We start from the raw sequence: 56,156 nt of genomic DNA, 5'->3' as shown, positions 1-56,156 counted from the left end.
CGGGAGATCACGGTTGTGCGGCGGGGTCGGGCCAGTCATTCTGGCTCGAGATGCGTCCACGGTGACGAACTGAGGGGGTTCCAGGTGTCCGGGCAGCAAGCCAAGCGCCTCCCCTACTTCGGGGCGCCGCCGGTACGCGAGCCACGTCGGGTCCTCGACGAGCCTTCGCTGCGCGGAAGGCGCGTCATCCTCTCCACTCCGGAGGGCTTCGTCTACGACATGCGAGCGGTCAGTTCGACACGTCAGGACGCGACGGGGCGCACAGTGCTCGACGTCGTGACAGAGGAGGACTACTTCCGGTGGATGTTCACGCAGGCTGAGCCAGCTCGACGGACGTTTCCCGCTGAGCTCGTCTGGGTCGAGTAGCGGCCGAGGACGGCGCGCCAGCGCCGGCCGCCAGGCCGCGCGCCGGCGGAGCCGGCGCCTTGACTGACTAGAGAACAACTCGGCAATCGGTGCCGTTGGGACATCCACCGCTGGATTGGCTCCCCCCTCCCGCGGGGGCGGAACCCTTGCCGCGGGAGGGGAGGCAGAGGTGGCGGCGCTCCGGCCGATACCGACCGGCTGGAGCGCCGCACGTGCGGCGGAGCCCTTGGGAGCGCCCCAGGAGCGTCACGCCGCGTTGTTGTGGCTGCTGCCCGCGTCCGTCAGGGGTCAGTGAGGACGCGGTGGCCACACTCGAGCTCACCCTGCCCGGTTCAGGAGATGGAGTGAGCGCGAGGCCCTAAGTCTTTGGAGGAGCCTCCCTTGGCAAGACGGTTGTTGCCCAGGCGTTGCGTATGCGGTCAGTGGACGACCAAGACGTCACACGTGGCATGACGAACCACGCCCTCGCTCACAGAACCCGCGAACAGGCGCTTGATTCCGCTCATGCCACGCCTGCCAACGACGATCACGTCGACTCCCGTTTCCTGAGCAACGTGAGTAAGTGCCTCTGCCACCTCACCCACGGGCGCCTGGAACGTCTCGCGCAGTTCAGCCTTCGCGCCGGCCTTCGTCAGCAGTTCGTGAGCCTCGCGCAGGTTCTCGGCGTGAGACCGAAGTTCGCCCTTCTCCACCTTCGCGCCCGACGCATGGAGCGCCATTCCGGTGGAGTGAGCCACGCTAACCACGAGCACGGGATCGGTGCCCGCAATTGCTGCGGCGCGGTCCAGCGCACGCCTCGCGCACTCTGAGCCGTCGTAACCGAGCAATACCTTCATGACAGCCTCCTGGAACTGAACATGCGGTCAGACCGGACCCAGTCGGGTCCGCGTCAAGGGCTCCGCGTGTCGCTGCGGAGATGATCCCGAGGGTTGGCCGACAGGCTAGTAACCTTCCTGCACAGTGTCAAGGACGGCGAACACGGCAGGCCAGACAACTGCCCCCCAAGTCCTCATCGTGCGCCAAGATCCCCAGCCGGGTCGCAGCTAGGGGAGAGGTCGGAATGGACCGCTCGCAGCAATGCCTCGTTGGTTCGAGCGAAGGTCTCTGCGGACGAGCGTCCAGTCGCCGATTCAGCGATCCGCGTCACATGGGCGACGAGCTGTGCCACCACCCCGCTCACGCCCTGCACCGCTAGCTGCATGACTGGCGGCCCGGCCCGTGACAGAACTCGGCGGGTAGCACGACGGGTGGCGCGGGACGTTGGGAAACGCCCGAGCCCGAGGTCAACTGGATGCGGATGAGCGCGCCTGCCGGCAAGGAAACTGGGTGGTCGATGGTTGCACCGCCAACCAGGCGCTCGGCTTCAGGAATCGTAAGCACACCCGCTACGCCGTTCACGACGCATCCGTAGCGCCCGGGCACCGGGAGACACGAGGATGTTGACAGGCGTACGGCAGTCCTGGTGGTGGCCTGGCATCGTTCGCCTGGTGCGATGGTGGCTACCACTTCTGGGAAGGAACCCAGCAAGGACGCTGCCCGGCTGACGTCACCTCGCTCGATCAACTCGCGAATTCGCGTGGACGAGACCACTTCACCATCGACGCTCACAGTCCTCGCAACACGAACTGCGAACCGCCCGTCGGCAGCCAGGCTCTCGGGCGTACCGGCCGCCTTGAATCCGAATCGAAAGCTAGCACCGACGTGGACGTGGGTCGCGCGGAGGGCGTCGACAAACACTTCCTGGGTGAATGCGTCTGGAGTCTGGCGCGACCGGGACTTGTTGAAGTCAATGACCACGAGCTCGCGAACTCCAAGTGACTCCAGGATCTCGGCCCGATGCGCCAGGGTCGACAGGTGCTTCGGTGCAACGGCAGTGCCCACCACAGCTCGAGGGTGTGGGTCAAATGTCAGCACCGTGTCACAGCCCTTGATCGTGCTGCGATGACCGATATGGATCCCATCGAAGAAGCCCGCCGCGACACGGCGCTCTCGAGGGCGGACGCGATCCAAGGAGATGATGGCGATCATCGGCGCATTTCCCTGCGTTGAGCTCGATCGCGTCCGACCCTGGCTGTCCACTGAGCACAAATCTCGGTCGGCATCTCACTCAGCCACAGAGGCAGTCTGGGCAGCCGAGATCAGGTCCATGATCGATGAGTCAGCGAGCGTCGTGGTGTCGCCAACCGCACTGCCTTCCGCGACGTCGCGAAGGAGCCGGCGCATGATCTTGCCGGATCGGGTCTTGGGAAGCTCCGGCACAATCATGATCTGGCGCGGTTTGGCGATGGGACCAATCTCGCCGCGGACATGGTCAGTGAGTTCCTCGAGGATGTCCGGTCCACCGTCGCCCGCTTCATTGCGAAGAATGACGTAGGCGTAGATCGCCTGGCCCGTGTCTTCGTCCTTCGCCCCCACCACCGCGGCCTCGGCGACCTTGGGATGCGACACGAGCGCCGACTCAATCTCAGTGGTGGAGAGACGGTGTCCTGACACATTCATTACATCGTCGACCCGGCCCAGCACCCACAAGTGGCCGTCATCGTCCTTCTTGGCGCCATCACCGGCGAAGTACCACCAACGATCTGGATCGACACCACCACCCCTGAAGCGCGACCAGTACGTCTCGATGAACCGTTCGTTATCGCCCCAGATCGTGCGGAGCATGGATGGCCACGGCTCGGTGAGGACGAGGTAGCCGCCAGACCCGTTCGGCACCGACTCGCCGGCTTCGGAGACAACGTCAGCCTCGATACCGGGGATCGGGATCATCGCTGACCCCGGCTTTCCAGCCGTCACACCGGGCAGGGGGCTGATCATCACCGACCCGGTCTCGGTCTGCCACCACGTGTCGACAACCGGCGCGCGGTCTCCCCCGATGATCCGTCGATACCAGATGTAGGCCTCGGGGTTGATCGGTTCACCCACCGATCCGAGCACCCGAAGCGTCGAGAGGTCGTACTTAGCCGGGATTGCCTCTCCTTGCTTCATGAAGGAGCGGATTGCGGTCGGGGCGGTGTAGAAGATTGAGACCTTGTAGTCCTCGATGATCTTCCACCAACGACCAGGCTCGGGGCTGTCCGGAGTGCCCTCGAACAGGACCTGTGTCGCACCATTGGCCAGCGGGCCGTAGACCAGGTACGTGTGACCAGTGACCCAGCCGATGTCGGCTGTGCACCAGTACACATCCGTGTCGACCTTCAGGTCGAAGATCGCCCAGTGCGTGTACGCCGCGGCCGTGAGATAGCCGCCCGTGGTGTGCAGGATGCCCTTGGGATTGCCCGTCGTGCCGGACGTGTACATCACGTACAAGGGGTGTTCTGAGTCGAATGCCTCAGGCTCGTGAACGGAGGAAACATGATTGACGGCTTCGTGCCACCACGTGTCAACGCTGTCGTCCCAGGCGACCTCTTGGCCCGTGCGCCTCACGACGAGCACCTTCTTGACCCGGTGCCCCTCCTCCGCCGCCTTGCGACGCGCACCGTCGACGGCGGGCTTGAGGGCGGAGGCGGTACCCCGCCTGTAGCCGCCGTCTGCCGTAATGACGAAGTCGGCCCTGCAATCGACGATGCGCGCCGCGAGGGCTTCCGACGAGAAGCCGCCGAAGACGACGGTGTGGAGGGCACCGATGCGGGCGCACGCCAACATGGCCACGACGGCCTCGGGGATCATGGGCATGTAGATGACGACCCGGTCACCCCGGGTTACGCCGAGGTCAAGAAGCGCATTGGCAGCGCGGCATACGTCGGCGTGGAGCTGGGCGTAGGTGATGTCACGCGTATCGCCTTCCGGCTCGCCGACCCAGTGCAGCGCAACCTTCTCGCCCTGCCCGGCTTCAACGTGTCGATCCACGCAGTTGTAACTCGCGTTGAGCTTGCCGCCGACAAACCACTGCGCGAAGGGTGGGTTGTCCCAATTAAGTACGCGGTGCCACCGCTGATTCCAAACGAGCCTCTCTGCCTGCTTCGCCCAGAACGACTCCCGGTCGGCGCTTGCCTGGGCGTAGGCCTCCTCACCAAGGTTCGCCTGCTCGGCGAGCTCGGTCGGAGGAGCGAACCGCCGGCCCTCGTGGCTCAGTGATGCCAGCGCGTCGCTGCTCATGTGAATGGTGACTCCTGATTCGGTTTGACTAGATGTCTGGGTGCTTGGTGGCGACCTGGTATGCGCCAGCGTGGAAGACCAGCGGGTCGCCCCCGGTCGCCGAATAGCGTTCGATCTCGCCGACGAAGATGACGTGGTCGCCGGCGTCGTAGGTGGCAACGGTGCGGCATTCGAACGCGCACACCGTCTCGCTCAAAAGGGGCAAGCCCACAAGCCCTTCCGTCACCTCAACGCCAGCGAACTTGTCCTTGAGCGGCGTGGCGAACTGGCGTGAGAGAGCATGCTGGTGGGCGCTGAGGACGTTGACAGCAAAGTGGGAAGCAGAGCGGAAGTCACCGACGCTTGGGGCGGACTTGGCGGGACACCACATGACCAGCGGCGGATCGAGGGAGACGGACGCGAACGAATTAGCGGTCATACCGATGCGCCGCCCGTCCGGAGCCCGGCTCGTCACGACGGTCACTCCGGTGGCGAACTGGCCGAACGCGTTGCGCAGCGCTCGCTCGTCGAAGGCCGCGGTCAGTTGCTGCTGCTTTTGCTCGAGAAAGTGTCGGGCTTCCCCAGCGTCGAACCACCAGGGGTAGAAGAGTCGTGGGTCGTCGAACCCGTTGGCGATATCTGCTGCTGCTGCACGGTTGTCCGCAGCCTCGATCAGGAGCTGCTCCAGGTGCTGAGGCGGCTCCACCAGCAACGAGTTTGTCCACTGGACCGACCACTGACCCCAGCCCCGCCAGTACTGGTCGAAGGTGCGCTGCATCCAGATGGAGTCGAACTCGTTGTCTCCTTGACGAATGATCGCGTCGAAGTAGGCCTCGGCAGACTTGGCCGCATGGTTCGATCCTTGACCAGTGAGCGGATCGTTCAGGACGACCGCGTCGGCCATGCCTAGCACCAAGACTCCACTGGGGAGTTCGCTGACGGCGTGACGGACCGTCGGTGTGATGCGGCCGCGAAGAACACCCATGGGGTCAGTCAGGGTCACATTGGCACAACGGTCGGCTTCATCGGGGAAGTACTTCTCCAGAAGCTCCAGGCTCCTGGTCAGTTGCTCCTCGGGCGTCTTCACGTCCTCCCAGCAATCCAAGGGACCCCCGGGCACACCTTCGAACACCATGATGTCGCAGGCGCCGGAACACGTCAGCGCTGGGAAGACGAAGTACTCACCCACGTCGGGGATCCGCGTGTACGACAGTTCATCGTGCTCGCCCCGCGACTTGAGGCCATGGACGTATGCCATGGCGATGACACGTTGCGGCTTGTCGAACCTGGATTTCTCGACGTCGCGCCGGAAGATGCGACCCAGGTCGCCCTTGCCGGTCGAGACCACGACCAAGTCATTCTCGTCGGCGAGCGTCTGAAGGTAGTTCAGATCGGCCGAACGGATCACCAGGTTTCCGCCCTGCTCGGCGAACTCCTCCACCCAGGCCGAGACCTTGACGCGTTGGTCGACTGACTGCGCTGCCCCTTCGAAGGGCGCTTGCCAGCTGGTGACGACATCGCTGTCCTCACGAATCGTGAAGCGGACGCCCTCGATGAGCGGGACGTCAGCATCCCAGTGGTTGAGCCCGTGGGATCGCTCGATGTCCAAGGCAGTCTCGAACATGAGCTGGCTGGACATTACCGGTCCACTGCGTACCTGATCCGGAGTCCGATCCGTGACCAAAGTGACGTCGTAGTCCCTCTGCTGCAGCATGAGGGCAAGCTGGGCACCTGCCTGGCCTGCGCCCACAATCGCGATACTTCGCACAGCCACACTCCCTTCATCGCGCGCGGTGGTCAGTCGCCTGATCCGACAAGCTGGGCACCGTCACTGTCGTGCTCGGCCGGCGCGTCGACTGCCATCTGGCGGCCGAACGTCTCCGAGTCCCAATAGTCGGCCGACTTGGAGATCGACGCGGCTTCCGTATGGAGAACCATGACCCCGTCGAGGGACAACCGCTGACCGTTCGGCGCGAATGGCCCGAGTCTGACTGCGAGCGTTCCGGTTAGGACGTAGGTGACAGCGGCGCGCTCCTCGTCTGCGATCAGGTCGACGACGCGCCAATGGGCGTCCGGGAAGGCGGTCAGGAAGAACTTCATGCCGTCGCGGATCGTCTGCGGGCCCTGCTTCGAACGCCCTGAGTTGACCTCGAGATGCGCCGCGTCCTTGGAGTAGAGGCGCTCGACGGCGTCCAGGTCGCCGGCGTTATACGCCGCGAACAGCGCTGCAGCGATCTCGGTGGAGTTCACCTGACGATCCCTTCAGTCCCATGTGCGCTCGACACTAGGTTCCGCGCGCCACCATCTTGTGTGTGGCAAGACTATGTTTGTGCAGTAAGGTTTGGCAACCTTCAAAGGGCGGAAATCTCGACGGCGCTGATCCCGGACAACAGGCCGTAGTCAGCCACTCGTGGGCCCGAAGCGGATGACCAGCAACTGCGCGGGCTCCATCGTTCGGTTGATCCAGCGGTGAGCACGTGCGTTGTGGAACAACGCGGAGTCGCCATGGCAAATCCGAAAGTGCTCCAGCTCATCCAGAACGAGTTGGACCTCACCCGCGAGGACAAAGATGAACATTTCACCGTCACCCGTGTCCGATTGCCGATCCGGCCCCGCGCCGGGCTCCACGACGACGACCATCGGCTCCACGGCGCCAGGGACCGGCGCAAGCGAGGCCGCCGTCACACCGGGAATGCTCAGGTCGAGCGGCGTGCGTTCTGAAGCACGCACAACCACAGGGGGGCCCTCGGACGCCGTCCCTAGGATGTTGGGGACTGTCGTGTCCAGTGCATCAGCCAGGGCAAGCAGGGTCCTGTTCGACGGCATGCTCACCCCGCGCTCAATCGCGCTGATCGCAGAGGCGCTGACACCAGTGGCGGCCGCTAGGTCACGGAGAGTCTTGCGCTGTTCCTTGCGCAGACGCTGGATTCGTGCGTGTATGGCCGCGGAGGGGAAGTCGCTCGGGGTGACGGCCTGCTGGGTGTCCCAATCGCTTTCGCGAAGGAGTCGTCGGACGCCGGCGGGGTTCAGCCCGTCCTGTTGGATGAGGTCGCGAATCCTCCTGAGGCGATCAACGTCCGCTGCGCTGTACACCCGATAGCCAGAAGCTGATCGACCCGGCACGATGAGGCGCTCGCTCTCCCACGCCCGAAGGACGGATGCAGAGACTCCCAGTATCTCGGCGACCTGCTTGATGTAGAGACCCTGACCGGCTGGTTCAACTTCGTCGGCGGGGCCGTGACTCGCTCGGTCGCTAGAACCGCGACCGTTCGTGGCGCCGTTCGACGAGTTGGAACTCAACGAATCCTGCCTCTCTGGTCGGCGCCGAACCGATGTGGGCCCGCTTGACGGGATCTGCCTCACTGCAACTTACTCAGTGTCATGTGCCGTCAAGCGCATTTGAAAGTTGAACCGTACTGTCCCGGGACTCGTCACACGCGGGTCGGGCGCACCGGCGGTCGGTCCCAGGTTGGTCCCAGCCAGCGGGCTGGGACCAACCGGTCCCCGTGCCTACGCTTGCGGGAGGCCAGTGTAGGAGCGGATGAAGTTGGCCGCGTCCGACCGGTCGACGTGATCGTAGACAAGCTCGGCAACGATCGCCGGCGGGGTCGCGTTGACATTCTCGAAGAGGCCAACGCGGCCGGCCATACCACCCGTAGTGAGGTCGAACACGAAGTTGAAGAACCGGTTCTTCTCGCGCGCGCTCACTCCGTGCCCCGGGAGCATCTCCTCGAGGCGGGGACCGAACTCAGGATGGTTCCACACCTTCTCGGGCCAGCGAGAAACCAGCCCCTGGCCACAGAGATCCTGGATCCTGTAGAGGATGTTCGGGTACTCCTGAATCGAGTAGAGACGTCCCGCGGCAACGAGGCCCGGCTCAGGCACCTGGACGCCACACCACTCGACGGCACGCTCGACGCTGGCGAGAGAGTAGGAGCGGAGCGTCTGGGCATACATCGAGATCTGAGCGATCGTGTTCCGCACCCCCGGGATCTTGTCCGTGCCGAGGATGTCGGCGATGATCTGCGCAGTCCCAGCAAAGAGTTCAGCCCGGTAGCCCAGACGAGTCATGATGTGCCAGAGGGCGTACGCGCAGCTCTCGTGGTACAGCGTGAGCAGCTCGAGGTTGTGGAGGCTGAAGACGTACTCCTGCGGGATGAACACGTCGTCGAAGATCATGAGCTGGTCCATCTCCTCGCCGCGCGAGTCGATTGGGTGATCCTCAGATGACGCGTCGAGCTTGATCGTCGGCTCGCGCATGATCAGCGACAGGCCAGGCGAGTTCACCGGGATGGCCGCCCAGATGGCGGCGTCGCCCGAGAGGCCCCCGCCGAGCACAGTGGAGAGGGTGAAGAAGTGCGTCAGCGCACCCATGCTCCCTGCGACCTTGCTTCCACGGAGGACGATTCCGTCGGGCGTCTCCTTCACCACGCGCAGCGTGCCCGGGCGGTCGTTCCTCGGCACGGTCCGGTCTGACTGGGTGTCGAGGATCAGGTCGGTGCTCAAGGTGTTCAGGGATCCGGACTGCGCCACGAAGTTGCGGATGTTCTGAGCGAACTCAGGATTCTCCTTCTCGACCCGGTCGATGATGCCGAGGAACCCCAGGGCCATGGCGGGGCCGTAGTCGGGGGGCCTGCCGAACATGCCGAGCGTCTGACGCGTGATCGCCTTGTTGGCGAGACGCTTCTTGTACAGGTCGTCCTTCGTGATGGGAACCTGCCAACCGACGGCGCGGCGAGTCTGGGTCTCCGGGTCGATGTAGGTGACGTCATCCTGGGTCGCCGGGTTGAACTGGAGGTCCATGACCTCCGCCACCGTCGCAACGGTCCGCTTCAGGTGAGGGTGCGTCGTCACGTCTTCGATGTCGTTGCCGTCGGCGTCGACGATGCGACGACCATCGCGCAGGGACACCTTGTACTGCTCACCGTTGAGCAGGTGTGGTTCGGGGCTGCCCGCAAGTGCATCCTTGATGGGCTTGAGGCGCTGCTGGGCCTCGGTGTTGTCTGGCATCTCGCACTCCCTAGTGCAGTTGGTGGTGTGACTCGGCGCGAACGCCGCGGCAGGTCTTCTTCAGTCGCTCAGGACGGCGATGGCACGGATCGGCGAACCGGTTCCCTCGCGGATGTTCAACGGCAGGCCCCAGTAGTAGAAGCGCTTGCCGGCTAGGCCCTCCAGGTTGCAGAGGCTCTCGGTGTTGACGATCTGGTGCTCCCTGCAGACCGCGTGGGCGATCAACCCCATGTCGTCGGACTGGTCGATGGACACGGCGTCGATACCGATGTTGACCACTCCTCGGTCGGCCAGCCACTCAGCTGACTCCCGGTTAAGGCCGGCGTAGTCAACGAGGTACTCCTGCCCGGGGTAGGTGCGGTCTCCGTGCCCCGTGTAGAGCAGCACGATGTCACCGGGACGAATCAGCGAGCCTGCCTTCTCATTGGCCTCCTCGAGATCGGAAACAGTGATGTTGTCGGGGTAGCGCACGTGCGAGACATCCAGGCAGCATGCGTCGCCGTAGTAGTATTCGAGCCGGATCTGGTCCATGGAGGGACCGTCTCCGTCGTACTCGTAGATGGCATCGGCGTGCGTGCCGGTGTGCTCGCTAATCAGAAGGTTGTGCGACTCGAACGGCGCACAACCGAACAGTTTCGGCGCGTCCTCGCGCTCGTGGTTGACCATGATGAAGGGGCGCTGGTGGGCAGGGAAGATCGGCATGCCCTGGTAGATCTCGCGAGTAAGGTCAACGACCGTCACGCCGCGGTCGAGAAGATGCGCGCCGCCCTTCGGGTGCGGGTCCTTCGTCGATGGACTCCTGGTCACGACTTGCTCTCCATTCTCGTTGTGGTGCGGTCCTGGTGACCTAGATCAGGACTCGACGGATGACGGTCTCGTAGATGGCGGCCGCAGACGCGAGCTCGGCGACACTGATCGACTCGTTGTCGGTGTGCGCCAGGCGCTCCGACCCTGGCCCGATCACGACAGCCGGAACACCTAGCTCTTCTGCGAAGATCGCGGCGTCAGTGGTGTAAGGGAGGCCCCGCAGGGACACCTCGCCTGCCACGCCTAGAGCCGCCTCCTTGCAGTGGTTGACGAGCGGATCCCGAAGGTCTGTCGCCAGGGGTGGTGCGTTGCGTATGGTTTCGATCTCCACCGCCTCGGACTTCCCCTGAAGCTGGCGGATCAGGAGGTCGTGCGCCTGCCCCGGGAGGGTGCGGATGTCGAGGACCAGTTCGGCGTAGTCAGGGATCACGTTTGGAGCGAGCCCGCCAGCGATCTGATTGAGAGAGGCAGTGCTCTTCCCGAGCACCGGATGCGCTTCGGTGATGACCATGGCCTCGATCTCGGACCAGTCGCCCAACCAATCGAGGATCAGGCGCACCGCGTTCACGCCTTCGTTGGGCTGCGACCCGTGCGCCGACCGCCCCCGGGCCTTGACCTTCAACCACAGCGCACCACGATGGGTGTAGCCGACGTCGAGGTTGGTTGGTTCCGCCACGATGACGCCACTGAGCGGCCCAAGGCCGCCTTGCGAGCACATCCGGTGCGCCCCAAGACTGTTCGTCTCCTCACCAGCTGTCAGCGCAATGACGATGTCCCCCTGAAGGGCCTCGTCTGCTCGAGCGAAGCGCGCGGCTGCGACACACAGGGCGGCAAGCCCGCCCTTCATATCGAGCGAGCCCCGTCCGTACAGGACGCCGCTCTCGACCGCCCCAGACCATGGGGCGCGCGACCAGCTCCCGACGTTCGCCACCGGCACGGTGTCGAGGTGACCCGACAGGAGAAGCCCGGGCCTTCGGCCGACGCCCTCGAGGCGCGCGCTCACGTTGGCCCGTGCGCCATCGAAGACGTCGACGCTGACCTTCAGGCCCTGCGCCCGCAGGTAGTCCGCGGCCACCTCAGCTGCTTCAACCTCGCCACCGGGAGGATTGATGCTGTTGGCGCGGACCAGGCGAGAGGCCAGGTCACCAACCTCCTGCTCGTACGACGCCGCGAGCTGGTCTGCGTCAATCACTCGAGCACACCGTTCACTTCCAGGGCGCTCGGGAGGGAGGCGTTGAGGTGGGTCGGCACCACGCCACGTTCCGGGAAGATCAACATGAGAGCGGGGTAGAGCACTGCGGCAACGCCAGCCGACGCGAGGAGGCTCACGTCGACACCATTGGCGACATTCGCCCACGGCCCCGTGTAGAGGGTGGTGTTCAGGCAGAGAAGACCGACCACGATCGCGGGCACGAATGCGCCGACGGCGCGGAAGTTCCAGCCACCGGTGAACCAGTAGATGCCGCCACGCTGGCCGGCATTGAACACCTGGAGGTCCACGACGTCGTACTGGCCCTTGCGGAAGGCGAAGCCGATCAGGTTGATGATCACCCAGGGCGTGAGGATCACCACCAGGAGGATCACGAAGGCCGAGATGGAGTCGACGACGTCCCAGACGAACCGCCCCACGAAGACCAGCAACAGCGAGATGGCGCTGACGGCAAGCGTCGCCGAGACTCGCGGCAACTTCGGGATGAGGGAAGAGAAGTCCAAGCCCGTTCCGTACAGGCAGACCGATCCCTGCCCGAAGCTTCCCAGCAGACCGAAGAGAATGACTGCGGTGACGAACCAGGTCGGCGAGATGCTGATGAAGCCCCCCACGAAGGATGTCTCCGCTGCGCCGAAAATGGAGGCCATGTAGGCCCCGAACAGGCAAGCGATCGCGCATCCGATGAACATCCCGACGCCATTGGCTAGGAGGAGCCTGCTGTTGGGCACGCGCCGGGAGATGTACCGCGAGTAGTCGTTGGCGAACGGCGCGTAGGAGATCGGCAACGAGGCAACCGTGGCTACGGAGAGGAGCCAGGTGGGCCAGAAGTCGCCGAGCAGGTAGGCGCCGCCCGCATAACTGGGGTCGAACTTGGATGCAAGCGCGAATACACCGACGACCATCACCAGGCCCAGGATGGGAACGACGAACTTCTGTGCCGCAACGACCGTGTCGAATCCGTAGATGGCGATTGCGATCGTGATGAGCGCAGCGACGGCGTACGCCAAGGCCGCCATTGCGTCGGAATCAGGCGTGCCGAAAAGGCGGTTGGCGCCAGCCACGAGCGAGTCTCCACCGGTCCAGATGCTGATGGCGAAGAAGCCCACCGCGGTAACCATGGCCAGGATCGATCCGATGATCCTTCCGACGACTCCGAAGTGAGCGCCGCTGCTGACCGCACTGTTGGTGCCCGTGCGCGGTCCGAAGAGGGCGAAGGGTGTGTACACCATCGTGCCGATGACCAGACCGACCACGATGGCGGTGAAACTGGACCACCACCCCAGCCCGAAGGCCACAGGCAGCCACCCAAAGACGATCACGGTGAAGGAGAACTGGGCTCCCACGAATACCCAGAACAGACTTGACGGCGAGCCGTGACGTTCGTCGTCGGGGATGAAATCAATACCGCGGGTCTCGACGACCCCGGCACCAGCTTGGTCCTTCATGTGGCGCTCCTCATTCCTCGATGCTTGATGCCAGCTCGGGTACGTAGGCAATGGCCTCGATCTCGATGAGAAGATCAGGAAACGCGAAGCCGCTGACACGGATTGCGGTGCCGACGGGGCCTGGGTCGGAGAGGAATTCGAGCCGAGTCTTCGTCATCTTTTCCCAGTACTCACGGACCTCGTCACCGTCGCCCTCGAAGGCGTAGAAGGTGTTGAACTTGACGATGTGGTGCAGATCCGCCCCGGCCTCGTTCAGGACCTTGCGGATGTTCTCAAAGACGTTTCGGGTCTGGACCTCGATGTCGCCAACGCCGATGGTCTTGCCGTGCTCGTCCGCAGAGATCTGTCCGCCGACAAAGATGAACGGCCCGCACTTCCAGCCCTGAGACAGCGGCACAGGGACGCTCCAGTCCCAGTGGTCCTCAGGCATGAGTCGCTCGGGCGCGCCCCAGGTGGTGGAGCCATTCGACATGTCAACCTCCGACGGAACCTCACCGAGTGTGATGAAGATCGCTGCACAAGAACAAAGGGACCGTACAAGGGTCACTGGACAAGCACAAGGTTGCTGCACGAGATTCTTGGGACTTTCCCTCGTCAATCGGGGGAGCACGCCCAGCGACGCGGTCCGAGGTCGGCGTGTGGTCTGGGCCGGCGCGCACTCGCTCGGGAGCGCAGCGACACATCTGACTCAGCAGTTCTTCGGCACGCACACCTCGGCATGCTGCTTCCGGGTCAGGCCCTTGACCGACCACGAGGCCCACCCCTACGGTGTGCGCGCCACAACTGCATAGCCGCATGATCTGAAGCGGGAGAGTCACAGCCCTCACCAAGGGTTGTGCGCCGAAGGAGCAACTTCTCCCCAGAATCTCTCAGGCCCCGTACCGCTTCGGCTAGGCAACTCTGGAAAGTCAGGACCCTGGTCCTGCGCCCACGGTGCAAGTCGCTCACACAGCGATGAAGCTCTCAGGTTTTCGATGACAGAGCGGGGAGGTCACCTACAGGGTCCGGCGAGCTGCCGGACGCACGAAGGAGCCTCCCGCAATGACTCACGACGCTTCGTCGTACCCTCACAACTTTCATCGTCGCCACATCGGGCTCGGACCCGATGACATCGCGAAGATGCTGGCTGAAGTCGGCTACTCCTCGCTGGACGAGTTGATGGATGCCGCCGTTCCGTCTCGCATCCGCACCACCGGGCTGGACCTTCCAGCACCGGCGTCCGAAGCGGATGCGGCCGCGGAGCTCGCTGCTCTGGCGGGCCGAAACCGCGTCGCTGTGCCGATGATCGGGCTGGGTTACTACCCGACCCATACGCCTGCTGTCATTCGGCGGAACATCCTTGAGGACCCCGGTTGGTACACCGCGTACACGCCGTACCAGCCCGAGATCAGTCAGGGGCGGCTGGAAGCCCTGATCAACTTCCAGACGATGGTCGGGGACCTCACCGGGCTACCCACAGCAAACGCTTCGCTGCTGGATGAAGGCACTGCCGTCGCTGAGGCGGTCATGGTCATGAAGCGGGCTTCACGGTCGAAGGCTTCGCGGGTGTTGATTGACGCCGATACCCACCCTCAGACACTCGATGTCCTGATCACCCGAGCTGCGGAGATCGGCGTCGAGGTGGAGGTGGTCGATCTGGACGAACCGCTCCCGACAGGCGAGTTCTTCGGCCTGATAGCGAGCTACCCCGGGTCTTCCGGCGAGATCAGGGACCTAGAACCTGTCATCCAGGAGGTACACAATCGTGGTGCTCAGGCGGCGGTGGCGACCGACCTATTGGCGTTGACGCTTCTCAAGCCGCCCGGCGAGTTCGGGGCAGACCTGACGGTTGGATCGACGCAGCGGTTTGGCGTCCCGCTCTTCTACGGGGGACCCCATGCCGCCTTCCTGAGCGTGCGCAGCGGTCTCGAGCGTCACCTTCCCGGTCGACTCGTTGGCGTCTCCGTCGACGATGAGGGGCGCCCTGCATACCGACTCGCACTTCAGACTCGGGAGCAGCACATCCGACGGGACAAGGCGACGTCGAACATCTGCACGGCACAGGTGCTTCTCGCCGTAGTGGCCTCGATGTACGCCGTCTACCACGGTTCCGACGGTCTCCGAGAGATCGCACGTCGTGTGCACGCTCATGCCCGGTCGATTCACGGCACACTGCGGGCTCAAGGCTTCACTGTCTCCACAACGGCCTTCTTCGACACCATCGTGGTGGAGGTGCCAGAAGGCGCAGACGAAGTTCTCCGCAAGGCAGCCGAGAGTGGTCTGAGACTGAGAAGAGTCGACTCCGATCACGTGGGCATCAGTTGCTCCGAGACGACCACGGACGAGCACGTCTCGCTCGCGGTGGCTGCATTCGAGGTACCTGAAACCGATCGAGTCAGGGACAGACGATCTGTCATTCCGCCCAAGCTGGCGAGAACGACCGACTTCCTCACACACCCCGTGTTCCAAGAACACCGGTCGGAGACAGCGATGCTGCGCTACATGCGCCAGCTCCGCGATCGAGACTTCGCACTCGACCGCGGAATGATCCCGCTCGGATCGTGCACGATGAAGCTGAACGCCACGGCGGAGATGGAGCCCGTGTCCCTGCCGGGCTTCGCAGACCTTCACCCGTTTGCGCCCATCGAGGACGCGCGGGGCTATCTCGACCTAATCCATCAACTCGAGACCTGGCTCGCGAACGTGACCGGCTACGCCAAGGTCTCGCTTCAGCCCAACGCGGGTTCGCAGGGTGAGCTGGCGGGGCTGCTGGCGATACGCGGCTACCTGCGATCGCGAGGCGAAGTTGCCCGGGACGTCTGCCTGATTCCGGCGAGTGCACATGGCACGAATGCCGCATCCGCCGTGATGGCGGGGATGCGTGTGGTCGTGGTCGCCTCCGATGAGGACGGAACCGTCGACATGGACGACCTCGAGGAGAAGTGCGAGCAGCACTCAAACCAGCTCGCCGCCATCATGGTCACCTATCCGTCCACCCACGGGGTGTACGAGTCCCAGATCTCGACGCTCTGCGAGACAGTTCACCACCACGGGGGTCAGGTCTACATCGACGGGGCCAACCTCAACGCCTTGCTGGGAGTCGCCAAGCCTGGTGAGTTTGGCGGGGACGTGTCGCATCTCAATCTTCACAAGACCTTCTGCATCCCGCATGGCGGTGGGGGTCCGGGCGTGGGGCCAGTCGCCGTCGCCGCTCACCTTGCTCCCTTCGTCCCGTCCCATCCACTCCACCCGGATCCGTCCCGACGCTCCGGCCCTGGCCCCGTCAGCGCAGCTCCCTTCGGATCCGCCGGCATCCTCCCTATTCCTTGGGCGTACATCCGGATGATGGGCGCCGAAGGCCTGACGCTCGCCACAAAGGCGGCCGTGCTTGCGGCGAACTACGTTGCACGGCGCCTCAGCACGCACTTCCCGGTGCTCTACGCGGGTCAGGACGGACTGGTGGCGCACGAATGCATCCTGGATGTCAGGCCTTTGACAGCCGCCACTGGCGTCAGTGTCGACGACATCGCCAAGCGGCTCATCGACTACGGCTTCCACGCACCCACGATGGGCTTCCCTGTGCCCGGCACACTGATGGTCGAGCCCACTGAGTCCGAAGATCTTGCGGAGCTCGACCGCTTCGTCGACGCGATGGTCAGGATCCGCGATGAGATCGACCGTGTTGCGGACGGGACCTGGTCGCTGGATGCGAGTCCGCTGCGCCGGGCGCCGCACACCGCGACATCGGTTGTCGGCGAGTGGAACCGCGCCTATTCGCGCGAGACGGCGGCGTTCCCCGCCGGCGTCGCAAGGGACAAGTACTGGCCCCCGGTCGGCCGCATCGAGCAGGCATTCGGGGACCGGAACCTGGTGTGTTCCTGCCCTCCGCCCGAAGCATTCGAGAGTCAAGGAGTCGACGCATGACCAGGCGCACCGACCTCTATGAGGTGCACAGAGCCCTCGGGGCTTCTTTCACTGAGTTCGCTGGGTGGGAGATGCCCGTCCGCTACGAGTCTGAGACTGCGGAGCACAACGCGGTGCGCACCACCGCTGGGCTCTTTGACCTCAGCCACATGGGCGAGATCGAGATCACCGGCCCGGGCGCCGCGGCTGCCCTGGACTTCGCCTTGGTTGGCAGACCGTCGCGGATCGGGCAAGGCAAGGCCCGCTACACGATGATCTGTGACGAAGACGGCGGTATTCTCGACGACCTGGTCGTCTACCGGTTGACTGACGAGGAGTTTCTCGTCGTCGCGAACGCCGGCAATGTCGACACAGTTGCGGATGAACTCGAACGACGGAGTCACGGGTTCGACGTGGCGGTCGAGAACGCCTCTGACCACTGGTGCCTCATCGCGGTCCAGGGCCCCAACGCGTACGCCATCATGGCCGAATGTTCTTCGGTCGACACCGGGGACCTGAAGTACTACTCGATCGTTGAGGCAACCGTTTCGGGGCATGACGTGCTTGTTGCGCGCACTGGGTACACGGGTGAGGACGGCTTCGAGGTCTATTGCACACCTAACGACGCGGTCGCGGTATGGAACTCTATGGCCGCCTGCGGCCACAGGTACCACCTTAGGCCGGCAGGTCTGGCATGCCGCGACACGCTGCGACTCGAGGCCGGAATGCCGCTCTACGGTCACGAGCTCGACAAGACCACCAGTCCGTTCGACGCCGGACTAGGTCGCATTGTCGCGTTCGACAAGGACGGTGGTTTCGTGGGCGAGATGGCCCTGGCAGTCAAGGCGGACAACCCGTCAACCCATGTGTTGGTCGGCCTGTCTACCAGCGGTCGTCGCGCCCCCAGGCACGGATATGCGGTCTCGGACCGCTCCAGCGGACGTTCCGTCGGCTGGGTTACGAGCGGAGCACCTTCTCCCACCCTGGGGCACCCGATTGCGATGGCGTATGTCGAGAGGGAGTACGCCGGGATTGGCGAAAAGGTGGTCGTCGACATCCGCGGTTCGAGTGAGGACGCACTCATCGTGCCCATGCCGTTCTACAAGCGCGGCGCAAAGCGCGGCGCGTCAAACAGGACTAAGGAGTAGCAATGAACATCCCAGCGGACCTCAAGTACAGCGACCAGCACGAGTGGGTGTCGATCGAGGGAAACGTCGCGACGGTTGGTATCACTGAGCACGCCGCCGAGGCTCTCGGCGACATTGTCTTCGTCGAACTGCCAGAGCCGGGAGCAGCCGTGAGCGCGGGTAGTCCCTGTGGTGAGATCGAGTCAACGAAGTCGGTCAGTGATCTGTTCTCACCGGTCGACGGATCAGTCAGCGAGATCAACCAGACAGTGATCGACGACTCGGCTGTCGTCAACGTGGATCCCTATGGCAACGGCTGGTTGTTCCGTGTGACGGTCGACGATCTGCCGCAACTTCTCTCAGCGACGGAATACGCCGCGCTCGTTGACGGGGAAGCGACATGACTAGCCTGAACTCGCCCTTGGCGGACGCCGACCCAGAGGTTTTCAACGCCATAGAAGCCGAGCTCACCCGACAGCGGACCACGCTGGAGATGATCGCGAGCGAGAACTTCGCGCCCATCGCTGTCATGCAGGCGCAGGGTTCTGTCCTGACCAACAAGTACGCCGAGGGATACCCGGGCCGGCGCTACTACGGCGGTTGCGAACACGTGGACGTGATCGAGGACCTCGCCGTTGAGCGAGCCAAGGATCTCTTCCGCTCCACCTTTGCAAACCTCCAGCCGCACTCCGGGGCACAGGCCAACGCTGCCGTGATGTTCACGCTTCTCGAGCCTGGCGACACCATCCTCGGGCTCGACCTTTCCCATGGTGGGCATCTCACCCACGGCATGCGACTCAACTACAGCGGCAGGCTCTACAACGCAGTTGCCTACCATGTGAGAGAGTCCGACTTCCAAGTCGACATGGACGAGGTCGAACGTCTCGCTCAGGAACATCGACCGAAGCTCATCGTGGCAGGTTGGTCCGCCTACCCACTGCACCTCGACTTCAAAGAGTTCCGACGCATCGCCGACTCGGTCGGTGCGGACTTGTTGGTCGATATGGCCCACATCGCTGGGCTCGTGGCCGCCGACCTCCACCCGAGTCCGGTGCCGTTTGCCGATGTGGTCACCAGTACAACTCACAAGACACTCGGCGGACCTCGTGGCGGACTCATCCTGACGGATCGTGCCGATCTGGCGAAGCGGCTGAACTCGGCCGTCTTCCCGGGTCTTCAAGGCGGGCCCCTCGAACACGTGATCGCAGCCAAGGCCGTCGCCCTCCGCCTTGCCGGAACGGAGGAGTTCCGCGATCGCCAGCGTCGCACTCTAGGTGGTGCGCAAGCCGTCGCCGAGCGATTGTCTTCGGACAGGGTGCAGTCTGCTGGCATCAGCGTCCTCACTGGTGGAACTCAGGTGCATCTGGTCCTGGTTGACCTGCGGCACTCCGAACTGGACGGACAACAGGCGGAGGACCGTCTGCATTCGATCGGAATCACAGTCAATCGGAACGCCGTGCCGTTCGACCCCCGGCCGCCGATGGTCTCGTCGGGGCTTCGCATTGGCACTCCAGCCCTTGCAGCCCGCGGCTTCGGGGCTGGCGAGTTCGCCGATGTCGGCGACATCATCGCCATGGCACTGAGTGAACCCCTTTCCGAGGACCGGGCCGCAGCCCTACGTGGACGTGTGGCGGCGCTCGCCGCGCGGTTTCCGCTTTACCCGGAGCTCTGAGGTGGTCAGTTCAAACGCAGCGCTCGCAAGGCCCGACGACGGGCGCAAGCTGCTGCGCCTCGAGGTGCGCAACGCCGAGACGCCGATCGAGCGCAAGCCGGAGTGGATCAAGACGCGGGCGAAGATGGGCCCCGAGTACCGCCACCTGCAGAACCTCGTGAAGTCCGAGGGCCTGCACACGGTGTGCCAGGAGGCCGCCTGCCCCAACATCTTCGAGTGCTGGGAAGACCGCGAGGCGACCTTCCTCATCGGCGGCGACCAGTGCACGCGCCGCTGCGACTTCTGCCAGATCGACACCGGCAAGCCGCAGCCGCTCGACCGCGACGAGCCGCGCCGGGTCGCGGAGTCGGTGCGCACCATGGGCCTGCGCTACGCGACCATCACCGGCGTCGCCCGCGACGACCTGCCCGACGGCGGTGCCTGGCTGTACGCCGAGACCGTGCGCGCGATCCACGGGCTCAATGCCGACACCGGCGTGGAGAACCTCATCCCCGACTTCAACGGGAAGCCCGACCTGCTGGCCGAGGTCTTCGAGTCGCGACCCGAGGTGCTCGCCCACAACGTCGAGACCGTGCCGCGGATCTTCAAGCGGATCCGGCCGGCCTTCCGCTACGACCGCTCGCTGGGCGTGATCACCGCCGCCCGCGACTTCGGCCTGGTCACCAAGTCCAACCTGATCCTCGGCATGGGCGAGACCCGCGAGGAGGTCTCGCAGGCTCTGCGCGACCTGCACGACGCGGGCTGCGAGCTGGTCACGATCACCCAGTACCTGCGCCCCTCGGTGCGTCACCACCCCGTCGAGCGCTGGGTCAAGCCCGAGGAGTTCGTCGAGCTGGCCGCCGAGGCCGAGGAGATCGGCTTCTCCGGAGTGCTGTCGGGCCCGCTCGTCCGTTCGTCGTACCGGGCCGGGCGGTTGTACCGCCAGGCACTCGGAGGGCGTGTCCAGTGTCACTGAGTGCCTTTGATCTCTACTCCGTCGGCATCGGCCCGTCGTCGTCACACACCGTTGGTCCCATGCGGGCGGCCAAGATGTTCGCCGACCTCCTCCGGCTTGAAGATCTGCTCGATGAGGTATTGCGCGTCAAGGTGGAGCTCTTTGGATCGCTCGGGGCGACGGGTCATGGTCATGGCTCCGAAGGCGCGGTGCTCCTGGGGCTTCATGGGGAAGAGCCGGAGTCCGTGGACCCCGACTGGGCCGGCCGATTCCTCGAGCAGGTCCGCGTCCAGCGAAGTCTGCGACTCGTCGGAAGTCGCCTCATCTCGTTCGACTGCCTGACTGACCTCATCCTCCATCCGCGACGTTCGCTTCCCGCCCACCCCAACGGCATGACCTTCTCGGCTTTCGACAGCAGAAGCGAACTCCTTCGGGAAGTGACGTACTTCTCCGTGGGCGGAGGCTTTATCGTGGACGCCTCGGGCAGGGACCCTGGACGAGACGCGCGAGCAGAGCGTGCGCCAGTTCGGTTCCCGTTCGATAGCGCAGCTGGTCTCCTCAAGATCTGCCGCTCCGAGAAGATCGGGATCAGTGATGTCGTCCTGGCCAACGAGTTGTCCTGGCGCACTCAGGATGCTGTCCGTACTGGTCTCCTGGACCTTTGGACGGTGATGGCCTCATGCGTTGAGGCCGGGTACCACCGCGAGGGACTTCTTCCCGGAGGGCTGCAGGTGCGAAGGCGGGCCCCCGGCCTCTACCGGCGATTGACAGCGACCTCTGCAGATGGAAGCGACCCCTTGCGCGCCATGGAGTGGGTGAATCTATTCGCGCTGTCCGTTAACGAGGAGAACGCGGCAGGGGGCCGCGTCGTGACCGCCCCGACCAACGGAGCTGCCGGAATTCTGCCTGCGGTTCTCCACTACTACGTTCGCTTCGTCCCTGGCGCCGACGAGGATGGCATTGTCAGGTTCCTTCTGACCGCAGCGGCCATCGGCATGCTCTTCAAGCAGAACGCCTCGATCTCGGGAGCGGAGGTTGGGTGCCAAGGCGAGGTCGGCTCCGCTTGCGCCATGGCGGCTGGAGCACTGTGCGAGGTTTTGGGCGGGAGCCCCGAACAGGTCGAGAACGCTGCCGAGATGGGGATCGAACACAATCTGGGACTCACCTGCGACCCGGTGGCCGGCCTTGTGCAAGTCCCGTGCATCGAGCGGAACGCCATGGCCTCGATGAAGGCCATCAACGCAGCAAGGCTGGCCATCCATGGTGACGGGCACCACACGGTGACCCTGGACCAGGCGATCGAGACTATGCGCGCAACTGGCCGCGACATGCACCACAAGTACAAGGAGACGTCCCTGGGCGGCCTCGCAGTTCATGTAGTTGAGTGCTGAGGACTGTGGGATGCGCCCTACTCCCATGCCAAGGAACCAAGGCTCGCGTGATGACAGCCGGCGGGGCCAAATTTCGTCGGATGGACGATGTGCGCGTTCGCGCAGTTCGTCGATCATCACTCCGATCAACGGAGACACGGCGGGCGGCGTGTGCGTCCGGCTCACGAGTGCTTTGTGCGAAGGGGCTCGGGCCAGCCCCTCCGGCCCGGTCGCCCACTTCGCCGCTGAGGTACACGGTTCGCCACCAGCACAATGGATACTCTGCCCACGTTTCCTGAGTCCGACGGTTAGTCAAGAACGTCAGCGACCGCAGCAACTGCTATCCGGTGCGCTGCGCCGACCGGGGCGTTGGTGAGAACCCCCGCGTGGGTGTTCAAGCCCAGCGCGAGGCAACGGTCGCTCCGAGAGGCGTCCTGCCAGCCCTTGTCGGCCATTGCCAGGACGTAGGGCAACGTGGCGTTGGTCAGCGCGTAGGTCGAGGTGTTGGGGACGGCCCCCGGCATGTTGGCCACGCAGTAGAACACCGAGTTGTGCACTGTGTATGTCGGGTCGGCGTGCGTGGTGGCGTGGGTGTCCTCGAAGCAGCCGCCCTGGTCGACCGCGATATCGACGAGCACCGAACCCGGCTTCATCCGCGAGACCAGGTCGTTGTTGACGAGCTTGGGTGCCGCAGCGCCCGGGATCAACACGGCGCCGATCACCATGTCGGCCTCCATCACCTGCTGCTCGATGGCCAACTTGGACGAGGCGAGCCCGTGCACCCGGTTGTTGTAGCGCCAGAACGACATCCGCAGCTTCTCGAGGTCTGTGTCGAGCAGGGTCACGTCCGCACCCATGCCGAGCGCGATGTTCGCGGCGTTCTGGCCCGAGACACCGGCGCCGATAATGACGACCTTGGCGTTGGCCACGCCGCCGACGCCGCCCAGCAGCACACCGCGGCCGCCCTGGGCCTTCATCAACACGTGCGCGCCGACCTGCGGCGCAAGGCAGCCCGCGACCTCCGACATCGGGTAGAGCAGCGGCAGGCCGCCCGAGGGTAGTTGCACCGTCTCGTATGCAATGCCGGTCACCTTGCGGTCCAGCAGCTCCTCGGTGAGCGGTTTGTCGGCGGCGAGGTGCAAGTAGGTGAAGAGCGTCATGCCCTCGCGCATGCAGGCGTACTCCTCGGCGACCGGCTCCTTGACCTTCAGCACCATGTCGACGCCGCCGTCGGTCCCCCAGGCCTGCTCGGGTGTGTCGACGATCGTTGCTCCCGCTCCGGCGTACTCCAGGTCGTCGATCGAAGAGCCGGCACCGGCACCCTTCTCCACGACCACCTGGTGACCGTGAGCGGTCAGCTCATGGACACCGATGGGCGTGATCGCTACGCGGTACTCGTGGTTCTTTACTTCGCTGGGTACTCCGATCCGCATGCTCACCTCCTTGTTCGACTTGATGTGCAGAGTCTCATCGGGAATGCGGCCAGTGACAACTTGCTCGGAACACAATTCTCTCAAAGGCGATTAATCTCGACTATCCTGCAGAGGTGGATGTTGGCGGCCGGGTAGGCTCGAACGTTGATGCACTGGCCGCGGGCGACGGCCCAGTGCTTGACGCGGTCGACCGGCAACTCTTGGCTGACCTAGCGCTGAACGCCCGGGCCTCAAACAAGGAGCTCGCCGCGCACGTCGGCGTCGCGCCCTCAACTTGCTCACTCCGCATGCGTCGACTTCGCGACCTGGGTGTGATCCGGGGCTTCCACGCGGATATCGATCCAAGGGCGCTCGGGCGCCCGATTCAGGCGCTCGTCGCAGTGCGAGTGCAGCCCGCCGCCCGCGCCCACATCGGTGCGCTCACCAGCAAGCTTTCGTCCCTTCCCGGGGTGACCAACGTGTTCTTCCTGGCCGGCCCGGTCGACTTTCATATACAAGTCGCCGTGGCATCATCCGACGACCTGCGCGACTTTGTCACCGAACATCTCAGCGCCTCGCGCGAGTTCGCATCCACCGAAACCAGCCTGATCTTCGAACATCGTCGAATCGACCGCCTCACATAAGCGCCGACCCATCGGAATGACAATCCCAGCGGCCTGACGTCGAGCGTGCTTTGATTCGGTGCGGCAGTACGGCGTCGGATCCACCACAGACGCTCAGAAGCATGCGGGAAGTGGCTGGCTTGCCGGTGCTGCTGCTGAGCTGGACCGACGCAAGACCCGGAAGAGCGGGCGGACTTCGGCGGGCCGCTCGAAAGAGCCCTGAAGCGCCCCGGGTCTGACGCATTCCTCTGAGTTGCTGGGATTCAGCATCATGCCGAAGAAGTCCATTCCCGAGTGAAGTCCCGGGGTGTCCGACTGGTGCCGAGCACCGGGCGATGTACCCGACCAATACTGCGGCGGAGCTGGCGGTCGCCAAGCCGTTCGGGGTGAGCAAGGAGTCGTCGCGGCGCTGAGTGGCACAAGCCGAACCGCCGGACGCCACGCGCCCTGGGTCACCACGGGGGAGACCGAGGAGACTGGCCAACTGCGGCGGAGAACGCCGGCCGCGTAAGGACGTGGGGATCTTGAAGGCAGCCACAGCTCTTCTCTTAGGAGCGGCCGAGAACCTGAGGGCGCTTCACGGGATGAGCCCGGCGGTCATCGGGTCGCACTTGGCCAGATATGCGATCAGTGCCTGTGCAGGATCCGCGACACCAGGTGTGGCGGGATCTCGGGCTCGGGACCGAGCAAGTCCCAAGACCCAGTCGTTCGCTGCCGCGCAGGTAGTGCGCGTGATGGTCGAGTGGGTCGTGAGGACCTGGTCGCTAGGCCCGGCTCTCCCTCGGCTGCGTACCGGTCGACCCACGTCTTCAAACACAGGCGCGAGACACCCACCGCCGAAGCGATGTGGGCCCCGCTTCCAACTGGCTCTTTGGTGACACTGGATGATCAACAGGACGTGAACGGTCAGCCGAGCACTACCATGCAATGCATTCACCTCCGGGTGGGGTGTGGGCCTTCGACAAACCACACCCACCCGGAGGGCTCTCCTCACGTCAACGACCAGACGGTTTAGAGCCGAACCGCCACCCACGTCATGACTGGATACAACTAGCGCATCAACGACGGGTCGTAGGCAATGACTTCAACTTCGATCAATAGGTCCGGGTAGGCCAGGCCGGTGACACGGACCGCGGTGCCGCACGGACCGGGGTCGGGCAAGTACTGCATCCGCACACGCGTCATCTTCTCCCAGAACTCCGTAGCTTCGTCTTCTGGTCCGTCGAACACGTAGTATGTGTTGATCTTCACTACGTGATCCCAATCGGTACCGGCCTCGTCGAGCACACGGGTGACGTTGTCGAAAACGATGCGGGTCTGCTCCTCGATGTCGCCTACCGCCACCGCAACGCCGGGCTTGCCATCTTCAGTCGCGATCTGTCCGCCCACGAAGACGATTGGGCCGCAGGTCCATCCCTGGGAGAATGTCACCGGCATGGACCATTCGTATAGCCCTTCGGGCATCAACCGAATCGCCGCGGGCCAATGCGAATGCTTTTCGATCGTCATTGAGACTGCCTTCCTTCAGTTAGAGCATCCGAGCGGAGTTCTGGTATTACGCCGGTGTACTGAGGTAGCTGTTCGGAGTTAGGGGTCCAGGACCCGTCGTCGATCAACTTGCGGGTGTACGCGGAGATCTCATCCAGGGTGGCGAACCACACTTGTCCCTTCTGCATCATGTACTCGATCAGTTTCTCGACCCGCGCGAGCCGCGCAAGTCGCCCAGACACAAAGGGATGCCACACCGTGACCCACAGGCCCCCATAGTTCCAAGCCGCATCGAACTGCGCCTGGAAGACCTCCATCGCCCTATCGGGCGATTGCGGCTGCATGGTGAAATCGAGGTCCGGATTTATTACGTACTGTGGCCAATCATCCATGGACCAGTCGACGGGGAGCTCAATGAGTTCGCCCGACTTCGACCGAATGAGGTAAGGGACGTCGTCGCCCATGAGCGACGAGTCGTAGGTGAAACCCTCCTGGGCGAGAAGGTCAGCCGTGTGCTTTGAAAAGCCGTAGAACGGCGACCGATATCCTCTTGGCCTTACTCCCGTAGTCTTGACTAGAGCATCGGTCGCTCGCCTGAACCAATACTCTTCTTCGTCTGGCGTCATTGCATTCGGACGTTCGTGCAGGTAGCCGTGGTGCGCGATCTCGTGGCCGCCGCCCACGATGCACTCGACGAGTTCTGGATACTTCTCTGCAGTCCAACCAGGAACGAAGAACGTCTGCTTGAGATTATACCTCTCGTACAACTTGACAATCCTGGGAACTGCAACGCGGTCGTATCGCAGCCAGGACAAAGTCGACACGTTGTTTGCAGCGGTGTCGCGGTTCATGTGCTGGAATTCGCTGTCGGAATCAACATCGAATGTGAATGCGACGGCGCACCTTGCTCCGTTTGGCCAAGGGACTGGATTTTCGATCACGTTGCTATTCGTCCTCTCCTGCTGCACCGCGCGGCCATAGGTCGCATAGCGGCACCGACGTCAATCTTGTGCGGTGATGTTATCGATGTCCAGCAAGGTTTGTCTACCGCTGGCTTGGACAAGTCCGGACTAGGGCTTGGGGCCCCTGGAGTGGATGCCGCACAGACGGCTCGTCGGGCCGAGGCGTTCGGTGCCTCGCCAGACGGAGTTCGAGGCATGGATCGGACTGTCGTCTATGCAATGCCGATTTGCCTCCTGCGGAAACGCTGCGCTCCCCGGTGCCGGATTCTTGTGTTGCAGTCGCAGCCGCGCTCGCCGTAGGCGCGCGGTCCCGCTCGTGGCCGGTCGAGTACACATCCCAACCGATGTGTTCGAAGTGGAGCGTCATGGCTGAAGGTGACTGTCAGCGTCGACAGTCCACGTCGGTTCAGCGGAAGGCGAGACTTGAATGAGCGTGGTTGCCTTGGTTCGGCAAGGACGAGGTGTACGCCCTCCCCCTCGGGGCTGTCCCACACCGCTGACGCAGCGGACGGTGCTGCCGAACGCGCCGACCGCTCATCGCTGCCATGAGTGGATGCCCTGCGAGATGCTCGCGGCTTGACCGCGGCCTAGGCTGGTTCCGTGTCCTGGACGTCGATGCGAGCTCGCGACACGGCAGCGAAACTCTTGGGCGGGGAGAGCCAGCGCTGGGCTCACGTCCAGCGCACCGCGCAGCTCACACGTTCCCGGAGCGGCGGAAGCCAGGGCGGGAATGCCCTCGAGATCGCGGCTTGGCTTCACGACATCGGCTATTCGTCAGCTCTCCTGGACACGGGCATGCATGCGATTGACGGTGCCCGTTACTTGAAGCGCCTCTACGCGCCCCCAGTTGTCGTCAGCCTGGTTGCTTTCCACACCGGCGCAGAGTACGAAGCAGAGGAGCGCGGGGTGCTGGCCGAGTTGTCGGAGTTCGATCGCCCTCCTCAACCCATCCTCGACCAGTTGATCCTCGCCGATCTGCTGAGCGGGCCTGACGGTAAGGCCATGGCAATCCACACCCGTATCGACGACATGCTGATGCGGTACTCGCCGAAGCATCCAGTCCATCGAGCAGTCACCCGGTCGCGCGGGTACCTCGAAGCGAGCGCCATGAGAGCAGACGCCCGTAGTCGTCAGCCGATGTAGGGCCGTCTTCCGGTGTCCAGGCCGTGCTCAAGTCGAATTCGCATGGAGGGGTGCATCTCCAGACTCCGCGCCTCGTCCGGGGAAAGCCACGCCACCTCCTTGCTCTCACTGCTGGTTCGAGCACTCCCTCCCAACAGCTTGGCTCTGAACGCGAGCGAGAACTGTTGGCGCACTTCGCCGTCTTCGTACGCCATGACATGGGAAGGGTTGGTGTAGGTCCCCGAGATCCCGAGGACTTCCACGTCGTAGCCGGTCTCTTCCTTGACCTCCCGAATGACAGTGTCGGCGATTGATTCACCGATTTCGTGTCCACCACCAGGTAGTGCCCAGAGGTCGTTGTCGGTCTTGTGGATCAGGAGAACGCGATCATCGTCGTCCTGGACGATGGCTACGACGGACGGCACCACGCTGTTGGCCGGAGGGGCGTCTGGATCGTCGATGTAGTCGATGCGGCGGCCCATGGACCCAGCGTGTCACGGCGCCGACGCCGCCTCCAAGGGTGTTGCGGCATCCCAGACCCGGTCGAACGACCCGACGTAGTGGTCGAAGAGGCGACCGCCGTCGATCCGCCTCAGATGAAGCACGGGGTTCTGTGGTGCCGGCGAGCCAATGACATGCGCGTTCACGAGCATCTCGTCGTCGAATCGGTAGATCGAGTTGTAGAGCACTGAGCGGTGCTGACGGATCTCGATCCCGTCAGTGCCGTACACGGGCTTCATGTACGTGAGGCTGAGTCTGATGCGGGCAGACAGATTCTCACCGATGCCTTCTTCGTTGCCACGCCACTCGACGGTCTCGGAGTCGGGATCGCCGTACAGGAGGCGCACCTTGAGACCTTCGCGAGCGCGGTTGACGAGCTTGCCTGGGAGGTCGGGGTGGCTGTCGACTAGGAAGAGGCCCGCGTACACGAGGACCTCGACCTGAGAGCTCGCTTCGTCGACGAGGCGTCGCCACAAATCAGGTGGAACTGCGCCGCGGTGAGGGTAGAAGCCGACCAGTTCGGCGCCACTGGTCGCCCTGGCACGTTCATCATCGATGAGCTGCGGCCACAGCGAGACCTCGTCGCACCCCAGTGATTCGGCGGTCCTCTTGCGGTGACGTGGGTGCGGTAGCCGGTCGTTCTCGAGCCACCTCTCGACCGTCTTCGGGTCGACCTCGACCTTGGCTGCCAGGTCGCCGACCGTCAGTTCGCGTTGGCGCATCTGCGTGCGGAGTCGTTCGTTGCCCATCTTGTATCCCCGAGACCTAGGTGGACGTCCGTGCTTCCACGCTAGACGTCCGGCTGCGTCCGCGCTACGGGGTCCCAGCGTCCTGTGGACAACGGCTGAAGTGGTGGCAATCGCTGTCAACCAAAGGAGATCGTCATGGCGATGCCCCGCAAGCTTCCGGTCGAGTTCGGTGTGGTCTTCCCGTACGGCGCGTACGCCGTGGGTGAGGTCCAGCCGGTCCGCGACTACGACAAGTCCACCCGCGAGCAACTGGTGCAGGCTGTCGACCCGGACACCGGCCTGCTCCTCTGGTCGGTCGAGGTCGTGGATGCCGACCCCGAGGCGAAGAAGTCGACCCGGACCATGGCGGTGAAGGTCAGCGCGAAAGTACAGCCTGTCCTGCCCGACTCCATCTCCGGTCTCCCGTTCACCCCGGTCGAGTTCGAGAGGCTGACCGCCACCGCGTACATCGAGCAGAACGGGGACTTCTCCAAGGTCGCGTGGTCCTTGCGCGCCGGCGATGTGCGCGCTCCCGCGCGGAACCAGACGGCGCCCCAGAAGGTTGGCGAGAAGCCGGCCCAGAAGGTGAGCGCCTGATGCTGCCGGAGACTGTGGGCACTTCGTGGGGGACCTGGGTCCTCGGCGACCTCGCCGACGCGATGGAGCGTGCCGCCGCAGCCGTGGGCCAGAGCGTGAAGGTCGACGAGGTGCAGATCAGGCCGCCGCAGGTCGCCGGGGAATCCCCCGAGGTGAGCATCGTCGTGGGCGATCGGGCTGTCCTCCTCACGATGCGCGATGAGGTCGCCGCCTGCTACCCGCACGAGGTCCTCGCGGCACAGGACGACGCCTGGGCGGCACAGCTCCTGGGCATGCGACTCGTGCTCGAGCTCCTGGATGGATCGGCATGATCGGCAGCGGCTCGGTCGCCGAGTGGCTCCGCTTCCTCGAGGCCAGGTCCCCCGAGGACAGCGTGAGTGAGCTGCGCAGGCTCGTCAGCCGGCTCGACACGGCCTGCGACGAGACCACGGCTGTGCTGGCAGCCCTGAGCGGCGGTCCCTCGGGGGACGTCGAGGACGACCTCCGGGTTGCCCGCTCTGCCATGCACGACTCCATCGGCGTGCTGAACCGCGTGATCATGCGCATCAGGCTCGACGACCCCGACGCCGCCTGACGAGCCGATGACGACACCATCAGCGCAGGCCGCCTTACCGGGCCATCAGACACTCCTGGATGCTGTGGGAGGCCTATGTGCTGGCGTGGCGGTCACGTGGCTCTTGTGGCCGTGGAGCGCGTGGTTGCTGACCTGCGTCGCGGCGGTGGTTACGGCCTGTGCGATCGTGGCCCGGCGAGGCGGGCGCCTGCGCGGACAGTTGCTTGGGTGGCTGTGGCTGAGGCGACTCAAGCGGGGCTGGGGTCTCGTGTGGCGAGGTTGCGCCCCGATGAGCGGCGAGGTACCCGTGGTGGTCGGCGCTCGGGCGTCCTTTCCGTTCGTGACTCTGAGGCTTCGACTCAGCCTCGGCCAGACTCTGCACGACTTCGACCAAGCGGCTGAGGCCGTCCGCTCCGCCTTCGGCGTCGAACGCCTACGGGTCGACCCGGCCGGGCCGCGGGAGGTCGAGCTGACCTTCACCGTCTGCGACCAGCTCACCACTCCGTTCTCAGCGGTGGTCGGTGACCCCAGCTCGATTCACGACGTGATGGTCGGTCGTCGTGAGGACGGCGGTGAGTGGCGCCTGGCCGTCGGGCCGCACACGTTGGTGGCCGGATCATCCGGGTCGGGCAAGGGCTCGGTCTTCTGGTCCATGGCCTTTGGGCTGGCTCCCCAGGTGCGAGCGGGCCGCGTGCTGCTGCACGGCGTCGACCTCAAGGGCGGCATGGAGATCCTCATGGGCAAGGGGTTGTTCACCTCGGTGGCGACGTCTGCCGCTGATGCCGTCGCTTTGCTCGAGGACCTGGCCGAGCGGATGCGCGAACGGTCGCAAGAGCTCGCCGGCCACGCTCGAACTCACCAGCAAACACCCGAGTCCCCCTTGCACGTGGTAATGATCGACGAGCTGGCGGCGCTGACGGCGTATTGCCCGGAGAGGGATCTCCAGCGGCGCGCCGACCTGGCGATCAACCTGCTGTGCTCGCAGGGGCGGGCTCCCGGCTTCGTCTTGTTCGCCTGTCTGCAGGACCCGCGCAAGGAGGTGATCCCGTCTCGAGGTCTCTTCACCCAGATGGTGGGGTTGCGGCTGAAGGACGCATCCGAGACCGCGATGGTCCTCGGGGACTTCGCGCTCGCCAGTGGAGCCCTCTGCCACCGGATCGGCCGCGAGGCGCCGGGCACGGGCTACGTGGTTCCCGAGGAGGGCGGCCACCCCATTCGCGTCCGTGCCGGCTATGCCACCGACGATGCGATCCGGGAGACCGCGGAGGCGTACGCGACGTCCACAACGTGGAGCATCCCTCCTCTGGCGCCTGCCGCTGACAGCTCGAGGGCCAGGCGTGCTCGCACGTCCGAGGGGTTGTGATGGGCGTGCAATGGCGTGCGCTGGCCCTCTGCGGAGGCTTTCCGAAACTTCCGTGGATCGCAGAGCCCCACCGCTACTCCGCTGCCGAGGAGTCGGCCATGCGCACCGTGTGCGACGCCTGTCCGGTACGCCCGGAGTGCGCCGCAGACGCTGACGACCACCGGATCGAAGGCGGCTTCTGGTCCGGGGCGGCTCGTACCGCAGTGGCGGGCCGTCTGGATCCGGGGGGCGCGTAGTGGCTCCCCTACTCGTTCCCGCTGAGGCTCTGCGCGAACTGGCCGAGAAGCACGACGTGTGTACGCGTCCGCTGATGCACGAGGTCACAGACTCCGTCGGCGGCTCGACGCACATCGTGTCGACCAGGTGCGGCGCGACTCTCGAATCCAAGTGTCCGCCATGCGCGCGCCGCAACCGGATCTTGCGGATGCAGCAGTGCCGGGAAGGGTGGCACCTTGACGAAGAGCCCGCGCTCGAGCCGAGCTCGGCACTGGCTGACGCGGAGCGTGAACCGAGCGAACCCGACGATCGACGTGGGCGGTCCACGAAGCGGCGTCAAGATGCCCCCAATCTTCCTCGTGCCACCAGGTCGGACCGAACGGTCGGCACCCAGTTCACGTCCCCGTCGGGCGAGACCTACCGACCCTCGATGTTCATCACCTTCACGCTGCCCTCGTACGGACGCGTACGTCCCGACGGGACGCCTGTGGACCCGAACACCTACGACTACCGACGGGCAGCGCTGGATGCCCTGCACTTCCCGAAGCTCGTCGACCGCGTGTGGCAGAACCTGCGGAGGGTCACCGGGTACAAGGTCCAGTACTTCGCCAGCGTCGAGGCGCAGCGGCGGCTGGCTCCTCACCTGCACGCAGCCGTCCGCGGAGCGGTCCCGCGAGAGCTCATCAGGGCCGTCGCCGGCGCGACCTACCACCAGGTCTGGTGGCCGAGGCACGACCAGCCCACCTACGCGGACGAGCTACCGCAATGGACTGACGGCGCCGGCTACGTCGATCCGCGGTCTCGAGCGCCACTGCCCACGTGGGACGAGGCCATGGATGCGCTCGACGCGGACGACCAGGCGAAACCGAGCCACGTGATCCGGCTGGGCGAGCAGCTCGACATCCAGGGAATCATCGCCTCCGAGGGCGACGCAGACCGAAGAGTCGCCTACCTCACGAAGTACCTCGCCAAGTCGATCGCGGGCTCCTACGGCTCCTCGGACGAGCTGACGCGCCGGCAACGGGTCCACCGGCGGCGGCTCCACGACGAGGTGCGACTGCTGCCCTGTTCGCCGCGATGCTCGAACTGGCTCCGCTTCGGCATCCAGCCCGACCGCGCACAGCCGGGGATGACGCCCGGGAAGTGCCCGTTCAAGGGACACGACGCGGATCATCTCGGCTGTGGTGGCCGGCGGGTCCTGGTCTCTCGCGCCTGGACGGGCAAGACGCTCTCCCACCACAGGGCGGACCGGGCGGAAGTCGTGCGCCAGGCACTCGAGGCCGCCGGGGTCGAAGCCCCTGCAGCCCAACGGATGGCTGCCGACGTGCTCCGCGAGGACGGCCACGCCCGCTACTACTGGCGCTTCGTCGACCCGCGCACGTGCACGGTCCCGCTCTACCGGCAGGTCCTCACGCGATCCATCGCGGAGAAGCTGCGCTGGCGAAGGCAGTACGAGGCAGCGAAGGCACGCGCCAGCCCGCCAACCACGCTCCCCCGTCCTCCCGATAGCCAGCCTGACTCGGTTGGGTGTGCGCCGGTCAGGGGTGAGCGAAGCGAATCACGAAGTGACACAACGTGCCCTTGACGGGCGCGCACCAACCGAATCATCGAACGTCGGGAGGACGGGCCGTGACCCAGCAGCTGCACAACCTGTCGCAACCAGACCAGGTGGACGGGTCGGTGACGATCCGCGCCAATGTCTGGCTGATGAGCTCCGAGGAGCTTCCACCACTCCTGTTCAGCCCGGACGAGGTGTCGCGGCTGCTGAGCTTGGGGCGTCACCGGGTCTTCGACCTGATCCGGGACGGGCGGCTGAGGTCGGTCAAGGTTGGTTCGTCGCGACGCATCTCGGCGCGCGCTCTCGCGGACTACGTGGCAGCGCTCGAGTCGGGGGAGGCTCCGTGACGAGGTCGAAGAAGGCCAACGGCGAAGGGACCGTCTACCGGCGAGCGAACGGCCGATGGGCTGGACAGTGCTACGTCACCGAGACCGACGGACGTCGGGTGCGGCGCGCGGTGAGCGGAGCAACCAAGCGAGAGGTCGAGAAGAAGATCGCGGAGCTGGTCGAGCGCGAGGCCGCTGGCCGGAGGTTGGCGCCGGCGGCCCTCACCCTCGAGGTGTACCTGCGGGAGTGGCTCGACCAGGTGGTCGCTCACCGGGTGCGTGAGAACACCTTGGCTGCCTACAGGTTCCAAGCGGAGCGGTACCTGATCCCCGACCTCGGTCGAAAGCGACTCTCGGGGCTGTCCGCACGCGACCTGCGGCTCTACTTCGAGTCCCTGAAGGCCCGCGACGTAGGCGCGCGCACCGTCGGGTACGTGCACGCGACGCTCCGAGCGGCTCTCGAGGATGCTGTCCGAGAAGAGCTGCTCGAACGGAACGTCGCGAAGCTGGTGCGGGTCCCTCGCCCAACGAAGGTCGAGCGAGAGCCACTCAGCGTGGCGGAGGTCAAGACACTGCTGCGCAAATCCCGGGGACATCGGCTGTACGCACTCATCGTCGTGCTGGCACTGCTGGGCATCCGTCGGAGCGAGGCCCTCGGACTGACGTGGGCAGATGTGGACCTGGACGCGGGATGGCTGCAGGTTCGTCGCGGTCTCCAACGCGTCGACGGACGGTTGGTGGCCATGCCCACGAAGACGGCGAGATCCAGGCGCACGATCCCCTTGCCGACCCTGGTGAGCGAGGCGCTGCGACATCACCGGGAGGCTCAGGAAAGTGATCGTGAGCTCCTCGCGGACGAGTGGCCCGATCTCGACTACGTGTTCACCACCACGATGGGAACGCCGATCGATCCGCGCAATTGCACCCGGATCGTCCAGAACGCGTGTCGGGATGCCGGCGTCAGGGTCGTGCGGCTGCATGACTTCCGCCACGGCTGTGTCTCGGTCCTCTTGGGCCTCGGCGTGCCTCCGCGGACAGCCATGGACATCGCCGGCCACTCGACCATCGAGATGACGATGAACGTCTACGGGCACGTCACCCTGGACGAGAAGCGCGAGGCGCTCGATCGCCTCGGCGACCTCTTCGACGATGACCCGCACTGAGCCGGTTGCAGCACGCGGTTGCAGCAGGAAGCCCTGGCGAGCGGGCCGGGTGCCGGGCTCAGTGGGGTCATGTAAAGCAAAACCGCAGGTCAGCCGGGTGGCTGCCTGCGGTCCTGGTCTGCGCGCCCGTAGGGATTCGAACCCCAAACCTTCTGATCCGTAGTCAGATGCTCTATCCGTTGAGCTACGGGCGCCCGTCGCTCCGAGCCGGTGGCCGGACGACTGGTCGAGGATAGCGGACCGTCCGGAGGTTGCCGAAATCGCTCAGGCCCGAGCACGATCCGCGGCCGCTGGATCCCGGGTGGGGTGGGGGCCGCCCGGCTTCCTGACGACCCGTCAAGTGATGTTCGTGACGGCGGTCACAGACCTGTGATCGTTCCAATATGAGGCGCCTCGGAGCGCCGGTACATTCCCCGGCAATCGAGGGGTCGAGACCGCTGGTCCGTCCCGTCGCCGTACCAGTCGCCGACAACGACGCCGAGCGATCCGAGACAACTCCACGACACCCCCGTCGACACGCTCGACGGCCGGCGACGCACCCGACCTGCCGCAGGACACCCGGGGCGACGACCGCGAATGCGCGAGAGGGAAGCATGACCGCCGACACGGCCACCACCGCAGCACCCACCACCCACCAGGGCATCCTCGACTTCGTCGCCGAGGTCGCCGCCCTCACCACGCCCGACCGGATCCACTGGTGCACGGGCTCCGACGACGAGTGGACCGAGCTCACCGACGCCCTGGTCGCGACGGGCACGTTCACGCGCCTCGACCCGGCGATCAAGCCCAACTCCTTCCACGCCGCCTCCGACCCGACCGACGTGGCGCGGGTCGAGGACCGCACCTACATCTGCTCGCTCGACGAGAAGGACTGCGGGCCCACCAACAACTGGATGGACCCCGAGGAGATGAAGACCCTGATGCGCGGGCTGTACGCCGGCTGCATGCGGGGCCGCACGATGTACGTCATCCCCTTCGTGATGGGCCACCTCGACGCCGAGAAGCCGATGTTCGGCATCGAGCTCACCGACTCGGCGTACGTCACCGCCTCGATGCGCGTGATGGCGCGGATGGGCACCGAGGTTCTCGAGCGGATGACCGAGCTCGGCGCCGACTTCGTGCCCGCGATCCACTCCGTCGGCCACCCGCTCGCGGACGGCGAGCAGGACGTCGCCTGGCCGTGCAACGACACCAAGTACATCGTGCAGTTCCCCGAGGAGCGCGCGATCTGGTCCTTCGGCTCCGGGTACGGCGGCAACGCGCTGCTCGGCAAGAAGTGCTACGCGCTCCGCATCGCCAGCGTGATGGCCCGCGACGAGGGCTGGCTGGCCGAGCACATGCTGATCCTCAAGCTCACCAGCCCCGAGGGCGTCGTGAAGTACATCGCCGCGGCCTTCCCCAGCGCCTGCGGCAAGACCAACCTCGCGATGCTCGCGCCGACCATCCCCGGCTGGAAGGTCGAGACGCTCGGCGACGACATCGCCTGGATGCGGGTCGGCGAGGACGGCCGCCTGTGGGCGGTCAACCCCGAGTTCGGCTTCTTCGGCGTCGCGCCCGGCACCAACGAGCACACCAACCCGAACGCCATGCGCACCATCAACAAGGGCAACTCGGTGTTCACCAACGTCGCACTCACCGAGGACGGCGACATCTGGTGGGAGGGCCTCGAGAACCCGCCCGCCCGCGCCACGTCGTGGAAGGGCGAGCCGTGGACCCCTGAGTCCGAGGAGCTCTCCAGCCACGCCAACAGCCGCTACTGCACCCCGATCAAGCAGTGCGACATCCTCGCTCCGGAGTACGACGACCCGCGCGGCGTGCCGATCGACGCGATCCTCTTCGGTGGTCGCCGCAAGACCACGGTGCCGCTGGTCTTCGAGGCCCGCGACTGGACGCACGGCACCTTCCTCGGCGCGACGCTCTCCTCGGAGACCACCGCCGCCGCCGTCGGCCAGGTCGGCGTCGTGCGCCGCGACCCGATGGCGATGCTGCCGTTCATCGGCTACCACGCCGGCGACTACTTCAACCACTGGATCACCGTCGGCAAGGACAACGACGCGGCCAAGCTGCCGAAGATCTACTACGTCAACTGGTTCCGCCGCGATGAGGACGGCGGCTTCCTGTGGCCGGGGTTCGGCGAGAACAGCCGCGTGCTCAAGTGGATCGTCGAGCGCATCGACGGCCAGGCGGCCGCGGTGGAGACCCCGATCGGCCACGTGCCCGCCCCCGGCGCGCTCGACACCGACGGCCTCGACGTCACCGAGGACCAGCTCGCCGCCGCCCTCGCGGTCGACCCCGAGGAGTGGAAGGCCGAGCTCCCGCAGATCCAGGAGTGGTTCGAGAAGTTCGGCGAGCAGCTGCCCGCCGTCCTCTGGACCGAGCTCGACGGCCTCCGGGCGCGCCTCGACGCCTGAGCGTCCACCTCGTGACGAGAGCCCCGGCCCCGCGGTCCGGGGCTCTCGCGCATCCCGGCGCGCGGAGCGCGCGGTGTACGCCGGACGTTGTCGGGACAGGATGGGAAGATGGAGCCACCGGGGGCAGGCGAAAGGGGACACGTGAGCGAGTACGGCCCCGAGGAGCGCACGCTCTTCGAGACCGAGGCCACCACGCTGTACGAGGAGATCGTCACGGGCGGGGGGATCGCCCAGGACGACCCCAGGATCGCGCCTCGGGGTGAGTTCCGCCGCGCCTTCTCGATGCTCGAGGAGCTCGACCTGGTCATCCTCGACCCGGAGAAGTCGATGTACGTCGCGACCGACCCCTCGACGATCCAGGCGCGCGTGGTCACCCCGCTCGGCCAGCGCGGCGCCGAGCTGCTCACGGAGTCCTCGGCGTGGGCGCGCGCCTTCGGCGTGCTCAGCCATGCCTGGCGGCGCGCACCGCAACCGACCGGCGGCCCGTTCACCGAGATCCACGGCCCCGAGGCCATCGGCTCCTACCTCTCCGGCATCGTCGCGGACTGCGAGGAGGAGATGCTCACCGCACAGCCGCAGACGGGCCGTGACGCGCCCAGCCTGGCCAAGGCCGCCGTCCGCGACATCGCCCTGCTCGACCGCGGCCTGAAGATGCGCACGCTCTACCAGCACAGCGCGCGCCGCAGCGCGATCACCCACAAGTACGTCGCCGCCGTGACCGCCCGGGGCGCCGAGGTCCGCACGCTCGACGAGTTCTTCAACCGGATCATCATCATCGACCGCCGGATCGCGGTGATCCCCGGCCAGACCGGCCTGGCCGTGGCGATGGCGATCCGCGAGCAGTCGCTGGTGGCCTACCTCGCCGACATCTTCGAGCGGCACTGGGAGCGGGCGCGCCCGTTCACCAACCGCGAGGTCTCGATGATGCGCGACATCGCCGCCGAGCAGCGGGCGATGACGATCCGGATGCTGATCGAGGGCCACGCCGACCCGGTCAGCGCCAAGCGCCTCGGCGTCAGCCCGCGCACGTACGCCGGCTACGTCGCCGACCTCAAGGCGGAGTACGAGTCGGAGACCCGCTTCCAGCTCGGCTACACGATGGGCCAGCTCGGCGTCTCCGGCAACGAGCGGCCCGGCGAGGAGCCGGCCAAGCGCTCCCGCCGGTCCGACTGACCTGGCGGGGGCACGGGGCCCAGACGTGCCACAAGGGCAGTGACGGTGTCACTGCCCTTGTGTCGATGAGACCGGCCGGGGGGCGGCGGGACCGGTGCGTGGGGGGCTGGTCCTGGTCTCACACCCGAGATGTTCCGAGATGACCCGAGATGGAGGTCCTGAACGTCAGGGAATGAACGGCTTGTTGTGCGACGGCGCCTTGGCACAACCGGGGCAACCCCAGCTGCTGTCCATGGCCGAGGCAGGGCTCCCGAGAAGACCGATGCTCATGACGACGGTTGCCAGCAGTGCGCCGGCCTTGACTGCGATCTTCATGCCTGTTCCACCTTTGGATTCAAATGCGGGCCCTGGGCTAGTCCCGCACTCACAGTCTGGAGCCTGTGGATAGACCCGGTCAGGCCTTCGTTGGGTCAGAAACTTGCATTGCAATTATATGCAGTTCAGGTGGTCTGATCAGTCGCAAATCAAGGCCCTCCGAAGGAGGGGTCGAGCACCGGTCAAGTGTGCCTCAAGTTGACGCCTGTTACCTCACAAACCCCTCAGGTTCACTCAAGGTCACACCAGTCGCAGACGAGAAATTGAGAAAGACGCCGGTCCACCCTCGCGGGCGGACCGGCGTCCTGAGTGGCGGAGGCGGCGGGATTTGAACCCGCGAGAGGGTGTTGCCCTCAACCCGCTTAGCAGGCGGGCGCCATAGACCGGACTAGGCGACGCCTCCTCCACCGCGGCCCCTGCGGACGTGCTGGGCACGCCCCGGGCTGCAGCGCGGCTCAGGCTACTAGCAGGCCGCTGTCCATGCCGAATCAGGTCGCCGTGGCCGACAGCAGCCGGCACAGGGGCGCTGCTCAGAGGTCGCCGAGCGGGGTCAGGCCCTCACCGCGCCGCAGGCGCTCGCGGAGGTCGTGCACGAAGTCGTCAGGACCGCCGGCGCCGGTGTCGAGGACACCCACCGGGATCGTCGTGGTGCGCTCGTCCTTGAGCTGCAATTCCACGCAACGCACGCCCCGCGAGGTCGTGGCCGCGGCCTCGGCGACGTCGCGCCAGCGCGCGGTGCGCACGCCGGCGCCCCGCACGAAGCGCACGCGGTAGCCCTCGTCGTCGAGCCGGACCACCCAGGCCCGCAGCACGCCCAGACCGACCACACCGACCACCACCCCGGCCACCAGCACCACCGTCACGACCACTGCCCCACCGAGCCCGAGCAGCGCGCCGAGGAGCACGACCGCCAGCACCAGCAGGCCGAGGCCCACGACGAGCACCCCCAGCAACCGGGCGGCGAAGCCGGGCGCGAGCCGATAGTCGGACGACATGGCAACGGATTCTCCCGGACCGCGATTTGGTGCGGCTCGAGGGGTTGTCCCTGCCCGGTTGCGGGGTGAGACTCGAACCCCCACCGACATCGCCCCCGCTGGAGGCCGCGATGACCCAGACGCGTCCCGCCTCGTCCGCCCTCCTCGACCTGCGCCTGGCTCTCGAGCAGCCGCCCGCCGACCAGCCCGTGCCCGACGCGTGGCGGTGGGTGGTGCGCAAGCACCTCGCCGGTGTCCGCGACCAGCTCGCCCACGAGGGGGCCCACCCGCAGGACGCCGGCCTCGCTGCCCGCGACGGCGCCCTGCTCCGCGAGCGTGACGCGCTGCTGCGCCGGCTCGTCGCCCTGGGCCACCCGCTGCTCTCCGACCCGGAGGTCGAGCCGGTCCGCACCGAGCTCCGCCGCCTCGCCGCCGACATCGCCCACCACGAGCAGCGCCTGCACGACCTGGTCTTCGACGACATCGAGCTCGAGCTCGGCGGCTCCGAGTAGGTCCGCGCCGCGGGGCTCGTCCTAGACTGCTCCGGCCGCCGCGAGGCGGCACGGAGGGGTGCCGGAGTGGCCGATCGGAACCGCCTTGAAAGCGGTCGCTGGCAGAGATGTCAGCCGCGGGTTCGAATCCCGCCCCCTCTGCTGGCCGAGCGTCCCGGCCGCGGGTCAGGGCGTGAGCACCACCAGGACGTCGCCCTCCTGGACGACGTCGCCGGGCGAGACCTTGATCGCCGAGACCGTGCCGGCGACCTCGACGATGACCGGGATCTCCATCTTCATCGACTCGAGCAGCACGACGGTGCCGCCGACCTCGACGGTGTCACCCTCGGCGACCTCGACGGTCATCACGTTGGCCACCATCTCCGCCGCGATCACGACGTCTCCGCCCCGGTTGCGCGCCATGAGCCGAACCTAGCCGTTACCGGCACGTACGGCGCAAGCCCCGGCCCGTCGGGGGGCACTCAGAGCAGCGGTTGGCTGCGCGGCGGCTCGGGCCGGATCGCGGCGGCGGCCTCGGCCCGGCGGCCGCGGCGTCCCCTGGGCGCGGTGACACGCAGGTCGATGCGGATCAGCAGCGCCCCGATCAGCAGCCCGAGCACCGTGGCGTAGACGGTGGCGAGCACCGTCTCGCGCAGCGTGATCACCGTGTTGAGCAGGCTGGTGGCGACGGGTGCGGTGGCCGCGACGCCGAAGACGCTGACCCACCAGCCCTGGCGGCGGCGCGCCCGCATGTGGCAGCCCCACGCCAGCGCGGGGACGCCGAGCGCAGTCACGATCGGCCGCGGGAAGGCGCCGAGGTGTGCGCGGCTCCAGCGCACGCCGTCGACCAGCCAGTCGACCAGCCCGGGCGTCCCGTAGCGGCGCAGCAGCTCGGCGTACGCCAACGTCAGCGCGAGCACCACCGACCCGACGATCACGATCACCACGCCCCGACGGCCCAGGCCGTGCAGGCCGGCGCCGAGGCGGAAGACCAGCACCAGGGCGAAGGCCAGCGACAGCGCGAGCGCGGCGTACTCGAACCGGAGCAGCGCGATCGTCGGCTCGAAGCCCACCACGGCGACGGCGCCGACCAGCGAGAAGGCCAACGCGACCAGCGCCTCGCGGGCCGCGAGGCGGATCGTCACAGCGGGCACGGTGAGCATCACCGCCAGCACGGCCGTCACCACGGCGGCCATCACCGCGACCCCGGTGGTCAGCACCTCGAGGCCGACGACGACCGTGAGGCCGCCGAGCAGGGCGGCGACGCCGCCGAAGATCCACGGCCGGCCGCCCGTGCGCACGGCCAGCGCCACGGTGTACGCCGTCGCGGTGAGCGCTGCGCCGCCGCGGGAGACCCGGTCGGTGGTGTGCTCGGGGAGCCCGAAGTCGGTCAGCCCGCAGACCAGCACCGTCACGACGCCGACCAGGACGGCGGCCCACCAGAGGCCGAGCAGGAGGCGCGGAGAGCGCCCGGCGCGGCCCGCCTCCTCGGTGGGGCCGGGGACCGGCGGCGGCTCGGGCGGCGGGAGCGGCAGGGTGGCGGCGATGGCCGCCGTCGACTCGAGGTCGGGCTCCGGCTGGTCGACCGCGACCGGGGCCGGGGCCGGCGGCTCCACCGGCGGCTCCGCCTGCGGGCCGCGGGCCCGCGACCAGCGCCGCTGGGGGGCGGCGCGGCGGCGTGGGGCGGACGAGGGCACGGAGGCCAAATCTACAGTCGGCGGTTGAGCAGCGAGGGGTTGGTCCGGCGGGCCTCGTCGAGCACCCGGCGCTCCAGGGTGGCGGTCAGCGTCTCCTCGCCGTCGCCCCCCTCGACCAGCACGTCGCCGAGCGGGTCCACGACCAGCGAGTGGCCGGTGTAGCGGGGGCCGGGCTGCCCGCAGGCCACGACGTAGGCCGTGTTCTCGATCGCGCGCGCCCGCGCCAGCGTGACCCAGTGGTCGACCTTGCGCGGCCCGGCGACCCACGCGGAGGGCACCACCAGCACGTCAGCGCCCTCGGCCACCAGCGCCCGGGCGAGCTCGGGGAAACGCAGGTCGTAGCAGGTCATCAGGCCGAGGGTGAAGCCCCCGAGGCCGGCCAGGCAGTGCTCGACCGGTCCGGCCGAGAGCCGGTCGGACTCGCGGTAGCCGAACGAGTCGTAGAGGTGGATCTTGCGGTAGTCGCGGTCCACGGCGCCGCGGGCGACGAGCGTGTTGAAGGGCCGCGCCGTGTCGACGGCGGTCTCGAACATGCCCGCCACGACGGTGGTCCCCCGCTGCTGCGCGACCCGCGCGACCTCCGCGGCGAACGGGCCGGGGATCGGCTCGGCGTACACGCTCACGTCGGAGCCGGGGTCGCCGAAGTCGCGGGCGAAGGCCTCCGGCAGCACGACGAGGTCGTGGCCCGACGGCACCAGGTCGGCCAGCCGCTCGCGGTTGACGGTCGGGTCGAGGTCGGCGGCGACCTGCACCAGCGCGACGTCGAGCTGCTCCCGGGGTTCCACCCGCCCCAGCCTGCCAGACTGCGCGGCATGGAGGACCCGCTGTCGTCGTACGCCGCCGTGGTGCTGGCCGGGGGCACCGGCGAGCGCCTCGGTGGGGTCGACAAGGCGGCGCTGGTCGTCGACAGGCGCACGCTCCTCGACCACGCGCTGGCGTCGTTCGTCGGGGCGGGCGAGGTCGTGGTGGTCGGGGACGAGCGGCCGGCGCCGGCCGGGGTGCGGTTCGTCCGCGAGGACCCGCCGTACGGCGGACCGGCCGCGGGCCTGCTGGCCGGACGCGACGCGCTGACGACGGACCCCGCGTGGCTGGCGGTGCTGGCGGTCGACATGCCGCACGTGACCGCGACGACCTGGCGGCGGCTCGCGGGAGCCGCCGGCGACCACGACGGGGCCGCGCTGGTGGACGCCGACGGCCGCCGCCAGCTGGCCCTGCTGCTGCGCACCGGCCGGCTCGACGAGGTGCGCCCCGCGGAGACCGATCGGCTCGCCGTGCACCGGCTGCTGGCCCCGCTGGACCTCGCCGGCGTGCCCGCGGAGGGCCGCGAGGCGCGCGACCTCGACCACCCCTCCGACCTGCCGCCGGTGTGACTTGACCCGTCGGGACTTGCGGGACGCCCCGCGAGTGGCGAGTCTGACCTTGTGAACCTCCACGACTGGATCGACGAGCTGTCCGACGTGCTCGACGTGGACACCGAGGTCGACGAGGCCCTGATCCTCGACCTCGCGAAGGTCGCCGCGGACAACGTGGTCAAGATCGCCGCGCCGATCACCTCCTACCTGCTCGGCTACGCCGCAGGTGCGCACGACGCGGACCCCGAGGGCGTGGAGGCACTGGCCGCCCGGGCCCAGGCCCTCGCCGAGGGCTGGGACCGCCCGGCGAACGCCCCCGACCCCCTCGAGGTGGTCGTCGAGACCGAGATCCCCGACGACAGCGCGGTCGACCACAGCCACGACGCCTTCGAGGAGTGAGCCGTCGGGCGTCGCCGCGGCTGTCCGTAGGGTGAGCCCATGCACGCCGTCACCGCCGCCGAGCCCGGCGGCCCCGAGGTCCTGACCCTCACCGAGCTGCCCGATCCCGAGCCCGCGCCCGGCGAGGTGCTGCTCGACGTCGCCGCCACGGCGGTCAACCGGGCCGACCTGCTGCAGCGCCAGGGCCACTACCCGCCCCCGCCCGGGTCGTCGGGCGTGATCGGCCTCGAGTGCAGCGGCACCGTCGCCGCGCTCGGTGAGGGCGTCGAGGGCCTCGCCGTCGGCGACGAGGTGTGCGCGCTCCTGGCCGGCGGCGGGTACGCCACCAGGGTCGCCGTTCCCGCCGGACAGGTGATGCCGGTGCCCGACGGCGTCGACCTGGTCACCGCGGCGGCCCTGCCCGAGGTGGCCTGCACGGTCTGGTCCAACGTGTTCATGATCGCCAACCTGCGCGCCGAAGAGACGCTGCTCGTGCACGGCGGTGCGGGTGGCATCGGCACCTTCGCCATCCAGCTCGCGCACGCCCTCGGCTCGCGGGTGCTCACCACGGCCGGATCGCCCGAGAAGCTGCAGGTCTGCCGCGACCTCGGCGCCGACGTGACCATCAACTACAGCGAGCAGGACTTCGTCGAGGTGGTGCGCGAGGTCACCGACGGCCGCGGGGTCGACCTGGTGCTCGACAACATGGGCGCGTCCTACCTCGGCCGCAACGTGGAGGCCCTCGCCACCGAGGGGCGCCTGGTCGTGATCGGCCTCCAGGGCGGCGCCCGGGGCGAGCTCGACCTCGGCATGCTGCTGCGCAAGCGCGGCGCCGTGGTCGCGACCGCGCTGCGCTCGCGCCCGGTGGCGGAGAAGACCGCGATCTGCGCCTCGGTCGTCGAGCACGTCTGGCCGCTGGTGGCCGACGGCACCGTGAAGCCGATCGTGCACGTGCGGCTCCCGCTGGCGCAGGCCGGTGAGGCGCACCGCGTCGTCGAGGCCAGCGAGAGCGTGGGCAAGGTGCTGCTCACGACGGCGCCGTAGGGTGGCCACATGAGCGAGACCACCTCCAGCTCTCACCCCTCCGACGAGGACCAGGTCGTCGTGGTCGGCCCCGACGGCCAGCCGGTCGGCGCGGTGCCCGCGAGCGTGCTGGCCCAGGCCGGCATCGACCTCGGCTCGGACGACGACGACGGCGACGACCTCGGCGACGGCGAGCGCTCGGTCGCCGACATGGTCGAGCAGCCGGCCAAGGTGATGCGGATCGGCAGCATGATCCGCCAGCTGCTCGAGGAGGTGAAGGCGGCCCCGCTCGACGAGGCCAGCCGCAGCCGGCTCAAGGAGATCCACCAGGCCTCGATCAAGGAGCTCGAGGCCGGTCTGGCCCCCGAGCTGGTCGAGGAGCTCGAGCGGCTCTCGCTGCCCTTCACCGACGACTCGACGCCCTCCGAGGGCGAGCTGCGGATCGCGCAGGCCCAGCTGGTCGGGTGGCTCGAGGGGCTCTTCCACGGCATCCAGACCGCGATCTACGCCCAGCAGATGGCCGCGCGCGTGCAGCTCGAGCAGATGCGCCGCCAGCTCCCCCCGGGCATGTCGTCCGGCGTGCAGCAGGGCGTCGACGGTCGGGGGGAAGGCGAGGGCCAGCGTCGTCCGGGCGAGTCCGGCGGCATGTACCTCTGACCCACCTGGTCCGCCGGCGGCGTCAGTCGCGCGCGGCGGCCCGTCGTACGACGACGAGGCCGAGCAGTCCGATCAGCGCGAGCGCGATCCCGGGCGCGGCCATCCGGGTGAGGGTCTCCGGCTCGGCGCCGGCGACCTTGGTGAACTCCGGTGGCGGGATCTCGCCCGGTGGCGTCGACGCGATCGGCGTACCGGCGCCGAGGACGCCCTCGACCTGTGCGACGTACTTGTCGTCGGCGGGCGCGGTGCCGCCGCAGCGATCGGCCCGCAGCTCGGCACCCTCCTCGGTGACGAAGAAGACGTAGGAGTGGTCGATCCGCAGGTCGCGCAGGTCGCAGTCGCCCCGCGGCGAGACCACCGCGACGGTGTTGCTCGAGAGGGTGCCCGCGTAGAGCTGCTCGCCGCGGACCTCGTAGACCGTGGCGGGGTTCTGTGCGGGGCCGCTGGTGCCGCGGTGGCTGCGCACGAGGTCGCCGCTGAAGACGACGTCGGCGACCCGCGCCTGCTGCTCGAGGGTCTGCTTGCCCTGGCAGCTGCAGCGGGCGGCCTGAGCGGCGGTCGGCGCGAGCACGAGGGCGCACGCCAGCAGCACCGGCGCCAGCAGGGCAGCCGTCAGGGCAGCGATCGATCGAGGGGCGCGCACCCCACCATTCCAGCAGGTCACAGGTCGAAGACGGTAGCCAGGACCCGGGCCACCCCGTCGTCGTCGTGGCCCGGCGCCACGTGGTCGGCGGCCTCGACCACGGTCCGGTGCGCGTCGGCCATGGCGTAGGACGTGCCGGCCCAGGCGAGCATCGGCAGGTCGTTGGGCATGTCACCGAAGGCGATCACCTCGCCCGCCTCGATGCCGAGCCGGTCGCAGAGCAGGGCGAGCGTGGTGGCCTTGGTGACCCCGGCCGCGCTGATCTCGAGCAGCGTCGAGGTCGACGACCAGGTGATCGTGACCAGGTCGCCGACGGCCGCCTCCGCGGCGTCCCAGAACTCCTGGGGGGCGAGCTCCTCGTGCCGGGCCAGCAGCTTGAGCGCCGGGGCGTCGTACACCTCCGGCAGCGGGCCGCGGCGGCTCCCGTCGGGGACGGGGTAGCGCTCCAGGAACGAGGTCTCGAGCGCGATCCCGGCCAGGGTCTCGACCGCGAAGGCCGCGCCGGGCACGACGGCGCGGATGCGCTCGGCGGCCGCCAGCCCGACGTCGACCGGGATCGGCCGCTCGAGCCAGGGGAGGTCACGGGGCACGTCCCAGACGAGCGCGCCGTTGGAGACCACGGCGAGGCCGTGCGCGCCCACGTGGGCGAAGACGTCCTCGGCCCAGCGCAGCGGGCGGCCGGTGACGAAGACGACAGGGACGCCGCGCTCGTCGAGCGCCTCGATCACGGCGCGCGTGGTGTCGGAGACGGTGCCGTCGGAGCGGACGAGCGTGCCGTCAAGGTCGGTGGCGACGAGGCGCGGGAGCACCACGGCTACGGCCTCCGTGCCGCCGCGGGCAGCGGTCGGGCGAAGACGAGGTTGCCCTCCTCGTCGGTGCCGCGCAGGTCGGTGAAGCCGCACTTGGCGAGCACCTTGATGCTCGGGGCGTTGGTCGGCTCCACGCTGGCGCGCACCCGCACGCCGCGGGCGTCGGTCTCGGCGAGCACGCCCTGCAGCGCCTCCGTGGCCAGGCCCAGCCCGCGGGCGTCCTCGACCAGGCCGTAGCCGACCTCGACCTCGGGCTGCTCGACGTCGTCGTCCGGCGGGCCGAAGAAGCCGATCGAGCCGACCGCGACGCCCTCGCGGACGATGTGGCGGGGGCCCCAGCTGAGGTCCTTGCCGGCATTGGCGCGTGCGATCACCAGGCCCGCCGCGTCGACGTCGTCCTGGCGCGGGTAGTCGGGGTGCCACTCGGGCCGGCGGTGGCCGGCGCGGATGTCCGCGACCTCGCCGCGGGTCCAGACCACGAGGGTCAGCCGCGACGTGCTGATGGTGGTGGGCAGGCTCACCGTGCTCCTTCTCCCGAGCTGTCGAACCAGCGGTCGAGCTCGACCCTGACCCCGTCGTCGTACACGCTGGCGGTGACGGCGTCGGCCGCCTCGCGCACCTCGTCGACCGCCTGGCCCATGGCGACGCCGCGGCCGGCCCAGCGCAGCATCTCGAGGTCGTTGCGCCCGTCGCCGATGGCCAGCACGTCGGGCTGCTCCACGCCGAGGCGCTCGGCCACCAGGGCGAGCCCCGAGGCCTTGGACACCCCGACCGGCGCGAGGTCGAGCCAGGCGGTCCAGCCGACGACGTAGTCGGTGCCGTGCAGGCCGAGGCGGGACGCGAGCTCGACGAAGTCCTCCGCGGTGGCGCTGGGGTCGCGGATGATCACACGGCTGACCGGGCCGGCCACGATCTCCTCGACCTCGGTGAGGATCATGTCGCCGGACAGCTCGCCGTCGGGGAAGTGCGCGCTCACGCGGTAGCCGACGCCGCGCTCCTCGACCGCCACGAGCGCGTGGGGGTGGTGCTCGAGCACGGCGCGCACGGCCGGGGCGGCGTCGAAGGTCTCCTCGTGCACGACCTCGAGCGGCGGGTAGCGGAAGACCACGGCGCCGTTGGAGGCCACAACCCACAGCCGGTCACGCTCGGGCCCGTGCAGCTCGAGCAGGTCGGCGATGCTGGTCATGCCGTGCGGCGAGCGCCCGGAGGCCAGCACGACGTGCGCGCCGGCGTCGAGGGCGCGGTGGACGGCGTCGTACGTCGCTGGCGGGATCTGCTCGTAGGTCGCCCCCGCGCCCTCGATCCACTTCAGCAGCGTGCCGTCGATGTCGAGCGCGACGATCCGGGGGCGCCAGCCCGGGCCCGGCTCGCCGGGCGGCACGACCGCCTCAGCCATCGACCGGCTTGAGGACCTCGAGGCCGCCCATGTGGGGACGCAGCGCCTCGGGCACCCGCACCGAGCCGTCGGCCTGCTGGTGGGTCTCGAGGATCGCCACGATGGTGCGGGTCATCGCGCACAGGGTGCCGTTGAGCGTGGCGATCGGCTTGATCTCACCCGCGAAGCGGCCGCGGGTGTCGAGGCGGCGGGTCTGGAAGTCGGTGCAGTTGGAGGTCGACGTGAGCTCGCGGTAGCGACCCTGGGTCGGGATCCAGGCCTCGCAGTCGAACTTGCGCTGCGCCGAGAGGCCGAGGTCGCCGGCGGCCACGTCGATCACGCGGTAGGCCAGGTCGAGCTTGTCGAGGAACTCCTTCTCCCAGGCCAGCAGGCGCTGGTGCTCGGCGAAGGACTCCTCCATCGTCGAGTAGACGAACATCTCGACCTTGTCGAACCAGTGCACCCGGATGATGCCCTTGGTGTCCTTGCCGTGCGACCCGGCCTCCTTGCGGAAGCAGGGGCTGAACGCGGCGTAGCGCAGCGGCAGGGCATCACCGTCGAGGATCTCGTCGGAGTGGTAGGCGGCCATCGGCACCTCGGAGGTGCCGACGAGGTAGAGGTCCTCGCCCTCGATGCGGTAGACGTCGTCGGCGGCCTGGCCGAGGAAGCCGGTGCCGTCCATCGCCCGCGGGCGCACCAGCGAGGGTGCGATCACCTGGGTGAAGCCCGCGTTGCGGGCCTGCTCCATGGCGAGGTTGATCAGCGCCAGCTCGAGCTGGGCGCCGACGCCGGTGAGGAAGTAGAAGCGCGAGCCGGAGACCTTGGCGCCGCGCTCGATGTCGATCGCGCCGAGGATCTTGCCGAGCTCGATGTGGTCGCGCGGCTCGAAGTCGAACTCGCGGGGCGTCCCGACCGTCTCGAGGACCACGTAGTCGTCCTCGCCGCCGGCCGGCGCCTCCTCGGCCGCCGGGTTGGGGATCGACATCAGCGCCGACGTCCACTCCTCCTCGGCAGCGGTCTGGGCGGCCTCGGCCTCCTTGACCTCGGCGGCGAGCGCCTTGGTGCGGGCGAGCAGCGCCTGCTTCTCCTCGCCCTGGGCCTGCGGGATCTGCTTGCCGAGCTGCTTCTGCTCCGCGCGCCTGGCCTCGAACGTCGCGATCGCCTGCCGGCGGGCGGAGTCCGCGGCCAGCGCCCGGTCGACGACGTCGTCGGACAGACCGCGCTTGGCCTGGGCGGCACGCACACGGTCGGGGTCGTCGCGGAGGACACGCGGGTCGATCATGCTCTGAGGCTATCCGCCCGCACGGACGAGGCGCGCGCGCGTTCCCCAGGCCGTGGCCCGCCGGGGTCGTGGGAGGCGTGGTGGGCTGTGCGAGACTCGGGCGTCCCGTCGTCCCGCTCCCGAGGTCTGCTTCCCCGTGCTCGACCGATCCCGTGCCGTGCTCCTGACGTGGGCCGGAGCCTTCCTCGCGCTCTTCGCGCTGCTGGCGCTCGCCGCGACGCAGTCGTGGGGGCCCGTCGCCGGCGTCGACGACCGTGGCAACGGCGCCGAGGAGTGGGCCGTCGACGAGTCCTGGCTGCGCGAGCCGCTGCGGTGGATCGAGATCGCCTTCGGGACGATCGGCATCAACATCATCCTGCTCGTCGTCGTGGTGCTGCTGCTCCTGCGCCACCACCGCCGGGCGGCGATCTACGCCGCCGTCGTCGTCATCTCGACCCAGCTGGTCACCACAGGGATCAAGCACTGGCTGGGCCGCGAGCGCCCGCCGTGGCAGAACCCCTCCAACCTGATCTCCAGCTACTCCTTCCCCTCGGGGCACGCGTCGTCGATCACCGCGGTGGCCGGCGTGCTCGCCGTACTCGTGGTGATGCTCGTACGACGCTCGAGCGTGCGGCGCACCGTCTACCTGGTGCTGGGCGTGGTCGTGGTCGTGGTGTGCCTCGACCGCGTGCTGCTCGGCCGGCACTACCCCTCCGACGTGGTCGGCGGCTTCCTGCTGGCGACCGGGATCGTGCTGCTCGGGCTCGCGCTCTACAGCCCGCTGCCGCGCTCGCACGCCGAGGACGCCGAGCCGCTCCCGCAGGCGCTGCCCTCGGAGCGCCGGCTCGCCGTCGTGCTCAACCCGATCAAGGTCGAGGACGTCGAGCAGTTCCGCGCCACCGTGGCCGCGATGGCCGCCGAGGCCGGCTGGTCGCAGCCGACCTGGCACTACACGACCATCGAGGACCCCGGCACCGGGATGGCCGAGGCGGCCGCCGTCGCCGGGGCCGACCTCGTGCTCGTGTGCGGCGGCGACGGCACCGTGCGCGAGGTGTGCGCCGAGCTCGCCGGGACCGGCATCCCGATCGGGATCGTCCCCGCCGGCACCGGCAACCTGCTCGCCCGCAACCTCGACATCCCGCTCTACCTGCGGGCCGCGATCGACGTGGCGCTCAACGGCCAGGACCGGGCGATCGACATGGTCGCGGTCAGCGGCGACGGCTTCGAGGACACCCACTTCATGGTGATGGCCGGCATGGGCTTCGACGCCGCGATCATGGAGGGCGTCAATGAGGACATCAAGAAGAAGATCGGCTGGTTCGCCTACGTCATCTCCGCGCTGAAGTCGCTGATGTTCCCGGCGGTGCGCGTCGAGCTCTCCGTCGACGGCGGCGAGTTCACCAAGCACCGCGCCCGCACCGTCGTGGTCGGCAACGTGGGCTTCCTGCAGGCCGGGATGCCGCTGCTCCCCGACGCCGCCATCGACGACGGCGTGCTCGACGTCGTGATCCTGCACCCGCGCAACTTCTTCGCCTGGATCCCGCTGGCCTGGCGGATCCTCCTCAAGCGCCCGCACACCGATGAGCTCGTCGACCGCGTCGTCGGCTCCTCGGTCACCATCCGCTGCGCCACCGACACCCCCCGCCAGCTCGACGGCGACTCCATCGGCCCGGGCAAGGAGCTCCACATGGAGTGCATCCACGGCCGCCTCCTCGTCCGCGTCCCTCGCTGACCCCGTCGAACCGTCACTCAGACCGCGCGAGCCGTCAGTTCGGGCAGCACAACTGACGGTTCGACTGATCTGACTGACGGTTCGACTGATCTGAGTGACGGTTCGGCCGTAGGGGTGCCGTCAAGAGAGGATCCCGGGGCGTCAGGGATCCGTCAGGACGCGGGGGTGAGGGGGTCGCGCGGGGGTTGCATCGAGTCGTGACCGATGTCCTCTACGTGCTGATCACGGTGATCGCGTTCGCGCTGATGGCCGTCCTGGTCGGGGTCCTCGACAGGCGGCTGACCGACAAGACCCCCGACCGGAGCCCCCAGGTCGCCCCCGAACGTGAGGCGGCGCCGGTGACGTCCGAGGGAGGGGACCGATGAGTGAGCTCGCTCCCACCCTCGGCCAGATCGCGCTGCTGCTGGTGGCGCTCGCTGTCGCCGTACCGCTTCTCGGTCGTGCCCTGGCCGCCATCTACACCTCCGAGAAGCACCTCGGGGTGGAGAAGGTGACCTACCGCCTCCTCCGCGTCGACCCCGACGCCGACCAGCACTGGCGCTCGTATGCGATGTCGGTGCTCGGGTTCTCGCTGGTCTCGGTCCTGGCTCTGTTCGCGTTCGGCCGGCTCCAGCAGCACCTGCCGCTGTCCCTCGGCGTCGCGCCCCTGCCGGCGGACGGCGCGTGGAACACCGCCGTCTCGTTCGTCACCAACACCAACTGGCAGTGGTACTCCGGCGAGGTCGCCATCGGCCACCTGATGCAGGCTTCCGGCCTCACGGTGCAGAACTTCGCCTCGGCCGCCGTCGGCATGGCCGTCGCCGCGGCCTTCGCGCGCAGCCTGGCCCGCAGCCGCAACGGTGGCCGGGTCGGCAACTTCTGGGTCGACCTCGTGCGTACGACGCTCCGCGTGCTGCTGCCGATCGCGCTCGTCGCCGCGGTCCTGCTGGTCGCCGCGGGCGCCGTGCAGAACCTGCTGGAGCCCCAGACCGTCACCGGCCTGACCGGCACCGCCCAGCACCTCACCGGTGGGCCGGTCGCCTCGCAGGAGGCGATCAAGGAGCTCGGCACCAACGGAGGCGGCTTCTACAACGTCAACTCCGCCCACCCGTTCGAGAACCCGACCCCCCTCACCAACCTGCTCGAGATCTTCCTGATCCTGGTGATCCCGTTCGCGATGGCCTGGGCCTTCGGCCTGATCGTCCGCGACCGCCGTCAGGGCATCGCCGTCATGTCGGTGATGGCCATGCTGCTCGGCATCTCGATCGCCCTGGTCACCTGGGCGGAGACGGCCGGGCCCGGCACCGCTCCCGCCCTGGCCGGCGGCGCGATGGAGGGCAAGGAGGTGCGCTTCGGCACCGCCGCCTCGGCGCTCTTCGGCGCGGCGACCACCGGCACGTCGACCGGTGCCGTCAACGCCATGCACGACTCGTTCACCGCCCCCGGCGGCGGCGTGCTCCTGGTCAACATGATGCTCGGCGAGATCGCGCCCGGCGGCGTGGGCTCGGGCCTCTACGGCATGCTCATGCTGGCCGTGGTCACCGTGTTCCTCGCCGGGCTCATGGTCGGGCGCACACCGGAGTACCTCGGCAAGAAGATCGGCCAGAAGGAGATCTGGCTGGTTGCCCTCTACGTGCTGACCACGCCGGTGCTCGTGCTCGTCGGCAGCGCGGTGTCCCTCACCGCTGCCGACGGTCTGGCCGGCCTCCAGGAGTCCGGGCCGCACGGCCTCACGGAGGCGGTGTACGCCGTGACCTCGGCCTCCAACAACAACGGCAGCGCGTTCGGCGGCCTCACCAGCGGTACGCCGTTCTGGAACACGCTGCTGGGGCTGTGCATGCTCCTCGGCCGCTTCCTGCCGATCGTGTTCGTGCTCGCCCTGGCGGGCCGCTTCGCCGTCCAGCAGCAGCTGCCGGCGAGCGCCGGCACCCTGCCGACGCGGGGTCCGCTCTTCGTCGGCATGCTCACCGCCGTCGCCCTCGTGGTCGTCGGTCTCACCTACGTCCCCCTGCTCGCCCTCGGCCCGATCGCGGAGTCCCTGTCGTGACCACCCTGCTCACCCCCCGTCAGCTCACCGAGGCGCTCCCGGGGGCCTTCCGCAAGCTCGACCCGCGTCAGCTCGTCTCGTCCCCCGTCATGCTCGTCGTCGAGGTCGGCGCCGTGGCGACCACCGTCATGTCGGTGATCGACCCGAGCACGCTGTCCGTCTTCGTGACGGTCTGGCTCTGGCTCACCGTGCTCTTCGGCACCCTGGCCGAGTCGGTGGCCGAGGGCCGCGGCAAGGCCCAGGCCGCCAGCCTGCGGGCCCTGCAGCAGGAGACCACCGCCCGCCGCGTCCGCGGCGGCGACGACCAGCTCAGCCACACCAGCAACCTGGCCACGCTGCCGGTGGACGAGGTGCCCAGCACCACTCTCCGGGCCGGAGACGTCGTCGTCGTCGCGGCCGGGGAGCGGATCCCCGGTGACGGCGACGTGATCGAGGGGGTCGCCTCCGTCGACGAGTCCGCGGTCACCGGCGAGTCCGCCCCCGTGATCCGCGAGTCGGGTGGCGACCGCAGCGCGGTCACCGGCGGCACGGTGGTGCTCTCCGACCGGATCGTCGTCCGGATCACCTCCGACCCCGGCCAGTCGTTCGTCGACCGGATGATCGCCCTCGTCGAGGGCTCCGAGCGGCAGCGCACGCCCAACGAGATCGCGCTCAACGTGCTGCTCAGCACACTGACCATCATCTTCGTCGTGGTCTGCGGGACGCTCTACTTCCTCGCCGACTACAGCGACGCGCACCAGTCGGTGGTCGTCCTCACCGCCCTGCTGGTCTGCCTGATCCCCACCACGATCGGCGCCCTGCTCTCGGCCATCGGAATCGCCGGCATGGACCGCCTCGTGCAGCGCAACGTGCTCGCCATGTCGGGCCGCGCGGTCGAGGCCGCCGGCGACGTCGACGTGCTGCTCATCGACAAGACCGGCACGGTGACCTACGGCAACCGCCGGGCCACGGAGCTGCTGCCACTGGACGGCGTCGACCCCGCCGAGCTGGCCAACGCCGCACTGCTCGCCTCTCTCGCCGACGAGACCCCGGAGGGTCGCAGCGTGGTCAGCCTGGTCGACGGCGACGGCACTCACGGCGACCTCGAGCGACTCGCCGCCGGCGGAACGTTGGTGGAGTTCTCCGCCACCACGCGCATGAGCGGCCTCGACCTGCCCGACCAGGTCGTCCGCAAGGGTGCCCCGAGCGCCGTGATCACGTGGGCGCACAGCACCGGAGCCCCGGCCGCCAACGCCCGGCTCGACGAGATCGTCACCCACGTCAGCGAGTCGGGCGGTACGCCGCTCGCGGTCGCCGCGCGCAACGGCGACGGCAGGGCGCGCGTGCTCGGCGTCATCCACCTCAAGGACGTCGTCAAGGAGGGCATGCGCGAGCGGTTCGACGAGCTGCGCGCGATGGGCATCCGCAGCGTGATGATCACCGGCGACAACCCGATCACCGCACGGGTGATCGCCGCCGAGGCCGGCGTCGACGACGTCCTCGCCGAGGCGACGCCGGAGGACAAGCTCGCCCTGATCCGCCGCGAGCAGGAGGGCGGCCGGATGGTCGCCATGTGCGGCGACGGCACCAACGACGCGCCGGCGCTCGCGCAGGCCGACGTCGGCGTCGCCATGAACACGGGCACGACCGCAGCCAAGGAGGCCGGCAACATGGTCGACCTCGACTCCGACCCGACGAAGCTCATCGACGTCGTCGAGATCGGCAAGCAGCTGCTGATCACGCGGGGCGCCCTGACGACGTTCTCGGTGGCCAACGACATCGCGAAGTACTTCGCGATCCTGCCGGCGATGTTCGTGGTGGCCTTCCCCGACCTCGACGTCCTCAACGTCATGCGGCTCTCGACCCCCGAGTCGGCGATCGTCTCCGCGGTCGTGTTCAACGCGCTGGTCATCGCGCTCCTGATCCCGCTGTCGCTGCGGGGTGTCCGCTACACCCCGTCGTCCGCGTCGGCACTGCTCAAGCGCAACCTGCTGATATACGGCCTCGGCGGCCTCGTGGCGCCGTTCATCGGGATCAAGCTGCTCGACCTGGTCATCTCGCTCATTCCCGGACTCTGAGCCGGACCGGAAGGACATCCACCCATGAACGACCTCTACGCCCTCTTCCGGCAGAGCCTGGCGGGGCTGCGCGTGCTGATCCTCGCCACGATCGTGCTCGGCATCGCCTACCCGCTGCTCGTCACCGGCATCAGCCTCGTCGCCTTCCCCTGGCAGGCGCACGGCTCGCTGGTCACGGCCGACGGCTCCCCCACCACGGACCCCGACCGGGCCGTCGGCTCGGCGATCATCGGCCAGATCGCACCCGAGGGGCTGTTCCAGCCCCGGCCCTCGGCCGCCGGCGACGGCTACGACCTGCTGTCGACGTACGGCACGAACTACGGCCCGGAGGCTCCCGAGCTGATCGCGTCGATCACGGACACGCAGGCGACCATCGCCGAGCGGGAGGGGGTCGCGGTCAGCGACATCCCGCCGGACGCGGTCACCGCCTCGGGCTCGGGCCTCGACCCGCACATCTCCCCGGCGTACGCCGCCCTCCAGGTCGACCGCGTCGCCCGGGCCAACGGCCTCGACGTGTCCACCGTCGAGGATCTCGTCGCCGACCACACCGAGGGCCGCACCCTCGGCACCCTGGGCGAGCCGCGGGTGAACGTGCTCGAGCTCAACCTCGCCGTCCTGCGGGCCGCTCGGGGCTGACGGGCGTGGGCGGTGCGATCATCAGTGGCATGGCAGAGGAGCCGAGGCCCGGGCGGAGGCGGGGCCGGCTGACGGTCTACCTCGGCGCCGCCCCCGGCGTCGGCAAGACCTACGCCATGCTCGGCGAGGCCCAGCGCCGCGCCGCCCGCGGCACCGACATCGTCGTCGGGTACGTCGAGACCCACGGCCGCGAGAACACAGCCGCGATGATCCAGGGCCTCGAGGTCGTGCCGCGGCAGCGGATCACCTACCGCGACACGACGTTCACCGAGATGGACACCGACGCGATCCTCGCCCGCCGTCCCGCGGTCGTGCTGGTCGACGAGCTCGCGCACACCAACGTCCCGGGCAGCCGGCACGAGAAGCGAGCGCAGGATGTCGAGCAGATCCGCGCGGCCGGCATCGACGTGATCACCACGGTCAACATCCAGCACCTCGAGTCGCTCAACGACGAGGTCGAGCGGATCACCGGCGTCCGCCAGCGTGAGACGGTGCCCGACGACGTCGTCCGCACCGCCGACCAGATCCAGCTCGTCGACATGTCCCCCGAGGCGCTGCGCAGGCGCATGGCGCACGGCAACATCTACAAGCCGGAGAACGTCGACGCCTCCCTGGCGTCGTACTTCCGCGTCGG

Annotated in this window: 57 protein-coding genes, 3 tRNA genes and 1 riboswitch (2 of these 61 only partly in view); of the genes, 32 read left to right on the top strand and 28 right to left on the bottom strand. The window is 67.6% G+C overall.

Translation table 11 applies throughout. The features are described 5' to 3' along the window. Positions 1-65: the end of a M23 family metallopeptidase gene (locus tag ACFPGP_RS03015; protein ID WP_378586674.1), read on the top strand. Its footprint begins 1,693 nt before the window's first position; only the last 65 of its 1,758 coding nucleotides appear in the window; its start codon lies beyond the left edge, outside the window; its stop codon occupies positions 63-65. A gap of 19 nt (positions 66-84) precedes the next feature. Beyond that, complete coding sequence (locus ACFPGP_RS03010; protein ID WP_378586671.1) at positions 85-366, top strand: hypothetical protein; 282 nt, start codon at positions 85-87, stop codon at positions 364-366. Between the two features lie 419 nt (positions 367-785). Here the strand turns inward: ACFPGP_RS03010 and ACFPGP_RS03005 are convergent, their stop codons facing one another. From ACFPGP_RS03005 to ACFPGP_RS02955, 11 genes are all read right to left on the bottom strand, one after another. Next, positions 786-1,202 (bottom strand): universal stress protein, encoded by a 417-nt coding sequence (locus ACFPGP_RS03005; RefSeq protein WP_378586668.1) that lies wholly within the window; start codon positions 1,200-1,202, stop codon positions 786-788. A gap of 355 nt (positions 1,203-1,557) precedes the next feature. Further along, positions 1,558-2,394, bottom strand: a complete 837-nt coding sequence (locus ACFPGP_RS03000; RefSeq protein WP_378586665.1) for a hypothetical protein — start codon at positions 2,392-2,394, stop codon at positions 1,558-1,560. 75 nt (positions 2,395-2,469) lie between these two features. After that, positions 2,470-4,464, bottom strand: coding sequence for an acetate--CoA ligase (acs, locus tag ACFPGP_RS02995; RefSeq protein ID WP_378586663.1), 1,995 nt, complete (start codon positions 4,462-4,464; stop codon positions 2,470-2,472). A 28-nt stretch (positions 4,465-4,492) separates the two neighbouring features. Beyond that, a complete protein-coding gene (locus ACFPGP_RS02990; RefSeq protein ID WP_378586661.1) occupies positions 4,493-6,157 on the bottom strand; it encodes a flavin reductase in 1,665 nt (554 codons plus the stop codon). 83 nt (positions 6,158-6,240) lie between these two features. Beyond that, positions 6,241-6,693 (bottom strand): ester cyclase, encoded by a 453-nt coding sequence (locus ACFPGP_RS02985; protein ID WP_378586660.1) that lies wholly within the window; start codon positions 6,691-6,693, stop codon positions 6,241-6,243. Between the two features lie 150 nt (positions 6,694-6,843). Then, on the bottom strand, positions 6,844-7,806 hold the full coding sequence (locus ACFPGP_RS02980) for a MerR family transcriptional regulator (RefSeq protein ID WP_378586658.1): 963 nt from the start codon (positions 7,804-7,806) through the stop codon (positions 6,844-6,846). Between the two features lie 147 nt (positions 7,807-7,953). Next, the gene (locus ACFPGP_RS02975; RefSeq protein WP_378586656.1) at positions 7,954-9,453 is read right to left on the bottom strand and encodes a 4-hydroxyphenylacetate 3-hydroxylase N-terminal domain-containing protein; all 1,500 of its coding nucleotides are present in this window, start codon (positions 9,451-9,453) and stop codon (positions 7,954-7,956) included. A 60-nt stretch (positions 9,454-9,513) separates the two neighbouring features. Beyond that, complete coding sequence (locus ACFPGP_RS02970; protein ID WP_378586653.1) at positions 9,514-10,260, bottom strand: cyclase family protein; 747 nt, start codon at positions 10,258-10,260, stop codon at positions 9,514-9,516. Positions 10,261-10,300: 40 nt separating this feature from the next. Beyond that, positions 10,301-11,452, bottom strand: coding sequence for a M20 family metallopeptidase (locus ACFPGP_RS02965; protein WP_378586650.1), 1,152 nt, complete (start codon positions 11,450-11,452; stop codon positions 10,301-10,303). After that, positions 11,449-12,915: a purine-cytosine permease family protein gene (locus ACFPGP_RS02960; RefSeq protein ID WP_378586648.1), complete on the bottom strand. Its 1,467-nt coding sequence runs from the start codon at positions 12,913-12,915 to the stop codon at positions 11,449-11,451. Before ACFPGP_RS02960 ends, ACFPGP_RS02965 begins: the two co-directional genes overlap by 4 nt. A gap of 10 nt (positions 12,916-12,925) precedes the next feature. Beyond that, positions 12,926-13,387: a RidA family protein gene (locus ACFPGP_RS02955; RefSeq protein ID WP_378586645.1), complete on the bottom strand. Its 462-nt coding sequence runs from the start codon at positions 13,385-13,387 to the stop codon at positions 12,926-12,928. 324 nt (positions 13,388-13,711) lie between these two features. After that, positions 13,712-13,809: riboswitch (glycine riboswitch) on the top strand. Between the two features lie 147 nt (positions 13,810-13,956). On the opposite strand from ACFPGP_RS02955, the gene gcvP reads away from it, so the two are divergent. The 6 genes from gcvP to ACFPGP_RS02925 are packed head-to-tail and all read left to right on the top strand — an operon-like array spanning position 13,957 to position 21,921. Then, a complete protein-coding gene (gene gcvP, locus ACFPGP_RS02950; protein ID WP_378586642.1) occupies positions 13,957-16,818 on the top strand; it encodes an aminomethyl-transferring glycine dehydrogenase in 2,862 nt (953 codons plus the stop codon). After that, on the top strand, positions 16,815-17,945 hold the full coding sequence (gcvT, locus tag ACFPGP_RS02945; protein ID WP_378586640.1) for a glycine cleavage system aminomethyltransferase GcvT: 1,131 nt from the start codon (positions 16,815-16,817) through the stop codon (positions 17,943-17,945). The genes gcvP and gcvT overlap by 4 nt, the downstream gene beginning before the upstream one ends. A gap of 2 nt (positions 17,946-17,947) precedes the next feature. Then, positions 17,948-18,328 carry a glycine cleavage system protein GcvH gene (gcvH, locus tag ACFPGP_RS02940; protein WP_378586638.1) on the top strand — a complete coding sequence of 127 codons (381 nt, stop codon included), beginning with the start codon at positions 17,948-17,950 and terminating at the stop codon, positions 18,326-18,328. A gap of 17 nt (positions 18,329-18,345) precedes the next feature. After that, complete coding sequence (glyA, locus tag ACFPGP_RS02935) at positions 18,346-19,596, top strand: serine hydroxymethyltransferase (RefSeq protein ID WP_465263242.1); 1,251 nt, start codon at positions 18,346-18,348, stop codon at positions 19,594-19,596. A gap of 1 nt (position 19,597) precedes the next feature. Beyond that, complete coding sequence (lipA, locus tag ACFPGP_RS02930; protein WP_378586633.1) at positions 19,598-20,551, top strand: lipoyl synthase; 954 nt, start codon at positions 19,598-19,600, stop codon at positions 20,549-20,551. Further along, complete coding sequence (locus ACFPGP_RS02925; protein ID WP_378586630.1) at positions 20,542-21,921, top strand: L-serine ammonia-lyase; 1,380 nt, start codon at positions 20,542-20,544, stop codon at positions 21,919-21,921. The genes lipA and ACFPGP_RS02925 overlap by 10 nt, the downstream gene beginning before the upstream one ends. Before the next feature lie 287 nt (positions 21,922-22,208). Here ACFPGP_RS02925 and ald read toward each other — a convergent pair whose 3' ends face one another. Beyond that, positions 22,209-23,333 (bottom strand): alanine dehydrogenase, encoded by a 1,125-nt coding sequence (gene ald / locus ACFPGP_RS02920; RefSeq protein WP_378586705.1) that lies wholly within the window; start codon positions 23,331-23,333, stop codon positions 22,209-22,211. Positions 23,334-23,446: 113 nt separating this feature from the next. Here ald and ACFPGP_RS02915 point away from each other — a divergent pair, with 113 nt between their 5' ends. Next, a complete protein-coding gene (locus ACFPGP_RS02915; protein WP_378586628.1) occupies positions 23,447-23,956 on the top strand; it encodes an Lrp/AsnC family transcriptional regulator in 510 nt (169 codons plus the stop codon). Positions 23,957-24,985: 1,029 nt separating this feature from the next. Here ACFPGP_RS02915 and ACFPGP_RS02905 read toward each other — a convergent pair. Together ACFPGP_RS02905 and ACFPGP_RS02900 are read right to left on the bottom strand one after the other, a co-directional pair. After that, entirely contained in the window at positions 24,986-25,444 is a 459-nt protein-coding gene (locus tag ACFPGP_RS02905; RefSeq protein ID WP_378586625.1) for a RidA family protein, read from the bottom strand. After that, positions 25,441-26,391: a polysaccharide deacetylase family protein gene (locus tag ACFPGP_RS02900; RefSeq protein ID WP_378586623.1), complete on the bottom strand. Its 951-nt coding sequence runs from the start codon at positions 26,389-26,391 to the stop codon at positions 25,441-25,443. Before ACFPGP_RS02900 ends, ACFPGP_RS02905 begins: the two co-directional genes overlap by 4 nt. 594 nt (positions 26,392-26,985) lie before the next feature. Between ACFPGP_RS02900 and ACFPGP_RS02895 the strand changes: the two genes are divergently transcribed. Beyond that, a complete protein-coding gene (locus ACFPGP_RS02895) occupies positions 26,986-27,528 on the top strand; it encodes an HD domain-containing protein (RefSeq protein ID WP_378586621.1) in 543 nt (180 codons plus the stop codon). Here the strand turns inward: ACFPGP_RS02895 and ACFPGP_RS02890 are convergent. Together ACFPGP_RS02890 and ACFPGP_RS02885 are read right to left on the bottom strand one after the other, a co-directional pair. Beyond that, positions 27,516-27,989 (bottom strand): NUDIX hydrolase, encoded by a 474-nt coding sequence (locus tag ACFPGP_RS02890; protein ID WP_378586619.1) that lies wholly within the window; start codon positions 27,987-27,989, stop codon positions 27,516-27,518. The two genes, ACFPGP_RS02895 and ACFPGP_RS02890, sit on opposite strands and share 13 nt — an antisense overlap. A gap of 12 nt (positions 27,990-28,001) precedes the next feature. After that, positions 28,002-28,757, bottom strand: a complete 756-nt coding sequence (locus tag ACFPGP_RS02885) for a helix-turn-helix domain-containing protein (protein ID WP_378586617.1) — start codon at positions 28,755-28,757, stop codon at positions 28,002-28,004. Positions 28,758-28,892: 135 nt separating this feature from the next. Between ACFPGP_RS02885 and ACFPGP_RS02880 the strand changes: the two genes are divergently transcribed. The 8 genes from ACFPGP_RS02880 (at position 28,893) to ACFPGP_RS02845 (ending at position 34,512) form a co-directional block, all read left to right on the top strand. Further along, positions 28,893-29,333, top strand: coding sequence for a plasmid replication, integration and excision activator (locus tag ACFPGP_RS02880; protein ID WP_378586614.1), 441 nt, complete (start codon positions 28,893-28,895; stop codon positions 29,331-29,333). Beyond that, complete coding sequence (locus ACFPGP_RS02875; protein WP_378586613.1) at positions 29,333-29,644, top strand: hypothetical protein; 312 nt, start codon at positions 29,333-29,335, stop codon at positions 29,642-29,644. The genes ACFPGP_RS02880 and ACFPGP_RS02875 overlap by 1 nt, the downstream gene beginning before the upstream one ends. Further along, positions 29,641-29,907 carry a hypothetical protein gene (locus tag ACFPGP_RS02870; protein ID WP_378586610.1) on the top strand — a complete coding sequence of 89 codons (267 nt, stop codon included), beginning with the start codon at positions 29,641-29,643 and terminating at the stop codon, positions 29,905-29,907. The genes ACFPGP_RS02875 and ACFPGP_RS02870 overlap by 4 nt, the downstream gene beginning before the upstream one ends. Before the next feature lie 268 nt (positions 29,908-30,175). Then, on the top strand, positions 30,176-31,249 hold the full coding sequence (locus tag ACFPGP_RS02865; protein ID WP_378586607.1) for an FtsK/SpoIIIE domain-containing protein: 1,074 nt from the start codon (positions 30,176-30,178) through the stop codon (positions 31,247-31,249). Next, positions 31,249-31,485, top strand: a complete 237-nt coding sequence (locus ACFPGP_RS02860) for a WhiB family transcriptional regulator (RefSeq protein ID WP_378586605.1) — start codon at positions 31,249-31,251, stop codon at positions 31,483-31,485. The genes ACFPGP_RS02865 and ACFPGP_RS02860 overlap by 1 nt, the downstream gene beginning before the upstream one ends. Further along, on the top strand, positions 31,485-33,050 hold the full coding sequence (locus ACFPGP_RS02855; protein WP_378586604.1) for a replication initiator: 1,566 nt from the start codon (positions 31,485-31,487) through the stop codon (positions 33,048-33,050). The genes ACFPGP_RS02860 and ACFPGP_RS02855 overlap by 1 nt, the downstream gene beginning before the upstream one ends. Before the next feature lie 44 nt (positions 33,051-33,094). Next, on the top strand, positions 33,095-33,370 hold the full coding sequence (locus tag ACFPGP_RS02850) for an excisionase family DNA-binding protein (RefSeq protein WP_378586601.1): 276 nt from the start codon (positions 33,095-33,097) through the stop codon (positions 33,368-33,370). Further along, on the top strand, positions 33,367-34,512 hold the full coding sequence (locus ACFPGP_RS02845) for a tyrosine-type recombinase/integrase (RefSeq protein WP_378586599.1): 1,146 nt from the start codon (positions 33,367-33,369) through the stop codon (positions 34,510-34,512). The genes ACFPGP_RS02850 and ACFPGP_RS02845 overlap by 4 nt, the downstream gene beginning before the upstream one ends. 121 nt (positions 34,513-34,633) lie before the next feature. On the opposite strand, the gene ACFPGP_RS02840 is transcribed toward ACFPGP_RS02845, so the two are convergent. After that, a tRNA-Arg gene (locus ACFPGP_RS02840) sits at positions 34,634-34,706 on the bottom strand. A 399-nt stretch (positions 34,707-35,105) separates the two neighbouring features. Here ACFPGP_RS02840 and ACFPGP_RS02835 point away from each other — a divergent pair. Together ACFPGP_RS02835 and ACFPGP_RS02830 are read left to right on the top strand one after the other, a co-directional pair. Continuing rightward, entirely contained in the window at positions 35,106-36,923 is a 1,818-nt protein-coding gene (locus ACFPGP_RS02835; protein WP_378586597.1) for a phosphoenolpyruvate carboxykinase (GTP), read from the top strand. 141 nt (positions 36,924-37,064) lie between these two features. Beyond that, on the top strand, positions 37,065-38,096 hold the full coding sequence (locus tag ACFPGP_RS02830) for a LuxR family transcriptional regulator (RefSeq protein ID WP_378586594.1): 1,032 nt from the start codon (positions 37,065-37,067) through the stop codon (positions 38,094-38,096). A gap of 165 nt (positions 38,097-38,261) precedes the next feature. Here ACFPGP_RS02830 and ACFPGP_RS02825 read toward each other — a convergent pair whose 3' ends face one another. The 3 genes from ACFPGP_RS02825 to ACFPGP_RS02815 form a co-directional block, all read right to left on the bottom strand. Further along, complete coding sequence (locus ACFPGP_RS02825) at positions 38,262-38,411, bottom strand: hypothetical protein (protein ID WP_378586592.1); 150 nt, start codon at positions 38,409-38,411, stop codon at positions 38,262-38,264. 310 nt (positions 38,412-38,721) lie between these two features. After that, a tRNA-Ser gene (locus ACFPGP_RS02820) sits at positions 38,722-38,814 on the bottom strand. A 127-nt stretch (positions 38,815-38,941) separates the two neighbouring features. Continuing rightward, entirely contained in the window at positions 38,942-39,406 is a 465-nt protein-coding gene (locus ACFPGP_RS02815) for a hypothetical protein (protein ID WP_378586589.1), read from the bottom strand. 110 nt (positions 39,407-39,516) lie between these two features. On the opposite strand from ACFPGP_RS02815, the gene ACFPGP_RS02810 reads away from it, so the two are divergent. Then, entirely contained in the window at positions 39,517-39,897 is a 381-nt protein-coding gene (locus ACFPGP_RS02810) for a hypothetical protein (RefSeq protein ID WP_378586587.1), read from the top strand. A 52-nt stretch (positions 39,898-39,949) separates the two neighbouring features. Further along, positions 39,950-40,038 (top strand) — tRNA-Ser (locus ACFPGP_RS02805). A 24-nt stretch (positions 40,039-40,062) separates the two neighbouring features. On the opposite strand, the gene ACFPGP_RS02800 is transcribed toward ACFPGP_RS02805, so the two are convergent. The 3 genes from ACFPGP_RS02800 to ACFPGP_RS02790 are packed head-to-tail and all read right to left on the bottom strand — an operon-like array spanning position 40,063 to position 42,358. Continuing rightward, entirely contained in the window at positions 40,063-40,299 is a 237-nt protein-coding gene (locus tag ACFPGP_RS02800; RefSeq protein WP_378586584.1) for a biotin/lipoyl-binding carrier protein, read from the bottom strand. 59 nt (positions 40,300-40,358) lie between these two features. Further along, positions 40,359-41,573 (bottom strand): hypothetical protein, encoded by a 1,215-nt coding sequence (locus ACFPGP_RS02795; protein WP_378586582.1) that lies wholly within the window; start codon positions 41,571-41,573, stop codon positions 40,359-40,361. A gap of 11 nt (positions 41,574-41,584) precedes the next feature. Beyond that, positions 41,585-42,358, bottom strand: coding sequence for a carbon-nitrogen hydrolase family protein (locus tag ACFPGP_RS02790; protein ID WP_378586580.1), 774 nt, complete (start codon positions 42,356-42,358; stop codon positions 41,585-41,587). 27 nt (positions 42,359-42,385) lie between these two features. Between ACFPGP_RS02790 and mobA the strand changes: the two genes are divergently transcribed. From mobA to ACFPGP_RS02770, 4 genes are read left to right on the top strand one after another with little or no spacing between them, the layout of a single operon-like run. Continuing rightward, positions 42,386-42,943 carry a molybdenum cofactor guanylyltransferase gene (gene mobA / locus ACFPGP_RS02785; protein ID WP_378586577.1) on the top strand — a complete coding sequence of 186 codons (558 nt, stop codon included), beginning with the start codon at positions 42,386-42,388 and terminating at the stop codon, positions 42,941-42,943. A 51-nt stretch (positions 42,944-42,994) separates the two neighbouring features. Then, on the top strand, positions 42,995-43,324 hold the full coding sequence (locus ACFPGP_RS02780; protein WP_378586574.1) for a DUF6457 domain-containing protein: 330 nt from the start codon (positions 42,995-42,997) through the stop codon (positions 43,322-43,324). Positions 43,325-43,363: 39 nt separating this feature from the next. Continuing rightward, the gene (locus ACFPGP_RS02775; protein WP_378586572.1) at positions 43,364-44,347 is read left to right on the top strand and encodes an NAD(P)H-quinone oxidoreductase; all 984 of its coding nucleotides are present in this window, start codon (positions 43,364-43,366) and stop codon (positions 44,345-44,347) included. A gap of 9 nt (positions 44,348-44,356) precedes the next feature. After that, the gene (locus tag ACFPGP_RS02770; protein WP_378586570.1) at positions 44,357-44,983 is read left to right on the top strand and encodes a bacterial proteasome activator family protein; all 627 of its coding nucleotides are present in this window, start codon (positions 44,357-44,359) and stop codon (positions 44,981-44,983) included. Between the two features lie 22 nt (positions 44,984-45,005). On the opposite strand, the gene ACFPGP_RS02765 is transcribed toward ACFPGP_RS02770, so the two are convergent. The 5 genes from ACFPGP_RS02765 to serS are packed head-to-tail and all read right to left on the bottom strand — an operon-like array spanning position 45,006 to position 49,092. After that, a complete protein-coding gene (locus tag ACFPGP_RS02765; protein WP_378586569.1) occupies positions 45,006-45,626 on the bottom strand; it encodes a hypothetical protein in 621 nt (206 codons plus the stop codon). Positions 45,627-45,643: 17 nt separating this feature from the next. Continuing rightward, complete coding sequence (locus ACFPGP_RS02760; protein WP_378586567.1) at positions 45,644-46,438, bottom strand: HAD family hydrolase; 795 nt, start codon at positions 46,436-46,438, stop codon at positions 45,644-45,646. A 2-nt stretch (positions 46,439-46,440) separates the two neighbouring features. Next, positions 46,441-46,956: a GNAT family N-acetyltransferase gene (locus ACFPGP_RS02755; RefSeq protein ID WP_378586565.1), complete on the bottom strand. Its 516-nt coding sequence runs from the start codon at positions 46,954-46,956 to the stop codon at positions 46,441-46,443. Next, positions 46,953-47,831, bottom strand: a complete 879-nt coding sequence (locus ACFPGP_RS02750) for an HAD family hydrolase (protein WP_378586563.1) — start codon at positions 47,829-47,831, stop codon at positions 46,953-46,955. Before ACFPGP_RS02750 ends, ACFPGP_RS02755 begins: the two co-directional genes overlap by 4 nt. Next, a complete protein-coding gene (serS, locus tag ACFPGP_RS02745) occupies positions 47,824-49,092 on the bottom strand; it encodes a serine--tRNA ligase (protein WP_378586560.1) in 1,269 nt (422 codons plus the stop codon). Before serS ends, ACFPGP_RS02750 begins: the two co-directional genes overlap by 8 nt. A 136-nt stretch (positions 49,093-49,228) precedes the next feature. Between serS and ACFPGP_RS02740 the strand changes: the two genes are divergently transcribed. The 6 genes from ACFPGP_RS02740 to ACFPGP_RS02715 all read left to right on the top strand — a co-directional run. Next, entirely contained in the window at positions 49,229-50,803 is a 1,575-nt protein-coding gene (locus tag ACFPGP_RS02740; protein ID WP_378586558.1) for a bifunctional phosphatase PAP2/diacylglycerol kinase family protein, read from the top strand. A 197-nt stretch (positions 50,804-51,000) separates the two neighbouring features. Further along, complete coding sequence (locus ACFPGP_RS02735) at positions 51,001-51,168, top strand: hypothetical protein (RefSeq protein WP_378586555.1); 168 nt, start codon at positions 51,001-51,003, stop codon at positions 51,166-51,168. Beyond that, positions 51,165-52,829, top strand: a complete 1,665-nt coding sequence (gene kdpA / locus ACFPGP_RS02730; RefSeq protein ID WP_378586551.1) for a potassium-transporting ATPase subunit KdpA — start codon at positions 51,165-51,167, stop codon at positions 52,827-52,829. The genes ACFPGP_RS02735 and kdpA overlap by 4 nt, the downstream gene beginning before the upstream one ends. Then, the gene (kdpB, locus tag ACFPGP_RS02725; RefSeq protein ID WP_378586549.1) at positions 52,826-54,886 is read left to right on the top strand and encodes a potassium-transporting ATPase subunit KdpB; all 2,061 of its coding nucleotides are present in this window, start codon (positions 52,826-52,828) and stop codon (positions 54,884-54,886) included. Before kdpA ends, kdpB begins: the two co-directional genes overlap by 4 nt. Positions 54,887-54,910: 24 nt before the next feature. Continuing rightward, complete coding sequence (kdpC, locus tag ACFPGP_RS02720; RefSeq protein WP_378586546.1) at positions 54,911-55,522, top strand: K(+)-transporting ATPase subunit C; 612 nt, start codon at positions 54,911-54,913, stop codon at positions 55,520-55,522. A gap of 29 nt (positions 55,523-55,551) precedes the next feature. Continuing rightward, positions 55,552-56,156, top strand: partial view of an ATP-binding protein gene (locus ACFPGP_RS02715; protein WP_378586543.1) — the beginning only. The gene runs 1,915 nt beyond the window's last position; the window shows 605 of its 2,520 coding nt (coding positions 1-605); its start codon is at positions 55,552-55,554; its stop codon lies beyond the right edge, outside the window.

This window comes from Nocardioides taihuensis (assembly GCF_042657275.1).
Taxonomy (GTDB): Bacteria; Actinomycetota; Actinomycetes; order Propionibacteriales; family Nocardioidaceae; genus Nocardioides; species Nocardioides taihuensis.
The sequence above is the reverse complement of the archived record's forward strand: the minus strand, read 5'-3'. Positions and strand labels throughout refer to the sequence as shown.

What these genes read in the sequence shown, in the direction of transcription:
- ACFPGP_RS03005 (WP_378586668.1), bottom strand. Translation starts at nt 1,202, where the DNA reads ATGAAGGTATTGCTCGGTTACGACGGCTCAGAGTGCGCGAGGCGTGCG.
- ACFPGP_RS03000 (WP_378586665.1), bottom strand. Translation starts at nt 2,394, where the DNA reads ATGATCGCCATCATCTCCTTGGATCGCGTCCGCCCTCGAGAGCGCCGT.
- acs (WP_378586663.1), bottom strand. Translation starts at nt 4,464, where the DNA reads ATGAGCAGCGACGCGCTGGCATCACTGAGCCACGAGGGCCGGCGGTTC.
- ACFPGP_RS02990 (WP_378586661.1), bottom strand. Translation starts at nt 6,157, where the DNA reads ATGCTGCAGCAGAGGGACTACGACGTCACTTTGGTCACGGATCGGACT.
- ACFPGP_RS02975 (WP_378586656.1), bottom strand. Translation starts at nt 9,453, where the DNA reads ATGCCAGACAACACCGAGGCCCAGCAGCGCCTCAAGCCCATCAAGGAT.
- ACFPGP_RS02960 (WP_378586648.1), bottom strand. Translation starts at nt 12,915, where the DNA reads ATGAAGGACCAAGCTGGTGCCGGGGTCGTCGAGACCCGCGGTATTGAT.
- ACFPGP_RS02955 (WP_378586645.1), bottom strand. Translation starts at nt 13,387, where the DNA reads ATGTCGAATGGCTCCACCACCTGGGGCGCGCCCGAGCGACTCATGCCT.
- gcvP (WP_378586642.1), top strand. Translation starts at nt 13,957, where the DNA reads ATGACTCACGACGCTTCGTCGTACCCTCACAACTTTCATCGTCGCCAC.
- gcvT (WP_378586640.1), top strand. Translation starts at nt 16,815, where the DNA reads ATGACCAGGCGCACCGACCTCTATGAGGTGCACAGAGCCCTCGGGGCT.
- gcvH (WP_378586638.1), top strand. Translation starts at nt 17,948, where the DNA reads ATGAACATCCCAGCGGACCTCAAGTACAGCGACCAGCACGAGTGGGTG.
- ald (WP_378586705.1), bottom strand. Translation starts at nt 23,333, where the DNA reads ATGCGGATCGGAGTACCCAGCGAAGTAAAGAACCACGAGTACCGCGTA.
- ACFPGP_RS02905 (WP_378586625.1), bottom strand. Translation starts at nt 25,444, where the DNA reads ATGACGATCGAAAAGCATTCGCATTGGCCCGCGGCGATTCGGTTGATG.
- ACFPGP_RS02890 (WP_378586619.1), bottom strand. Translation starts at nt 27,989, where the DNA reads ATGGGCCGCCGCATCGACTACATCGACGATCCAGACGCCCCTCCGGCC.
- ACFPGP_RS02885 (WP_378586617.1), bottom strand. Translation starts at nt 28,757, where the DNA reads ATGGGCAACGAACGACTCCGCACGCAGATGCGCCAACGCGAACTGACG.
- ACFPGP_RS02880 (WP_378586614.1), top strand. Translation starts at nt 28,893, where the DNA reads ATGGCGATGCCCCGCAAGCTTCCGGTCGAGTTCGGTGTGGTCTTCCCG.
- ACFPGP_RS02875 (WP_378586613.1), top strand. Translation starts at nt 29,333, where the DNA reads ATGCTGCCGGAGACTGTGGGCACTTCGTGGGGGACCTGGGTCCTCGGC.
- ACFPGP_RS02870 (WP_378586610.1), top strand. Translation starts at nt 29,641, where the DNA reads ATGATCGGCAGCGGCTCGGTCGCCGAGTGGCTCCGCTTCCTCGAGGCC.
- ACFPGP_RS02865 (WP_378586607.1), top strand. Translation starts at nt 30,176, where the DNA reads ATGAGCGGCGAGGTACCCGTGGTGGTCGGCGCTCGGGCGTCCTTTCCG.
- ACFPGP_RS02860 (WP_378586605.1), top strand. Translation starts at nt 31,249, where the DNA reads ATGGGCGTGCAATGGCGTGCGCTGGCCCTCTGCGGAGGCTTTCCGAAA.
- ACFPGP_RS02835 (WP_378586597.1), top strand. Translation starts at nt 35,106, where the DNA reads ATGACCGCCGACACGGCCACCACCGCAGCACCCACCACCCACCAGGGC.
- ACFPGP_RS02825 (WP_378586592.1), bottom strand. Translation starts at nt 38,411, where the DNA reads ATGAAGATCGCAGTCAAGGCCGGCGCACTGCTGGCAACCGTCGTCATG.
- ACFPGP_RS02815 (WP_378586589.1), bottom strand. Translation starts at nt 39,406, where the DNA reads ATGTCGTCCGACTATCGGCTCGCGCCCGGCTTCGCCGCCCGGTTGCTG.
- ACFPGP_RS02810 (WP_378586587.1), top strand. Translation starts at nt 39,517, where the DNA reads ATGACCCAGACGCGTCCCGCCTCGTCCGCCCTCCTCGACCTGCGCCTG.
- ACFPGP_RS02800 (WP_378586584.1), bottom strand. Translation starts at nt 40,299, where the DNA reads ATGGCGCGCAACCGGGGCGGAGACGTCGTGATCGCGGCGGAGATGGTG.
- mobA (WP_378586577.1), top strand. Translation starts at nt 42,386, where the DNA reads ATGGAGGACCCGCTGTCGTCGTACGCCGCCGTGGTGCTGGCCGGGGGC.
- ACFPGP_RS02775 (WP_378586572.1), top strand. Translation starts at nt 43,364, where the DNA reads ATGCACGCCGTCACCGCCGCCGAGCCCGGCGGCCCCGAGGTCCTGACC.
- ACFPGP_RS02770 (WP_378586570.1), top strand. Translation starts at nt 44,357, where the DNA reads ATGAGCGAGACCACCTCCAGCTCTCACCCCTCCGACGAGGACCAGGTC.
- ACFPGP_RS02750 (WP_378586563.1), bottom strand. Translation starts at nt 47,831, where the DNA reads ATGGCTGAGGCGGTCGTGCCGCCCGGCGAGCCGGGCCCGGGCTGGCGC.
- serS (WP_378586560.1), bottom strand. Translation starts at nt 49,092, where the DNA reads ATGATCGACCCGCGTGTCCTCCGCGACGACCCCGACCGTGTGCGTGCC.
- kdpA (WP_378586551.1), top strand. Translation starts at nt 51,165, where the DNA reads ATGAGTGAGCTCGCTCCCACCCTCGGCCAGATCGCGCTGCTGCTGGTG.
- kdpC (WP_378586546.1), top strand. Translation starts at nt 54,911, where the DNA reads ATGAACGACCTCTACGCCCTCTTCCGGCAGAGCCTGGCGGGGCTGCGC.